A 57,671-nucleotide genomic window follows, 5' to 3' on the forward strand; every position below is an offset into this window, starting at 1 on the left:
ACTACGGAAATCGAATGATGTCTTTGTAAAACCTTAACAACACAATCTGTTTTAAATGCTAAACTATACTTTGATTTGCCCATAAAAAATGCCCCTAAAAAGTGTCTAACTTTTTGGGGGCACTCTATTTTCTGAGGGCTTTTTTATTTTTAATCGAGAAAATAATCTTGGAATATTTCTATTCAATAGCAAAGATTACTTTTTCGGTTTGTTCTTTTAATTCTTCCAGATTGGTATTGTTGTAGATGATACAATCTGCCATTTTAATTTTATCCCTTTCAGGCATCTGTTTTTCCATGACAGCCTCTACCTCACGGTAGGTTTTATTATCTCTGTCCATTACTCTTTTAGCTCTGATATTATCCTCAGCGGTTACCAAAAGAGATTTATAACATTGCCTGTTGAGTTTTAGTTCAAACAATAATGCAGTTTCTTTGAAGACCAGATATTTGCTTTGCTTCTTTACCCAATTTTCAAAATCAATTCGTACAGCCGGGTGTATGATTTCATTCAATTGCTGAAGCAGATCACTATTGTTAAAAACTTTACCGGCAACAAATTTTCTGTCATATAATCCTTGTTCATCATAAGATTCTTCGCCAAGAAGTTCTTTGATCTTTATTTTCAGATCATCACTCTCATTGACGATTGTCTTTGCTCTGTCATCGGAATAGTAAACCGGAAAACCGAATTCCTCTATAAAGTGTGCTACTGTAGTCTTTCCAGAACCGATTCCGCCTGTTAAACCTATGATCTTGGGTGCTGGTTCCGGTTCAGCCTGTTGTGTTTCTGAATGTAATTCTTCCATGATTTAAAATTAATATCCAAAAACATCATTAAAGCTAAACGTTTCATCAAGTCTTACCCCTTTATCGGTCATTTTAAGACTTGCCAGCTCATTATGAGCATCATGTTCAAAGAACAATAAATATTCGTTGTCTACACACTGCTTAAGGAATTTTCCTTTTTCTTCCATTGTTAAAAGAGGTCTGGTATCATATCCCATCACATACACAGGGTTGATATGTCCCGCTGTTGGAATAAGATCTGCCGCAAAAACAACTGTTTTTTCCTGATACTGAATTACAGGAAGCATCTGCTTTTCCGTATGTCCGTCTACAAAGATGACATCCATCTTTAGGTCTGGAGCAAATCCGTAATTTCCGGTAGTAGGAAGAGGTAAAAAATTAAGTTGGCCGCTTTCCTGTATTGGCAGAATATTTTCCTTCAGGAAACTTGCTTTCTCTCTTGCATTAGGCTCTGTTGCCCATTGCCAGTGATTTTCATTAGTCCAGAAATGGGCATTTTTGAAAGCTGGTCTGTATCCGGTTCTGTCATCATTCCATTCTATAGCACCACCACAGTGATCGAAGTGAAGGTGAGTAAGGAATACATCTGTAATATCTTCTTTTATAAAACCGTATTTCTTTAGATTTTTATCAAGAGTATCATCTCCCCAAAGAGAATAATGTCCGAAAAACTTATCATCCTGTTTGTTACCAAGACCGCAGTCTACCAGGATTAGTTTTTTTCCGTCTTCAATAAGCAGGGAACGTGTTCCCAGTTCGATTAGGTTTTTTTCGTCTGCCGGGTTTGTTTTTTCCCACAGACTCTTCGGGACGACTCCGAACATAGCACCGCCGTCCAGTTTAAATTTTCCACATTGTATTGGATATAACTTCATATGTATATTTTGATTATTTCTTTATTACTTTCATTTTCTCCGCAATTTTTCTTGCGTTATCATCAGAATTCTCAAGATGGTTGATAATGTTGTCATAATCGGCTTGTTTTCTGTTCTGAGAAAGTTTTTGTTTGATAAATATTTCGTCAGGGATTATTTTAATACCAAAAGCTCCCTTCATTTCCTTTTCCACAAATTCTTTTCCCATATCCTTCACCATCATTGGACATTGCTGAAATTTTTCATATTTTGAAGTCAATTTGTCCAAATGAGTATAAAGCTCATCATGATTCATCAGTTCAATCTTTCCGTAGATCTGTACAGCCTCATAATTCCAGGTAGAAACATTAATATGATCGTACCAGCTGCTGGATATGTAAGTATGTGCCCCTAAAAAATCGCAAAGTACTTCATCTCCGTTTTTTAAGGTTTTCGCCTGTGGATTAGCTCTCGAAATATGAGTTTCAATATAAGCATTTTCAGGATCATCTTCATTTAGCATCATCATAGCATGAGTTGCCCGGATTTTGTCAACAGAAGAAATCAGTAAAGCAAAAGAATTTTCTTTGATGATTTCTCTCATCAAATTGTAATCTTCGCTTCTGTATAATTTGGGTATAAACATAAACTAATAAACTCTCATTAACCTTAAATCTTGAACTTTAAACTCAAAACTTTGAACTTAGAACAGCTCTCCCGGATTTTTAGGTCTTGTAATATTCAAATGTTTGTAAGCTTTGTCAGTAACTTCTCTTCCTCTCGGAGTTCTGATAATAAATCCTTCCTGGATCAAAAATGGCTCATAAACTTCTTCCAGTGTTTCAGGATTTTCAGCAATAGATGTGGCCAAAGCGGAAATACCAACCGGTTTTCCTTTAAAGTTTTCAATCATAACACGCATGATCTTATTATCCATTTCATCCAATCCGAATTCATCCACATTTAGAGAGTCCAAGGCATATTTTGTAATCTTGATCTCAATTTCACCATTCCCTTTAATCTCTGCGAAATCACGTACTCTTCTCAATAATGCATTGGCAATTCTTGGTGTTCCACGGCTTCTTCTTGCAATTTCTATCGCTGCATCTTCATAAATAACAACTCCTAAAACTCTTGCACTTCTCTGAATAATAGTTGACAAAAGTTCAATAGAATAATATTCCAGTCTGCTTTGAATCCCGAATCGGGCAAGCATAGGTTTCGTAAGCATTCCACTTCTTGTAGTGGCTCCTACCAAGGTAAAAGGATTCAGCCCAATCTGCACACTTCTGGCATTAGGACCTGTTTCCAGCATAATGTCAATCTTATAATCTTCCATTGCAGAATACAGATATTCCTCTACAACAGGAGAAAGACGGTGAATTTCATCAATGAAAAGAACATCGTTTTCTTCCAGATTGGTCAACAAACCGGCTAAACTTCCAGGTTTGTCTAATACAGGCCCAGAAGTAATCTTACAGTTGACGCCAAGTTCATTGGCAATAATATTGGCTAAAGTGGTTTTACCAAGTCCCGGCGGACCATGTAATAGAACATGATCTAGTGCTCCGCCACGTCGTTTCGCAGCAGTAACAAAAACTTCAAGGTTCTCCAGCGTTTTTCTCTGCCCCGCAAAATCTTTAAAGCTCTGGGGGCGGATCTGTTCTTCCTGCATCAGCTCCTCGTTTGAGTAGTTTTCCTTATCTGGATGTAAAAAATCTGGCATTAATTCATTTCATTTACCTCAAAGATAGCAAATTTAGACTAAGGTTGAAGGGCAGATTGAGAAAAGGTTAAGATTGACACTGAGTTTAGGCTAAGGTTAAAAATGAGAACCGCTAAGATTTAAATAATTGGGATATTTTAAGTATTTTTGAGAGGAAAAATTATTGATAAAAAATATTGAAATTTTGATTGTTTAGAAGGCAAGTATTGATAATAAATAAATCAGCTTCAATCTGGACATTAGCATTAACTTTAAACTAATGAAATTAATAGGACCATTTAAGCAGGTGGTAACGCTTGCTAACTTACCATTAAGAGGAAAAATTTCCGATGAACAACTTGAAATTATTGTAGACGGAGGAATTGTAGTAGAGCAGAATATCATTCAGAAAGTTGGAAATTTTGAAACATTAAAAACAGAAAATCCTACCATAGAAATCGAGAGCATCGAAGGAGAACAGATTGTTCTTCCTGCCTTTGTAGATTCACATACCCATATCTGTTTCGGAGGAAACCGAGCCAATGATTTTGCGATGCGTAATGCAGGGAAAACCTATCTGGAAATCGCAGAAAGTGGTGGTGGAATCTGGAGTTCAGTGCAGCATACAAGAAATGCATCAGAAGAAGACTTGCTGAAAACTTTAGTGGAAAGAATCAACTTTTTGATTGATTTAGGAATCACAACCATTGAAGTAAAGAGTGGCTACGGTCTTGATGTAGAAAACGAGCTGAAGATGCTTAGAATTATTAAAAAAGCACAGAATAAAACTAAAGCTACTTTGGTTCCTACCTGTCTTTCAGCCCACTTAAAGCCCAGAGATTTTGAAGGAAGCAATCCTGAATATCTTGATTATATCATTACCGAAATTTTACCAAAAGTAAAAGAAGAGAAATTAGCAAACAGAGTAGATATTTTTATTGAAAAGTCTGCATTCCAGCCTGAAGAGAGCAAAGAATTCTTACTTAGAGCAAAAGAATTAGGTTTTGAGATTACCGTTCATGCAGATCAGTTTACACCAGGAAGCTCAAGGATTGCAGTAGAAGTGGGGGCTAAATCTGCAGACCATTTAGAAGCAACTATTGATGACGACATCGAATTTTTGGCTAAGTCTGATACCGTAGCAACAGCTCTTCCAGGAGCAAGTTTAGGGCTGGGAGAAAAATTTACTCCTGCAAGAAAACTATTAAATGCGGGAGCAATTGTTGCCATTGCAAGTGACTGGAATCCAGGATCAGCGCCGATGGGAAATTTAATTACTCAGGCGTCTATCTTAGCTACTTTCCAGAAACTGACAACTGCTGAGGTGTTAGCAGGAATGACTTTCCGCGCAGCTTACGCCCTTAATCTGGAAGATAGAGGACAGTTGGAAACAGGGAAAAAAGCAGATTTTGTTACTTTCAAAACCAATAATTTCCAGAATGTGCTCTATAATCAAGGAAGCTTAAAGGCTGAACTTGTTTATATTGATGGGAATTCAATATAAAATTTGCTATTTTGAAAGCTATTAAAAATTTGATAATTTATCTGGTACTATTCATAGTATCTTTAAATGTGATTACTTTCTTGCAGGCTCTTTGGAATTATAGAACCTTGATCGAAGGGGAAAAGCATTTTTTAGAAATATTTTATACCGGATTTCTTTTTATAGCTTTTCTATTGATAGTACTCTTATCTTTTTATTTCTTTTTCATGATCGTATTTTGTGTTTTTCAAATTATGAAAAGTATATACGTTTCTTTGATTAGAAAGAGTAAACAATAAAAACTGAAGATAACAATTAAAGATAGTTTAATTTGATTGAACTTTAAGGAAACAACATACAAATTGAAATTATTAATGATGAGTAATATTTGGCAAGGCAGATTAGACGGAGAAGAACTTCTCCATCACAGAATATTTCAAAGAGTAAAAGAAGAACGCAATTACGATAATATCGCAACGGATGATTTCGTTCTGCATGGTTTTGCTGTAGATGAAGGCGTAAGACGAAACAAAGGCCGTCAGGGAGCTAAAGATGCTCCAGATGTGATCAGAAAGAATATGTCCAATTTTCCGGTAATTCTTCCTGACTTTTCAATGCTGGATTTTGGGAATATTACCTGTGACGATGGTAATCTGGAAAATACACAGAACAATCTTGCCAAAAATGTTTCAAAAGTACTTTTAAAAGGAGGAAAATCCCTTGTGTTGGGTGGAGGCCATGAAGTTACTTACGCTCATTATTTAGGAGTCAAAACAGCTTTTCCGGAGCAAAAAATAGGGATTATTAATCTTGATGCCCATTTTGATAACAGACATCCGGAAAAAGGAGTAGGCGCGAGCTCTGGTACCGGATTCTGGCAGATTGCTCAGGAAGGTCCTATCAACTCGCTGCATATTGGAATTCAGAGAAACTCCAATACACTGAAGCTTTTTGATACCGCTCATCAGTACGGAATGAAATATATCCTGGCAGATGAATTGTTTTTTGAAAACCTTCCATCCATCTATCAGCGTATTGATGATCTATTGGATACTGTAGATTATGCCTATCTAACAATTTGTATGGACGTCTTTAATGCATCAATCGCTCCCGGAGTTTCGGCTGCAGCGTACAATGGAATCTTTGCGGATCCTACATTTATGCATTTTTACAGACATATCTTAAAAAATAAAAAATTGGTTGCAATGGATGTTGCAGAAGTTAATCCTTCTTTTGATATCCAGGACCGGACAGCAAGACTGGCAGCATGTCTTGTGAATGAATGGCTAATGATTTAAGATAAAGTTATATTCTTCTGATAGAGAAAATCATTATTTTATTGACCCTTTAAGGAATGGAATTTGCTAATTTCACCGTGCTTTTAAAATAAAAGCGCTCATAAATTCATTAGCTGAATTTAAAACAGATTTATATTATGGAACAATTAATTGAAAGCAAGCTTATTAAAGCAGATAAAGCGTTTTCAGTGTGGAGAAAAGTGCCGTTTGAGGAAAGGCAGAAGTTAATTGCAAAAGCAGCAGAAATTTTAAAGAATAATTCAGAGAAATTTGGTAAAATAATTACAACAGAAATGAATAAGCCCATTTCAGAATCAATAGCTGAAGTGGAAAAGTGTGCTTTAATGATGAATTATTATGCCGCTGCGGATAATATTTTAAAACCTGAAAAAGTAGAATCTGAATTTACTTATTCCGAAGTTCATTACGCTCCGAAAGGGGTGATTTTAGGAGTAATGCCATGGAATTTTCCTTTCTGGCAGGTATTGAGATTTGCTACTCCAGCAATTTTAGCCGGAAATACAATAGTTTTGAAACATGCTTCAATTTGTTTCGGAAGCGGAAATGCCATTGAAGAAGTTCTTTTAGAGGCAGGTTTTCCGGAAGGTATTTTCCAGAATCTTGAAGTGGGACATAAAGCAGTAAAGGAAATCCTTGAACATGATGCTGTAAGAGGTGTAAGCCTTACAGGAAGTGGAAAAGCTGGAGGTGAGGTCGCATCAATAGCAGGGTTAAATATCAAAAAATCTTTACTTGAATTAGGCGGAAGTGATGCATTTATCATTTTTGATGATGCGGATCTTGAAGCCGCCGCAAAAGCTGGAGTAAAATCAAGGCTTCAAAACTGTGGACAAACCTGTACTGCGGCTAAAAGATTTATCATTGACGAAAAGATCGAAAATGAGTTTCTTCCTATATTCATTGAAGAATATAAAAAATACGAAATTGGAGATCCTTTAGATAAAGAAACCAAACTGGCTGGAATGGCAAGACCTGACCTGGCTGATGAGCTGGAAGCTCAATTCAACAGGGCATTGGAAAATGGCGCAGAAATTATCATTCCTCTGGAAAGAATTTCAGATAATGAATTTAAACCAGGTTTAATAAGAGTTCAGGAAGGAAATCCGATCTTAAAAGAAGAGCTTTTTGGTCCTCTTGGTATGATTATGATTGCAAAAAATGATGAGGAAGCCTTACAAATGGCCAATGATATTCCTTTCGGACTTTCCAATTCTGTATGGACTAAAAATAAAGACCGTCAGCTATTCTTCATTGAAAGCCTTGAATCCGGAACAGTCAATATCAACAGAATGACAAGTTCTGATCCGCGTTTCCCGTTCGGAGGATCAAAAGCTTCAGGATATGGAACAGAGTTGTCTTTACTGGCTTTAAAAGAATTTGTAACTGCAAAGACGATTGTAGGTAATTAGAAGAGTAAAATGTCATTCCGAGGAACCGAGGAATCTCACAGATTCTTCACTTCACTCCCGTTTTGTTCAGAATGACAAATTACCACACATAAAAATAAAAATTCCCGGAAATTAATTTCCGGGAATTTTTTATGCTTTTACAAAAAGTAATTTTGCTTATTGCTTATTGCTTATTGCTTATTGCTTATTGCTTATACTGTCGTCAATCTCAGCGTATTTGTTTTTCCACCTTCATATGATGGAGTTGCATTGATATTGATTACAAAGTCTCCGGTTTCAATATAACCGTAGTTGTGTGTCAGCATATTTACCTGAATGATTGTTTCATCCGTAGATTTCTTCATATCATAATAATAGGCGTGAACACCCCAAAGAAGGTTCAGCATAGTAATAACTCTTCTGTTACCGCTATAGACGATGATATGTGAGTTTGGTCTGTGTGCTGCAAGCTGGAAAGCTGTGTATCCAGAGTGAGTAAGCGTTACAATAGCAGAAACGTTTGTTGTTTTAGCGATTCTTACCGCTGCAAGACAAACCCTGTTTGTAATGAATCTCTCATCAATACAGTTATAATCTTTTTCGATAGGCTCATTTTTGTGTTGATAGAAATGAGTGGTTTCGATATTTTTTACAATTTTAGCCATGTTTTCCACCACCTGTACCGGATATCTACCTACAGAAGTTTCTCCCGAAAGCATGACAGCATCAGCTCCATCCAATACAGAGTTCGCTACGTCATTTACTTCCGCTCTTGTTGGCGTTAAGCTGTTGATCATCGTTTCCATCATTTGGGTAGCGATGATTACCGGCTTAGAATAGAATCTTGCTTTTTCTACCAGATTTTTCTGGATTGCCGGAACTTCTTCCATTGGAACTTCTACTCCAAGGTCTCCACGGGCAACCATTAATCCGTCACATTCAACAAGGATTTCTTCAATATTTTTTACCCCTTCAGGTTTTTCAATCTTCGCAATAATAGGAGTCTTGAATTTACCATTCGGGTGTGCTTTGATAAGCTCCTTCAAGTCAATAATATCCTGAGCATGACGAACAAACGATAAGGCAATCCAGTCAACTTCCATGTCAAGCATGAAATTAGCATCCTGAATATCCTTTTCTGTTAAAGCTGGAAGAGAAACATTTGTATTAGGTAGATTAACACCTTTTTTAGAGCTTAACGGACCTCCTTGAATAGTTTTTGCTTTTACAGTATCCTTTTCATTGGTTTCGATAACCTCCAACATCAGTTTCCCATCATCAATAAGGATTCTTTCCCCTACTTTTACATCCTGTGGAAACTGTTGATAAGTCATGTATACCTTAGTGGAATCTCCCTCCATTTTTTCGTTGGTGAAGGTAAGAATATCGCCAGGATTCAGATAAGATCCTTCTTTTACAACTCCTACTCTCAGCTTAGGTCCCTGAAGGTCTCCCAGGATTCCCACTGAATAACCATACTCGCTGTTTAGCTCTCTAATTATTTCAATATTTTTTCGAACTAAGTCGTAATCTGCATGGGAAAAATTTATTCTGAAAATATCAACACCCGCTCTCATTAAATCTAACATTACCTCCTTCGATGATGAAGCAGGTCCTAGTGTTGCGATAATTTTTGTCTTCTTTAAATACTTATTCATAATACTGGATAATTTGATAAAGTTCTTCATCAGAACTCAGTGTATAATCTTGAATTGGAAACACAAGATTTTCAGGGAGCAAAATTACGGAAAAATCAGGAAACTGTTCCGAACTATGTAGAATATATTCCACATCTACCTGATTATTTAATAAAAATTTAATGTTTTCTTCTTCTGTAAAGAGTTCTGTCTGAACTTTTTTTTGCTTACTTTCAGAAGATTTATTGGAAATAAAGGTAAAACAGGTCTTAGAAAACTTGTGGTAGGCCTCAAATCTTGGGAAAAAATAATCATAATACCCTCCATGAAAGACAAGATCTTTTTTTCTTGAAAAACTGAGGTTGTTGGTATGATTTATTTTGTAAAAAAACTCATGAGCAGGTATATCTTTTGCTAATCTTACCAATCCTATGGCAATATCTTCAAATTCTATATCATCAAGATCATAAAGTTTTTGAATTTCCAAGTATATTTTCTTTTTTATTTAAAATATAAAATGCCCTTTGTGCTGCCTTTTCCTCTGCTTTTTTCTTGGAAGTTTCCGCTGCATTAGCAATTTTTCCTTCACCCAGCCAAACGTGACATCGGAATACCACAGATTTATTAGCTTGTATTTCTTCGCAGGTTTCGTACTTTATATTGACCTTCTTCTTTTGGCTCCATTCTAGAAGGAGACCTTTGTAGCTTACAATCTTGTTTTCAAGCTTGTTGATTTCAGAAGGGGTCAGCAATTTTTCCAAAATAATCCTTTTACAGGTATCATAATGGAAATCTAAATAAACGGCACCAATTAGAGCTTCGAATAAATTTCCGGAGATATTCTCGCCCAAAGCAGAAGAACTGTTTTGCTTTTGCAAAAGGTTGGTAAGCTTTAGGTCTTCGCCTAATTTATTGAGGTTTTTCCTATTAACAATCTTAGATTTCATCTGTGTCAGATAGCCCTCGTTAGCTTGGGGATAGGTCTGGAACAAATGACAAGAAATAATTGTACCCAAAACAGAATCTCCCAAAAATTCAAGTCTTTCGTAGTTGCTGTCTTGATTTTTAGAAGAATTTTTTAAAGAAAAAGCTTCGCGGTAAAGAGCTATATTCTGTACCTCTGTACCTAAAACTTTTTTAAGCTCGGTACTGAGAAAATACTCTCTCTCCGTTAATTGTCTTTTTCTTTTTTTGAGAAGGAATTTAGAAAAGTATTTCTGTAACTCCATTCATTGAATTTAGATTTTCTTAAATAGAACGCAAGCGTTATGCCCGCCAAATCCAAAAGTATTGCTCATGGCTACTTTTACATCTTTCTTCACAGCTGTATTAAACGTAAAGTTTAGTCTGCTGTCAATATTTTCATCATCAGTAAAATGGTTGATGGTAGGAGGAACAGTACCATGAATAATAGTTCCCAATGCAGCGATAGCTTCAATAACACCTGCAGCACCAAGAAGGTGGCCTGTCATTGATTTTGTAGAATTAATCTGAATGTCATAAGCGTGCTCGCCTAATAATCTTGAGATTGCATTGGATTCTGCGATGTCTCCTAATGGAGTAGAAGTACCATGCATATTGATATGATCTACTTCATCAGCAGTTAAACCTGCATCTTCCAGGCAACTCTTCATTACCAGATAAGCACCAAGGCCTTCAGGATGAGGAGCGGTCATGTGATGTGCATCAGCACTTAAACCTCCTCCTAATAATTCTGCATAAATTGTAGCACCACGTTTTACAGCGTGCTCATATTCCTCAAGAATAATACATCCTGCACCTTCTCCTAATACAAATCCATCTCTGTCTTTGTCGAAAGGTCTTGAAGCTGTTTTAGGATCATCATTTCTTGTAGAAAGTGCCATCATTGCATTAAATCCACCGACACCACTTGCTGTAACGGCTGCTTCAGAGCCTCCACACACAATCACGTCTGCTTTTCCTAACTGGATCAGCATTTTGGAATCAATTATAGCGTTTGCTGAAGATGCACATGCAGATACAGTTGTGTAGTTTGGTCCATGGAAACCGTACTCAATAGAGATATGTCCTGGAGTGATATCCGCAATCATTTTTGGGATAAAGAACGGGTTGAATCTCGGAATTTCCGTATTGGCCCATCCTAACACTTCAGTTTCAAAAGTCTCTAAACCTCCGATTCCGGAACCCCAAATTACTCCAACTCTGTTTTTGTCTACATTGTCTTCAATAATTCTGGAATGTGCTACTGCTTCTTTTGCAGCAACAAGTCCCAGTTGGGTATTTCGGTCCATTTTTTTAGACTCTTTCTTATCGAAATGCTGTAATGGATCGAAACCTTTGACTTCGCAAGCGAACTTTGTTTTAAAGTTTGTGGCATCAAAAAGAGTAATCGGAGCGGCACCGCTCTCACCTTTCACAAGATTTTCCCAGTATTCTTTTGCATTATTTCCTATTGGCGTTATTGCTCCAAATCCTGTTACAACTACTCTTTTTAATTCCATAAACTTTGTTTAATTTCTTTTTTGTTGAAGAATATTATTTATTTACTACTTCTTCGATGTAAGCGATAGCGTGTCCTACAGTAGTAATTTTTTCAGCTTGGTCATCAGGGATCTGAATGTTAAATTCTTTTTCAAATTCCATGATTAACTCAACTGTATCTAGTGAATCAGCTCCTAAATCGTTAGTGAAGCTAGCTTCAGGAGTTACTTCTGTTTCTTCAACGTCAAGCTTATCAGCGATGATAGCTTTTACTCTTGATGCAATGTCTGACATAGTAAATTATTTTTTTAATTGTTAGATGGTGCAAATATATAAAATTCTTTACGATAAAACATTTTTTTAGCCTTTTTTGTGGACTAGAAGCTTTCATTTTAAATTGTCTCGCTTTAGTCTTTTAGTTTTCAGGAGGTTATATTTGGTGCCTGAGTGTAAATATGAAAGTAATCCTGAAGATCTAAAAAAAACTTAATATATATGACTCTTAGATCTCCATTGTGTATTCCATTTTGTGAATTTAAATTTTGTGAAATCAACTTGTTCTTTTTTTCTCTACTAATATATCTTTCTTTAATTAGGAGTAAAAGAAAATTGATTTTGAAATCTAGGTTTTGAGGAATTTAGAATATTCTTTTCTTTCAAGTATACTATCTATATTGTATAGGTCTATACTTGGTTTGAAAAATGATAAGTAAATCTAAAATTAGAAAGAAGAAGGGATGGTAATGATATAAAGGTTTTTGAAAATAAAAAACCGCTCAGATAAACTAAGCGGTTTTTATGTGGAGTTGGAGGGATTCGAACCCTCGTCCAAACAAGCAATACATAAGCTTTCTACATGCTTATTCTACCATTGGTTTTCGACTGAAAGCAGAGGATAGACACCCAACTTCCAGCTTATCTTCTAAAGTTTTCGAATTTTAGCCGAAGCTTCTAAAATCTTATTCCCGCATTCCTATATCTCAGGATCAAACGCCGCAGAACAGAGCATTTGTGAGATATCTTGCTTCCTTACTATCTTCAGGAAAACGCTTGATCTACTATACTTCGATATTAAGCTGCAAGAGCGAACTCTTCGTTGCCAGTTAAAATTTTGTAGCAAGGGATTATAGAGATCGCGCCACGGTTCTCTGCATGCTTACTTACCCATTGGTCTTGCTGTCGAAACCAGTCAACCCCATGAATAAAGTGAACGCAAAGATAATGCTTTTTGTTTACATTTCATTAATATGGGTGTCTTTTAATGAAAGTAGTTAGTAAAATGAATAATTTGAAGCTGTTATGGATTGATTTTTTAGTCATTGTGGATAAAAATATTAGTATGTGTTAAATGCCTATAACACTAGGTTTATTAGCAATATTCAGATAAAAGAGTAATTCTTTATGGTAATATATTTTGTGATGTAAGAAAAATTGTCTAGTTTTGCAATCCAAAATGAGATGTAAAATATGTTAATAATTCCAGTAAAAGATGGTGAATCCATCGACAGAGCTTTAAAAAAATACAAGAGAAAATTTGATAAAACAGGTACAGTTCGTCAATTGAGATCTAGACAAGCGTTTATCAAGCCTTCTGTAACTTTGAGACAATCAAGGTTGAAAGCTGCTTACAAACAAAGAGCGCTTAGCAAAGAAGAGCAGGCTTAAGATTTTTTCTTAATCATATATTAATTCACTTCTTAAATTCTTATATTTGAGGAGTGAATTTTTATTTTTATACCCATGATGCTGGAAAAGTTTTTAGAATACTTACAATTCGAAAAAAGGTACTCTCCTCATACTGTTACAAGCTACAAAAAAGACCTTGAAGATTTCTCCCATTTCTTTCTCCGAACGGAGTCTTCCGACAATCTGGCTAAAGCGGACAAAAAAATCATCAGAAATTTTATTGTTGAACTCAGCGAAAACAATATTTCCAAAAGAAGTATCAATAGAAAATTATCTTCTCTCCGTAGTTTTTATCTTTTTCTTTTAAAAATAGGCGAAATCAATGTTTCTCCCACTGAAGGGATTTCTTCCCTGAAGTTTTATGCTGAAAAACAGATTCCTATGTCTAAAGAAGAGATGGCAGATCTTAATGATAGAATTTTCGAACAGCTGCATGATGTGCTTGAAAGGTGCATCATGGAAGTTCTTTATCAGACAGGCATGCGTAAAGCGGAACTTTGTGGCCTGATATTTGAGAATGTTAACTTATATGAAAATGAATTAAAAGTAATAGGAAAAGGAAATAAAGAAAGGGTAATTCCTGTTTCCAATGAATTGTCTGGACTCCTTAAAAGTTATCTGGAAATAAGAAATCCACAGACAGAATTTAAATCATATTTTTTTGTAAATAAGAAGGGGAAAAAACTCAACGAAAAATTTGTTTATGTGGTAGTTAATAAGTACCTTAGTCTTATAACAACGAAAGAAAAAAAAAGTCCTCACATCCTTCGGCATAGCTTTGCTACTCACGTTTTGGATAATGGGGCGGAGATCTCCAAAGTGAAAAAAATATTAGGGCATTCCAGTCTTGCCAGTACTCAAGTCTATACGAATGCTAATATTGAACAATTGAAAAAAGTGTTTAATCAGGCTCACCCTCGAGCTTCAAAAAAAGAAGAATTATGAAGATTTCAGTACAATCAATTGGTTTAACTCCACACGAACCACTAGAGTCACACATTGACAAAAAAGTAAGTAAATTAGATACCTTTTATGACAAGATTCAGGAGTGTAAGGTATTTTTGAAAGTAGAAAATAACGCTGATAAAGTGAACAAAACAACTGAACTTATTCTAGCGGTTCCGGGAGATGATATTGTAGTAAAAAAGACATCTGCAAGTTTTGAAGAAAGTCTGGACCTTTGCGTTGATACTGCTAAAAAGCTATTAATCAAGAAAAAAGAAATGGCATAGGAAAAAAAGTTAAAAAAAGTTCATAAAAAATTTGAGAATTCAAAAAATCCGTTCTATATTTGCACTCGCAAAAAAGGAACAGCGATCTTTTGAATTCTTTTTTATATTTGCCTCCATAGCTCAGTTGGCCAGAGCACGTGATTTGTAATCTCGGGGTCGTGGGTTCGAATCCCTCTGGAGGCTCATAAAATATAAACTTTTTGGGGAGATTCCAGAGTGGCTAAATGGGACTGACTGTAACTCAGTTGCTTCGGCTTCGTAGGTTCGAATCCTGCTCTCCCCACTTTATATTTTTATAAAAAAAACTTGCAGGATTAAATAAGTTTTCTTAGTTTTGCACAGCGTTTACCAATAGTTTTGGAAACAAAATTGCGGAAGTAGCTCAGTTGGTAGAGCGTCAGCCTTCCAAGCTGAATGTCGCGGGTTCGACCCCCGTCTTCCGCTCAAAAAAATACCTCAATAAGAGTATTTTTTTTAACACTGAAATGTGTAGAGTAGATTCTCTCAATCACTTTCAGTCTTTTATTAAAATGCCTCCATAGCTCAGTTGGCCAGAGCACGTGATTTGTAATCTCGGGGTCGTGGGTTCGAATCCCTCTGGAGGCTCATTTTAATATAAAATATCTGGGGAGATTCCAGAGTGGCTAAATGGGACTGACTGTAACTCAGTTGCTTCGGCTTCGTAGGTTCGAATCCTGCTCTCCCCACATTTTATATTATTAAAAAACTTGCAAAATTAAATAAGTTTTCTTAATTTTGCACAGCGTTTACCAATAATTTTGGAAACAAAATTGCGGAAGTAGCTCAGTTGGTAGAGCGTCAGCCTTCCAAGCTGAATGTCGCGGGTTCGACCCCCGTCTTCCGCTCAAAAAAATCACGCTACTCAGTGTGATTTTTTTAGTTAATGCCGACTTAGCTCAGCGGTAGAGTGCTTCCTTGGTAAGGAAGAGGTCACGGGTTCAAGTCCCGTAGTTGGCTCTCGATTTTCCCGAATTTCTTCGGGATTTTTTTTTGCTCTAATTTTTTGAATACAACATGATGTGATTTTATCACTGAAGGAGTTTTATCGTTAAACACCTGCTTAAACAAAACAATAAAACTGATTATACCCAATTTTTCAAGGCTACTTTTATCTATTAATAATAAAATATAGAAGTTCCCCGAAAACTTTTACTTTATCTTTAGAATCACAATCATAAAATTTTCGTTAAATTCGTGTAAAATAAATTTTTGATGAATATTCTTTTATTAGAAGATGATCTCATTCTGTCTGCAGAACTTTGCCGATTTTTAGAATCAAATAATTTTAACTGTGATAAAATCTATGACGGGGAAACTTTTCTCCGCCAGATAAAAAATAATACTTACGAACTGTATTTGCTTGACATTAATGTTCCTAAAATAAATGGACTTGACGTCTGCCAGACCATCCGTTCTTTTGATAAGAATACGCCAATCATTATCATTTCTGCCTATGGAGATATCTCTGATAAAAAGGATGCCTTCACCAGGCTGGCCGATGATTATCTGGTAAAGCCTTTTCAGTTTGAAGAACTTCTTTTAAGAATGAACTCGCTGCTGAGAAGAAAAGCACCTTCCGATAATTCGGATCAGGATATTCTCAGAATTGATGATCTTATCATTAACAAAACCGAACAGAAGGTGTATCGTGGAGGAAATGAAATCACCCTTACATTAAAAGAATTTCAGCTGCTGGTTTATCTTGCGGAAGCACAAGGAAGAACGGTTTCCAAACAGCAGATTACAGAACATGTATGGGAACATAATTTTAATACGAATACCAATACGGTAGAAGTTTATATTAATTTCCTCAGAAAAAAAATTGATAAAGATTTTAAAATAAAACTGATCCATACCCGTTCAGGTTTCGGATATTACCTTAGCCCACTATAAATGTCTTTAAAAAGAAAGATAGCTTTAACGATCAGTATCGCCTTTTCATTACTTTTTGGAATGGTGATGGCGGTCATTTATTTATCTTTTAACGATTTCAGGAGAGATGAATTTAAAGAACGTTTCAGACAACGACTTGAATTTACATCTCATTTCATTTCAAAATCCAAAGACTTTGAGGAGGAAGCACCGGTTTTTTTCAATGAAAATTCAGATAATATTCTTTTGAATGAAAAGATTTTAATTTTCAACGAAAAAAAAGAACTGATCTACAGCACCATCAAGGACCGGAATGTCACCTGGGACAGTGCGATGCTTAAAGAACTGGATAAGAAAAAGATTATCTATACGGAAAGAACAGTTCCGGAGATCTATGCCGCGCTCAGGACAATTAATGGTGAAGACTATTATATTCTTACGAGTGCCTTTGATACCAACGGAAAATCAAAACTGGGGTTTCTGAAATATCTTTTGATCACAGCTTATGCTATGAGTACCCTTCTTATTGGCTTTTTTAGTTATTATTTTGTGGAAAAGTTTCTGCGTCCGCTGGAAGATCTGAACAAAGAGATTTCTGAAGTCACGGCCCATAAACTTACAAAACAGATTCCTGTGGAGCAGTCTAATGATGAAGTCAGTGTACTGGCAAAATCATTTAATACAATGATCGGAAGGCTGGATGATGTATTTCAGTCACAAAAGGATTTTACCGCTAGTGCTTCCCATGAGATAAGAACACCAATTACAAGAATGGCATTTCAGTTGGAGAACCTCATAAAATTTGAAGAGCATTCTCCGGAAACCTTGTCTTCTTTACAACAGATTCAACGGGATGTATACCAGTTGTCGGATTTGACGAATTCACTTTTGCTGCTTACAAAATTTGATAAAGAAAATATTCAGAGTATTTATGAGGAGGTAAGAATTGATGAAGTTATCTTTGAGGCTTTTGAGGCAGTAGAGAAAAGTTATCCACAACTTAAGCTAGACTTTCTTATTAATGAAGACAGTTCCGAGAATGCTTTTCTCATGATAAAAGGAATTCAATCGTTATTGGTTATCGTCTTTATTAATCTCTTTAAAAATGCAGCGGTATATTCTGATAATTCAGAAGTGAATGTCTTGATTACCGAAACGAATGATAACCTTTCTGTAGAAGTTCTTTCTCATGGAAATACTATTTCTGAAGATGAGCAGGCTAAACTGTTTGAAGCTTTCACAAGAGGGAATAATGCCCAGAATATTGCAGGATCGGGCCTAGGTCTTAGGATTGTCAAAAGAATTTTGGAATACCATGATGCCGATATCATATACTCCTCTCCTCAGGAATATATTAATAAATTTACTTTAATTTTTAAGAAATAATATTCAAAAGCAACTGACCTCAAAATCAGTTGCTTTTTTGTTAAACCCCGGATTAAATTTTTAATAAAAAATTCAACTCTTGGAGAATAAAATACCTTTTCAACTGTTATTTTTTTGTTTGAAACGTCCTGTAGAAGGAGATTTTAATATTTTTTTAAGCGTCATTTAAGTTTCTTTTAATAGCATCAAAGCAATTTTGTAATTTAAAAAGAAAAACAATGAACAGAATTGCAGTGCTGTGTCTCGCCGTTTCCTCATTCATGGCAGCACAACAGCAGATGTCTCTTTTGGATTGCGAAGAAGCCTTTCAGAAGAACAACCTCCAGCTGCTCGCCGAACAATACAACATCAATATGGCTGATGCAGATATTCTGCAGGCTAAAATCTGGGAACTACCACAACTAAGCGGGCAATTCAATGCTTACAATCCCCAGGATAAAAAGGTTTTTGATGTGGGACACTCAAAAGGAGCAGGAATTACTCAATTGATTTACATGGGTGGGAAAAAGAAAAACGAAATTGCTTTTGCCAAATCCAATAAAGAACTTGCCCAGCTTCAGTTTTCCCAATTGCTGGCGGATTTAAGATCTCAGCTTCGTTCCGCCTATTTCAACCTTTATTACGAAAAACTAAAACTGGAGAATACCAATAAGCAGTTAGGCTACATGAATGATCTTTTAAATGCTTATCGTGTGCAGTCTGCAAAAGGGAATGTTTCCCTTAAAGATGCAGTAAGGTTACAGAGTATTGTAATCCAGCTGAATCATGATAAACTTGAGATCAATAAAAATATTCTGGATTTTGAACAGAACCTGAAAGTTTTAACGGGAGTTTCGGAAGAAATAGAACCAACGATGTCTGAAGCTGAAGCTAAAGAATCACTGGCAGCACAGCCATTCGGTGATGAAGAAGAACTGAAAAGCAAAGCGTTGGAAAATAATGCTGATTACCGTTACAATCTGAAACTTATTGACAACAGTAAGCTATATGCACAATGGCAGAAATCTTTGAATGTGCCGGATGTGACAGTAGGCGCTGCATGGGATCAGGCAGGCGGAACTTTTAATAATGAAGCGAATCTTACCTTAGGAATTCCTTTGCCTTTATGGAAAGCGAATCAGGGGAACGTGGTAAAAGCAAACTATGCTATTCAACAGAATCAGAAAAATGCTGACTTTCAAAAAATGACCCTGGAGACGAAAGTGCAGTCTGCTTATAAAACCTGGAAAGCACAGTATGATCAGCTTCTGGACATCAAAACTACAGATCTGCAGAATATGGACCTCGTATACAACGGAATGCTGAATAATTTCAGAAAAGGAAATGTCAACCTGATTGAATTCACAGACTTTATGGACAGCTACAGGGAAACAGCCCTACAGATCTATGATATGAAAAATGAGATCATGCAGTCAGCAGAGCAGCTTAATCAACTCGTACAAACTAAAATCTTCTATTAAAACCATGAAAACATATATTATCCCCGTATTGATGGCCCTTTCATTATTGGCCTGTTCAAAAAAAGAGGAAGAGAAAACCAATCACGCCAAAAAAGGATTCGAGCTGAGCAATACAATGCTGAATTCTATTTCCCTGGCAAAAGTTGAAAAAAAGAATATAGAAGATGAATACAGCTTTTACGGAAAGATCTCAGCAGACAAAAACAGTTATATAGATGTTTATCCGCTGGTAGGAGGAAATGTGATGAGTGTAAATGTAGAGCTGGGCGACTATGTAAAAAAAGGGCAGGTGCTGGCAACCATCAGAAGTACCGAGCTTGCAGAAATTCAAAAAGATGTAAGCGATGCAAAAACAGATCTGGTAGTGGCGAAAAATAATCTTCGTGTTGCGAAGGAACTCTACGAAGGAAAATTAAATACAGAAAGAGACGTGCTGGAAGCAAAAAGCCAGTTACAAAAAGCCGAAGACCAGTTGCAGAGAGCTGCAGCAGTAAGTACGGTTTATAATGTAAAAACCGGGAATATATACAGTGTAGTAGCACCCATCAACGGTTATATTGTTCAGAAAAGTATCAATAAAGATATGCAGCTGAGAAGTGACAGGAGTGATAATATCTTTGATGTTGCCAATACAACCAACGTTTGGGCAATAATGAATGTCAACGAATCGGATATTGATAAAATAAGCCTTGGAATGAAAGCGCAGGTATCTACTCTTTCTTACCCGGATAAAGTTTTTGACGGGAAAATTGATAAAATATTCAAGATTATTGATCCACAGACCAATGCTATGCAGGCCAGAGTGGTATTGGATAATGCCAATGGACTTCTCATTCCGGACAGTAAAGCAACAATAAAGGTTTCCAGCCTGGAGAGCAATACGATGCTGACTGTTCCGTCCAAAGCAGTGATTTTTGATGATAACAAGAGCTTTGTAGTGATTTTTAAATCAAGAACAGATGTGAAGGTGAGAGAAATTAAAGTATTAAAACAAGTAGGGGATGTCACTTATATAGCAGACGGCCTGAAAGAAGGAGAAGAAGTGATTACCAACAACCAGCTGCTGATATACCGTTCACTGAACAGCTAGTCTTATTAAATCCTTAAGAATATTGATGTTTTTCTTTAACGGCTTTTTTAGGTCATCAATTTATCTATCATGAATAAATTCATAAAAAATATAATCGCTTTTTCATTAAAAAATAAAGCATTTACCTTTATCTGGGTAGCGATTTTAGCCATCTCCGGATTTATAAGTTTCAAAAATATGCCTATTGAAGCTTTTCCGGATGTTACCAATACCCAGATTGTCATCATTACCCAATGGAATGGGCGCAGTGCAGAAGAAGTAGAACGTTTTGTCACTACCCCCATAGAATTGGCGATGAGCCCGGTTCAGAAAAAAACAAGTGTGAGAAGTACCACCATGTTTGGTCTTTCCATTGTTAAAATTCTGTTTGACGATGGGGTGGACGATACTTTTGCCAGAAATCAGGTCAATAACCAATTAAGAACCATTAGCCTTCCTGATGAGGTAGATCCAGAAGTACAGCCACCCTACGGGCCAACCGGGGAGATTTTCAGATATACGCTGGAAAGTAAAACAAAAGATTCAAGAGCGTTGCTTACCCTTCAAAATTGGGTCATAGACCGTGCATTAAGAGGGGTTCCCGGAGTAGCTGATATCAACGTTTTCGGAGGCCAGGATAAAGTTTTTGAATTAAGTATTGATCCGAGAGCATTGGATAAATATAATCTGACGCCGCTTCAGGTATATGATGCTGTCACCAAAAGTAACCTGAATGTAGGAGGAGATGTTATTGAAAAAAACGGTCAGGCTTACGTTGTAAGAGGGATTGGTTTGGTGAAATCTGTGGCCGATATCGGAAATATTACCATTCAGAATGACAGCGGAAACCCTGTTTTGGTAAAAAATGTTGCTGAGGTTCATGAAAGTTCAATGCCCAGAGTAGGACAGGCTGCCCTGAATCATCATGACGATACGGTAGAAGGAATTGTTGTCATGAGAAAAGGAGAAAATCCAAGAGAGGTTTTGGTAGGAGTGAAGGCTAAAATTAAAGAGCTTAACGAAAAAATACTTCCAAAAGATGTCAAAATGGTTACTTTCTACGACCGTGACAATCTGATGGATTTTACCACCCACACTGTAATGCACAACCTTATTGAAGGAATTGTGCTGGTAACGGTAATCGTTTTAATCTTTATGGCCGACTGGAGAACAACGCTGATTGTTTCCATCATTATTCCTCTATCCTTACTCTTTGCATTTTTATGCTTAAAGTTAGCCGGAATGAGTGCTAACCTGCTTTCATTAGGAGCCGTGGACTTCGGGATCATCATAGACGGAGCCGTCGTCATGGTAGAAGGACTCTTTGTAATGCTTGATCATAAGGCGCACAAATATGGAACAGAGAAGTTTAACAAACTCGCAAAAGGAGGCTGGATCAAACAGACCGGGACCGGATTGGGAAAAGCAATCTTCTTTTCAAAATTAATCATCATTACTTCCCTGATTCCTATTTTCTCATTTCAGAAAGTGGAAGGGAAGATGTTTTCTCCTTTGGCTTTTACACTGGGATTTGCATTAATTGGAGCATTAATATTTACATTAACGCTGGTTCCTGTTCTTTCACATATCCTTTTAAATAAAAATGTAAGAGAAAAAAATAATCCGTTTGTTAATTTCTGGGATAGAATCGTTTTGAAAGGCTTTAATTTAACATTTAAGCATAAAAAAACGAGCATGATTGTTGCCATATCTTTCCTGGCACTCACTTTATTTTCCGGTAAATTTTTAGGAACAGAATTCCTGCCGCAGTTGAACGAAGGTTCATTGTGGATCACTGCCGAAATGCCGATGAGTTCATCATTAAAAGAATCTCTGAAAACAGCAGACCTTTTAAAGAAAGACATTATGAGCTTTTCAGAAGTCACAGATGTTCTGGCACAGACGGGGAGAAGTAATGACGGAACAGACCCCAATGGATTTGGATTCGTACAGTTTGCTGTTAACCTTAAGCCAAGAGAAGAATGGAAGCGTAAGATCACCTATGATGAATTGATTAATGAAATTGATAAAAAGCTCAGAAGTTATCAGGGAATTACTTTCAATTATTCCCAGCCGATTTCAGATAATGTGGCAGAAGCAGTAGCAGGTTTTAAAGCAGAAAACGGAATTAAAATCTATGGTGATAATCTGGAAACTCTGGATAAAATAGCGAATGAAGTTTTATTAAAAATTAAGGATGTACAAGGGGTAAAAGACCCCGGAATTATTAAAAATATCGGTCAGCCGGAAGTAAGCGTTGTGCTGGACAGAGATAAAATGGCTGCTTATGGAGTAATGCCGGCAGATGCACAGGCCGTATTGGAAATGGCTTTTGGAGGGAAAACCGCTTCAGAAATGTTTGATGGTGAAAGAAAATTCCCGATCCGTCTGCGTTATTCACAGGAATACAGGACCAGTGAAAACGATATTGCCGCTTTGATGGTTCCTACCCAGGACGGAGCAAAGATCCCTTTAAAAGAAATAAGTACCATTGTAAAAGACAACGGAGCTGCATTTATTTACAGAGACAATATCAAACGATATATCGGGGTTAAATTCTCCATCCGTGACAGAGATTTGGGAAGCACCATTGCCGATGCCCAGAAAAAAGTGGAAACTATTGAACTTCCTGATGGCTATTCCGTAGGATGGACCGGACAGTTTGAAAACCAGCAGAGAGCCTCTCACAGATTGGCACAGGTGGTACCCGTAAGTATTGTGATGATTTTCTTCCTGTTGTTTATCCTGTTTGGAAATATGAAAGATTCCCTGTTGGTACTGGCTAATGTACCTTTTGCTTTAATAGGAGGAATTATCGCTTTACACGTTACCGGAATCAATTTTGGAATCTCTGCCGGAGTAGGGATGATTGCTCTCCTGGGAATTTGTATTCAGAATGGGGTAATTCTTATCACAGAATTCCATCAGAATGTGAAAGACGGTCTTGATATAGACTCCGCGATATTAAACGGAGTGAAATCCAGAACAAGACCCGTAATTATGACTGCGCTTATGGCTTCTATCGGATTGATGCCGGCAGCATTGTCTACAGGGATCGGCTCAGAATCTCAAAAACCTCTGGCGATTGTCATTATTGGAGGGCTTATTACAGCTACCGTGCTTACACTGCTTATTTTTCCAATTATTTTCTGGATATTCAACAGAACTAAAAAGCTCAGCCACATTTAAATTTGGATTATCTTTCATTTATATTAGTCAGAAGCGCGGAAAACAAAGTTTTCCGCGCTTCTCCATTATTGAAATAAAATATGATGAGTTTAAAATCCTAATCCTATAGTAAAAGCTTTTACCGTATTCGGATAGTCGGAAACTGAAGTTGCAGCCCCTGTTGTGGTATTTATAGAGTAAATTTTTGTAGAGGAACCTACCGATGCCATTAAATAGGCTTTTTGGCTCATGCTTCCAATATCAAAACCATTAGCATTGGTAATATTAATACCTAAAGAACCTGTCTCTACTAAAGTTCCGTTATTGGGAGGGTTTTGCTGATATAATTTATCTGTATTATGGTCAATGACAAACAAGGTAGTGGAAGTGGCACCTGCAAAGTTATTCGTATATGCCGCAGCACTTATCATTGGACTTGCCGGATTTAACGTAATATCTACGGCCGCTATTGTTCCGTCGTTAGGATTAAGTCGGATATTCTGCCCGGTATTACTCACTACTTTTATTCTGTCAACTGTTGGATTGAAGTCAAATCCGAAATCCGTTCCGGAAAGTAAAGTTGAAAAAGGAGAAGTGCCGACCGCTGTAGCAGCACCTGTCCCTAAATTGATAGTATAAATTCTGCTTGAGCTTCCCAAAGCATATAATTGCCCGTTGACCGGCCTGAAATCTATTCCTAAAATATTCTCACCGCTTTGTAAACCAGTCACTGTTTTAGAAACAGGCATAGGATTGTTTGGATTGAAAATTTGAAGATTATTTGAATTGTCAATCGCATAAGCTGTCGGCTCTGTAGGAATAGCAATATCAATGACTGCCTGTTGAAGAGTTCCTATCGGAGTCGTTTTGCCGTTATTCAGATCCAGAACATGCAATTTATCATTGAAAGCTAATAATGCAGTGCTGTTATCATATCTAATATCAAACGCAGACTGTCCTGTAAAAGTAGTTCCCAGACTCCCAACCTCTACTAAAGTTCCATTGTTGGGTGGATCTTGTTTGTATAATTTTCCCAAAGCCGGATCTATGTCAAATAAAGCAGTAGTGGAAGCACCAGCTTTACTGTTGGTATATGCTAATCCAGTTACGGAAGGGTTTGCTGTTCCGTTAATATTGATATCAGTAGCAGCAACAGCTCCGGTTTCCGGATGTAAGCGAAGGTTTTGTCCGGTATTACTCACCAGACGAATCCTGTCGACGGTAGGGTTGAAATCAATAGAAGCTATTGTTCCTGAAATCATAGGAGAAAATGCAGTAGAGCTTACCGCTCTTGCTGAAGCATTGGAAGTATTGATAATATATAATTTGCTGGCATTGGATAATGCATACAATTCTCCAGTCGCAGGTCTGAAATCTATGCTTAATAATTTCTCTCCTGATACAATGCCGGTTACCGCTGTTTTTGAGGTGAAAGTTTTAGGATTGTTGGAATTAAAATAAACAAGTTCATTCATAGCGGTTATTCCGTATACCATAAGATCTGGACCTTGAGGTGTCATATTTTCAGGCATGTTGTTTTCATCCGAATTATCGCATGAAAATAATGTTATAATAGCAAACAGGGCTAAATACATGTGTAATAGTTTTCTCATAATAGTAATTTTAGTTGTTATTTTGTATTTACGAGAAAAAAATAAAGTTGGATTTACGGATGGAGATCACTGCCCGTATTTTTTTATCTGTATATTGTATTCATAACTAGTAAGATAGTTTATATTTTTAATAAAACGTTTCTAAGGATTTTTTCTATTCGGAAAAATTTGTAAATTTGCAGTCTCAATACGTTAAATATAAGGTTTGTCCTTCACTGGATGAGAATATTGAAAGTTTTTTTAATAAAAAGTTTTTGGTATTTAAAAATTCATTATATTTGCACACCGAAAATTTGAAAAACAATAAATAAATAATTTTAAATCATGGCAAAGGAAACGTTTAATCGTAACAAACCACACTTGAACATTGGTACTATTGGTCACGTTGACCATGGTAAAACTACTCTTACAGCTGCTATTTCTGCTGTATTAGCTAGCAAAGGTCTTGCTGAGAAAAAAGACTTCTCTGCAATTGACTCTGCTCCAGAAGAAAAAGAAAGAGGTATTACTATCAATACTGCTCACATCGAATACGAAACTGAAAAAAGACACTATGCTCACGTTGACTGTCCAGGTCACGCCGACTATGTTAAGAACATGGTAACTGGTGCTGCTCAAATGGATGGAGCTATCGTAGTATGTGCTGCAACTGACGGTCCTATGCCTCAGACTAGAGAACATATCCTACTTTGCCGTCAGGTAAACGTACCAAGAATCGTTGTTTTCATGAACAAAGTTGACATGGTAGATGATCCAGAGTTATTAGAGCTTGTTGAAATGGAGCTTAGAGACTTATTATCTACTTACGAATTTGACGGAGACAACTCTCCAGTAATTCAAGGTTCTGCACTAGGTGCTCTTACTGCAGCTACTGCTTCTCCTGCTAACACAGAAGATAAGTGGTTCAAGAGCGTTGAAGAATTGATGGATGCTGTTGATACTTGGATCGAGCAACCACCAAGAGATACTGAAAAGCCATTCTTGATGCCAATCGAAGACGTATTCTCTATTACAGGTAGAGGTACTGTAGCAACTGGTAGAATCGAGGCTGGTGTTATCAACACTGGTGATCCAGTTGATATCGTAGGTATGGGTGACGAGAAATTAACTTCTACTATTACAGGAGTTGAGATGTTCAGAAAGATCCTAGATAGAGGTGAAGCTGGAGATAACGTAGGTCTATTGTTGAGAGGTATTGAAAAAACTGACATCAAGAGAGGTATGGTTATCGCTAAGAAAGATTCAGTTAAGCCACACAAAAAATTCAAGGCTTCTGTTTATATCCTTTCTAAAGAAGAAGGTGGACGTCACACTCCATTCCACAACAAATACCGTCCTCAGTTCTACGTAAGAACTACTGACGTTACAGGTGAGATCTTCTTACCAGAAGGTGTAGAAATGGTAATGCCTGGTGATAACTTAGAGATCACTGTAGAATTGTTACAACCAATCGCTCTTAACGTAGGTCTTAGATTTGCGATCAGAGAAGGAGGTAGAACAGTTGGTTCAGGTCAGGTTACTGAAATCTTAGACTAATCATCTTAAAATAAATAAAGCTTCCGAAAGGAAACTCTCGGAAGCTTTTTATCTACGGGCATCGTCCAATGGTAGGATACCGGTCTCCAAAACCGTTGATCAGGGTTCGAATCCTTGTGCCCGTGCAAATATAAATTATGAGTTCATTTGTCGATTTTTTAAAAGGTTCTTATAACGAATTCAGACATAAAGTTGAATGGCCAAAGTGGGCTGACCTTCAGTCATCTACTATTGTAGTGACTATTGCGACAGTGATTCTGGCATTATTTACTTTTGGAGTTGATGAATTGTTTTCTAAATCAATCAGCAACATCATTGGAATGCTAATCAACTTGTTCAATTAATTAAAAGTATTTTCCCATAATGAGCGAATTGAAATGGTATGTGCTGAAAGCAATCAGCGGACAGGAAAATAAAGTGAAAAACTATATTGAGACAGAAATCAAACGTCTAGGGTTTGATCAGTACGTTACTCAAGTGGTTATTCCTATGGAAAAGGTTATTCAAATTAGAAACGGAAAAAAAGTTCCTAAAGAAAGACCTTACTACCCTGGATACTTGATGATTGAAGCTGAGCTGATGGGAGAAATTCCTCACGTTATCAAGAATATTCCCGGAGTTATTTCTTTCTTAAGTTTAACTAAAGGAGGAGATCCTGTTCCAATGAGAAAATCAGAGGTTAACAGAATGCTTGGAAGAATGGATGAACTTTCAGAATTTGCAAGCGATGTTGAAATTCCTTATGTAGTAGGTGAAAACGTTAAAGTAATCGATGGACCTTTCAACGGATTCAATGGTACAGTTGAGAAGATTCTTGAAGACAAAAAGAAAATTGAAGTTTCTGTATTGATCTTCGGTAGAAAAACTCCAATGGAGCTAAGCTACATGCAAGTAGAAAAAGTATAACAATTACTTATAAAAATATAAAAAGACTGCTATTAAGCGGTCTTTTTGCTTTTATAATACTTTATTAATTATATACAATTTTACATTAATCTGCTGTCTTATTATTATGACTCTGTCATTCCGAATGTAACGCAGTGAAATGAAGAATCAAGGCTTTACATAAGATTTTTCCTTCGTCAGAAATCGAAGATTCGGCGTAGTCAATGTCTTTTATTACAGACATCTTGTTGATTTCTACAATGAAATTCTTAAATTTAATTGCTTTATAGTTTCTTCCAATTCTTTAATTTATTTTCCGATGGCATAGTTCTTGCAACCAAGCTGTTAAATAATCCATAAATTTTATGTTTTTTTATTTCATACACTGTTTACAGGCGTATGGTAAATTTTATGTTTTTACTTAAAAAAATATAAAGTTTGGATTATCTATTCAAAACACAAGCCTTATATAAACACATAACCCAATGACAAAAATTATTTCGATGGTCATTCTTGTGGGTACGTCCGTACTCGTGAGTGCGCAGGTTGGTATCAATACTGCGAATCCTGAAAAAGAACTTACCGTGAACGGTACAATGAAGACATCAGGAGTTGTTTTCAAGCAACCTATGGAGAAATTGAAAGCGGATGAGAATTACACTTTCATCATCAAATCTCCAGCTCCGGAAAACAAAATTACAGCGTACAACGATTCCTTTGTACCTAATTCTCCGGCACCAATTAATCTTATTCAATTTAAAATTACCTGTGATCCTTCAGACAAGGATTGGGTGAACCAATTTGACACAAAAATCAATTCTAGTAAATTTTTGGTGGTAATTTCTTCCTTTGGATTTACACAGCCTACAAGGACTTTTTCTGCGGATTGGCTTACACCGGTACCTCAGATTTTTGCTTATTCTGCAGGAGGTACATGGAAACTTAAGGCAGATTATCAGGGGTTTTCTCCGGATGGCTCTTTTCCTACAGGAGTATGGACACTGAATTTGTTGGTATTTGACAGATCATATGCAAAAGATTTTAGTTCTACACAAAGCCTTAATGCTTCAACAACGGGTGCTGCTGCAGCTCCATTAATTCAATAAAACAAATACTTTATGAAAAAAATTATTGCGATACTCTTTACGGGTTTTGCTGCTTTAAGCATTAATGCACAAGTTGGAATTAATACTAGCACACCCAAAGGAACTCTCGATGTTGAAGGAGAAACACTGGTAGAGTCCTATTTAATAGATACTGAAAATACAAAGGCAAGCGGAAACTATCTTCTTCTTACCCGTTCAAAAGATACTTCACCGGTAGGTAAAGTAAAGCTGCTGGATATATCGCTCCGTAATGTAGCCCCTGTAAATATATATAATATTGTATTGAAAAATGTGAGACAGGATGAAGTGGTGAACCTCAATACAGGATTAGATGTAAGTAAATATGTTGTGGCCATTACAGGTGCTGTTTTTACAGGAGCGGTGTCGGCAGCTAATACCACGACTAACCCAAAATCATTTGGTTCTTATTCTACTGAAGTTACTCAGGTAGCAAGTGGAGGTAAAAATTACCATGCGATTAATTTAAGCTTTAAAGGAGCCGGTACCGTTTCATCCCAAAATGGAACATGGACTCTTACCCTGAATGTTTTTGAAAAATCACTAGTTAAAGACTGGGGAACTTTCAATGGCTCAGTTTCAGCATCTGCTTCCCCGGCTTATTCGGGAGTATCAACCAACACGCCTCTAGGGCTTCAATAAAAAACTATGAAAAGAAAAATTTATATAACAATAATTATGTGTCTGGGGCTCTTTTTAAATGCCCAAAAAGGAAATGTAGGAATAAACACCGCTAATCCTACAGAAACACTTGATGTTAATGGAAAAACATACACGAATTCCCTATATCTGAGAAACCCGGGTGAGCCTACCATGACGGGAGGTAGTTTCTTGGCAACTTCACAGAATGGTTTGCAATTGTATGATCCGGCTTTAGAAAGTAGTGGGTTGTTCAATTATCTTAAACTTACCCTTACCGGAATATCAGGTTCGGGAATCACAGATTATGATACCAAAATTGATGCAAATAACTTTCTGGTTGTACTTCATAACTACTCATTCAAACTGAATGACGGGAACACTAATGTAATGCTTGATTATGGCGATAACGGTATTAATGACAACAAGCAGGGGTCACCTGATGTGGTTGCTTTCAAAAGTAACGGAACGTGGCATATCAGAGCAAAATTTACAGACAGTAGAATTATTGCTGTGAATTCATCCAATCCAGCAAGAAGCTATAACAACTTTACGGTAGATCTTTATCTGATGGCCTACAGAAGACTGATTACAAAACAAAATATCAATGATGTTACTGCTGATCTTGGCGGAAATAATGGTTCTACCCAAACGATTACCAAACCATCAGGTTTTTAGTAATTCTTTGAATCAATAAATAAAAAAAGAAGAGCAAGTGTTTGTTCTTCTTTTTTTGGTTAAAGGTTTACTTTTTAAAATCGGGTGGGATGTATTTCAATTCCTCCCGAAAGAGGACACTGCAAAAGAGGATCTGGAAAAATAATTCTGTATCTCAATTATTTTTTAAAACTTTTTAAAAATCAGCAATTTCCGTTTGCTATTTCAAAAATATTTTATACTTTTGCAGTCCAAAAAGTAGGTTTATTGTTATGTGAGTGCATAACCTGCTGAATAATAAATGCTTCCAAACTCATTAATTATTCAAATTTAAAAAACAAACAATGGCTAAGAAAGTCTTTAAAATGGTAAAGCTTCAGGTGAAAGGTGGCGCAGCTAACCCTTCTCCACCAGTAGGTCCAGCATTGGGTTCTGCAGGTGTGAACATCATGGAGTTTTGTAAGCAATTTAACGGAAGAACCCAAGATAAGCCAGGGCAAGTTTTACCTGTAGTAATTACAGTATACGAAGACAAATCTTTTGAATTCGTTATTAAAACTCCACCTGCAGCAATCCAGTTAATGGATGCAGCTAAAATCAAGGGAGGTTCTGGTGAACCAAACAGAAACAAAGTAGGTTCTGTAACTTGGGAACAAGTAAAGAAAATCGCTGAAGATAAAATGGCGGATCTTAACTGTTTTACAACAGACTCTGCACTTTCTATGGTTGCAGGTACTGCTAGATCTATGGGATTAAGAGTAACAGGAACTAAACCAACTAACGCTTAAAACTTAAAGAAATGGCAAAATTAACTAAAAAGCAAAAGGAAGCTTTAAGCAAAGTAGAAAAAGGAAGAATCTATAACCTTGAAGAAGGTTCAGCTCTTGTAAAAGAAGTGAACACTACAAAGTTTGATGCTTCTGTAGATATCGCTGTAAGATTAGGGGTAGACCCAAGAAAAGCAAACCAAATGGTAAGAGGTGTTGTATCTCTTCCTCACGGTACTGGTAAAGATGTTAAAGTATTAGCTCTTGTAACTCCAGATAAAGAAGCAGAAGCTAAAGCTGCTGGTGCTGATTATGTAGGTCTTGACGAATATTTACAAAAAATCAAAGAAGGTTGGACAGATGTTGACGTTATCGTTACTATGCCAGCTGTAATGGGTAAATTAGGTCCATTAGGTAGAGTATTAGGTCCAAGAGGTTTAATGCCGAACCCTAAATCAGGAACTGTAACAATGGAAATTGGTAAAGCAGTAACTGAAGTGAAAGCAGGTAAAATTGATTTCAAAGTAGACAAGTATGGTATCATCCACGCTGGTATTGGTAAAGTATCTTTCGATGCTGCTAAGATCAAAGAAAATGCGCAGGAATTGATTTCTACATTGATCAAAATGAAGCCAACTGCTGCTAAAGGAACTTATGTAAAAAGCATTTATTTGTCTTCTACAATGAGCCCTGGTATTGCAATCGATACTAAATCTGTTAACTAATATAAATCCTTAAGACAATGACAAAAGACCAAAAAGTTGTAGCAATACAAGAGATCAAAGACTTGCTTCAGGATGCAAAAGTAGTATACGTAGCAGATCTAGACGGTTTGAACGCTGCGAAGTCTTCAGAATTCAGAAGACAGGCTTTCAAGCAAAATATCAAAGTGAAAGTGGTAAAAAATACACTTTTACAAAAAGCAATGGAGCAGATTGAAGGAGTAGATTACTCTGAAATGTTCCAGACTTTTAAAGGAAACTCTGCATTAATGATTTCTGAGACTGCAAACGGTCCAGCAAAATTAATCCAAGGTTTCAGAAAGAAAGAAGAAAAGCCAGCTTTAAAGTCTGCTTTTGTTCAGGAAACTTTCTACGTTGGAGACGAAAACTTATCTGCACTTGCTAACATCAAGTCTAGAGAAGAAATGATCGGAGAAATCATCGGATTACTTCAATCTCCAATTCAAAGAGTTGTTTCTGCTCTTCAAAACAAACCTGAAACTGTAGAAGCTAAAGCTGAAGAAGCTGCTGCTCCTGCTGTTGAAGAAACTCCTGCTGAAGCTCCTGAAGCTGCTGCAGAAAGCACTGAAGAAACAAGTGCTGAATAATTACACTCAAGAAATTAAATAAATAATCAACAAAAACATTACAACAATGTCAGATTTAAAAAATTTAGCTGAAACGCTAGTAAACTTAACAGTAAAAGACGTAAACGAATTAGCAACTATCCTTAAGGATGAGTACGGAATTGAGCCAGCTGCTGCTGCTGTAGTAGTTGCTGCAGGTGGTGGTGAAGCTGCTGAAGAAAAAACTGAATTCGACGTAATTCTTAAGTCTGCAGGTGCTTCTAAATTAGCTATCGTTAAATTAGTAAAAGATTTAACTGGTGCTGGTCTTAAAGAAGCTAAAGATATCGTAGATGGTGCTCCTGCTCCAATCAAAACTGGTATCTCTAAAGACGAAGCTGAAGCTCTTAAGAAGCAATTAGAAGAAGCTGGTGCTGAAGTAGAATTGAAATAATTTCAATTTTATTATAAATATAGGAGCCCGGGCATTTGCCCGGGCTCTTTTTTTGTATGTAAGTCTTTGCAAATGCGTATGTTATTTTATAATAGTATTTGAATATTATTAATTCTTTCTTTGTTATATTTTAATATGATTATTCATTTACTAAAAATTAACATAATATTTTATTTGTATTTTATAATTTGTTAATTTTGTTTAGTTTTTTACTAACAAATTGTTGTTTTGGTTAAAAAAATATTATATTTGTACCGAAAAAAACACAACATAATTGGATAGAAATTATTTTCTTTCCTACGGCCACAAGATTACACTTCTATTGCTTCTGGCGGCTGTAGGAAAACTAAACGCTAAGTTTACAGCTGGCAAAATGAGTAAGACTGAATTACCTTATTGCACAGCTATAAATAATCATCCGCAGCGATGCTTAGCTGATGTTTCAGTTCATCTGTCTGAAGCAGGAAATGATTTGACAGCTGCAAACAAATTGTCTGCTGTTCAAAATAAAGCCTTTGCATTTTATAGCAATAGCAAGCAACACAATTTTTCTTTTTTTAATAATAGCGGTCTTCAGTTATTTCTACTGAGAGATGTAAGATTCGCCACTATGTGGACTCAATGGATATTTTCATTCTCTGTCTGCAAAGAATATACTTTCCTTACATTTAATGAAGTCCGAAAGTTCTGTGTCAACCCTCTTAAACTTGTTGATGGCTTTAAGTTTATTATTAAAATTCCTGATAAATTAATCCATTCTTTTATCTCCTAATATTTCTAACAATCTTATGCGCTTTCTTACAGTACTATCTGTTATTTCATTTATTATTTGAATGAGAATGCCTGAGAATTGTCCTTTCAAAAAAAAACACATACACATAAAAAACAGCAAATATCATTAGACATGAAAAACAGATTATTTACTATCGTACTTTTATCATTTGGTTTGCCGGCATTAGCACAGGTTGGGATTAATACCGGACAGGCTCAGGCAACTTTTGATATAGTAGGATCACCTTCTAACCCTGGTAAACTTGATGGCGTGATTGCTCCAAGGCTTACAGGTGTACAATTAAAAGCTAAAAGCTATACGACCGCTCAAACAGGGGCTATAGTATATGTTACTTCAGTTGAGACTACACCTTCCGGGCAGACCATTGATGTCGTTTCACCAGGGTATTATTATTTTGATGGTACCAAATGGGGGAGTATCAGCGGAAACTGGCGTACGGTAGGAAATGCCGGTACAACGGCAACGACGTCAACCTTAGGAACTGATATTGGCAGCGGAAATTACTTAGGTACCAATGACGGTCAGAATTTGGTTTTGGCTACTCAGAAAAACGTAAAAGGGATATTAGATACTAACGGAACCCTGCAAGGTGGAAATTCCAATTCTGCAACAGGTCCTTATGCATCATTCACCTGGGGATCCAATAATATTCTTACCAATAGTACCTCTTCAAATATTGCATTGGGAAAAGACAACACAGTCTCTGCACAGGGGAATTTTCTCGCTGTTGCAATCGGAATGGGGAATACAGCAAATAATGGTGCTAAAGTAATAGGGAATAGCAATAATGCTACAGGACCTAATAATTTAGTATTTGGAAATCTTAATACCGTAACAGGACTCACAGGACTCACAGTTGGAAACAATCATATCAACAGTGGCGGGATTGCTATCGGAAGCGGAAATACAACATCATTGAACAATATTGCTGTCGGTTCAGCGAATACAGCCACTGGTACAGAAGCTTTTGCAATAGGATTTTCAGGTCAGGCAGCAGCTGGACAGATGGTTTATGCCAACAAACAACACATTTTCTTCAATAAAAATAACGGTACAGACACAATATTAGGAATCAATATGACTCCTACAGCAGCTACGGCTACAGGTGCCGCCATTCAGATGAAAGGAATCGCTTCAGGTGCTAATGCAGCTTGTTCAACCGCTGAGGAGGGTGCAATCCGATATAATACAACCACCAGAGTACATGAAGGTTGTAATGGGACCAACTGGAAAGCACTTTACTAATTCAATACAAATAAACACAAACCTTAAAAATAAAAAATGACCAGAAAATTATTCGAAAAGTTAGCTGCGATGCTTATGACACTGATAATGTCAGCAGTAGTATTTGCGCAGCAGGGCTATGAACCGATCCGTGGGATGGGTGTAGAGGCAAAACCTGTCAACAATTCAGGGATCTGCCTGGCATGTTATAACGGAAGTATGAATCCGGTGGTGGATGCAAGTCTTGACAACAGCGTAAGCATGGGGAATTTCGCTTCCCTGCTAAGTGGAAACGGAATCTCTGTGAAGAATAAAAATACAACCTATCCTGCAGGATATATTACCGGATTCAATGTAGATCTTGGAACGAGTTTTATTACTGTTGATCTGTTGAGTTCTTTACGAATCAGTACTTATAAAAATGGTGTTCTTCAGGAGACCACTACCAGCAGTACTCTTTTGTCAGTTCCTGCATTCGGAGGAAGTAAAAACAGGATATTCCTTCATTTTAAAACTTCAAAAGAATTTGATGAAGTAAGACTGTACCAAACCAATGTTCTTTCCGTATTCAGTGCTATGAATGTGTATTATGCCTTTGCATTTGATCCTGCAAAAGTACCTACAGACAATAATGGTATTTGTGATGATATCATTGCAGGAAGCGGTGTTGATGGGAATGTATCCGGAAGCAGCAGTTTCCTGGCTCCGCTTTCTTATGTTCAGAATAAAGAAAGAATTGGAGATGGAAATAAAAACTCTTACGGATCAATAGTTCTTCCGGTCGGATTACTGGGATCTTATTCAGTTGGGGTTCTTGATAAAAACCAGGTGTATCCTGCAGGTAACAGGACAGGTTTTGTAATAGAACCGGATGATCAGGGAAAACTCTTAAGTGCAGAGTTTTTAAAGAATATTACAATAGAAACTTACCTTTACGGCCAGCTTCAGGATTCAAAACAACTATCTGACGGAGGTGGTTTGATTAATATAAAAGTATTGGGATTCGGTTCAGGAAAACAAAAAGTTACATTAACGACTACTAAGCCTTTCAATGAAGTACGATTAAAAATTACCCAGACAGTTGGATTTAATTTAGGAGCTTTAAAAGTTTACTATGCTTTTGAAGAACCTGTTTCTTGCGAATGTGATGATAAAATCCAGACAAGTGGTTCTGCGGTACCTGGAAATTTGGTATCTGGAACTTCATGGACATCAGGTCCGGGATTTCTTGGTCTTATTTTAGCGAAGATGACCAATCCGGAAGCTATTGTGGATAATAATCCGTCTAATTATGCAACGGCTACGGTTCCGGCAGCATCTTTTCTTAGTATTTTTTCAGCATTTGCAACGGTAAGCAGTAATACTGTGCTTCCAGTCAATACGATGGCCGGGTTTACTGTAGAAAAAGCAGGAAACCTTCTTGGAGTAAGTGTTCTGGAAAATATCACTGTGACATTATACAACGGAAATACGCTGACAGATACTTTTACGAGCTCAGGAAGTCTTATCAGCGGAAACTTCTTCACAACGAATTCAAATAAATTCTATGTCGGGGGAAAAGCTACAAAGCCTTTCAACCGTATTAAAATTACATTCAACAGCGGAACTGCGGTTCGCATTCCTCAAAGTTATTATATCTATAATGCTTTTGCGAGCAGAGATGATGATAACGATGGTGTTCCAAACTGTTTTGACCGTTGCCCTGGAGGTGATGACAGCATAGATAATAACGGAAACGGAATTCCTGACTGTGCAGAAGGATGTACAGAAGTGAATGATAAATCTCCTGCACTTGATACAGACGGAGATGGTATTGTAGATGCTTGCGATCTGGATTCTGATAACGATGGTATTCCTGATGCTGTGGAAGACTTTGATAAAAATGGAAAATTCCAGGATGATGATAATGAAGGAGATATTCTGTTGACACCGGTATTGGGAGATTCAGTTCCGAATTATCTGGATCTTGATTCTGATAACGATGGTATCTTAGATTTGTTTGAATCAGGAATTCCAACATCAGTCATCAATCAGATTGATGCGGATCACAACGGAGTTATCGATGCAAATGTTCCGGTAGGTAAAAACGGGATCGCTGATATTCTGGAAACATCACCTGATTCAGGAATATTGAAATATGCAATCAAAAATACAGATGGAGATGATAAACCGGACTTCCTCGATATTACTTCCAACGGATCAGATCTTGACCTTTATAAGATCGGAAAAGGTAATCTGGATACTTTAGGAGGTGGATTTATCTCTACAATTAATGATCAGGATAAAGACGGTATTCAGGCAGTTGTAGATACTGATCTTGTGAAAAGAGGTTCCCCTGATTCTCCGCTTTCACCATATGCTTCATTACTGAAAAGTGCTTCTAAAACTGCTGCAAAAACCACAGCTGGGGAAATTACTGATGCTGCCAATGATGTGAAAGTTTATCCAAACCCGGTAAAAGCAGGAGAAAATCTTAGAATTACATCTGCAGAAGAAGGAGTGTATACTCTGTTCTCAGCACAGGGACAGGTAATTAGGACAGATAAATTTAATGCCAATACCGGTATTGATACATCTTCACTTCCTACAGGGGTTTATATCATTAAAATAGAAACCAAATCAAAAATAAAATCTTATAAGGTTATTGTGAAATAGTCATAAGATTAGCTTGTGTTGTGGAGGGGTTGCTCATATTTGAGCAGCCTCTCTTGTTTTTAAGAGTCTCAAAATGAGATGATTTATTTGTTATTGTGGATAGATTTTTGTATCTTTGCCCTTCTTTTGGCGCGAAAAATTGTTTGTAAATTTATAATATACTGAAAATCAACTCTTTCATTGTGAAAACGTGAAGGGGATTTCGTATATGTAGATATTGCGGTAATGCTGCCTCAAAAGTAATAAAAATATTTTGCATTACACTGTGAAAAGATATACCAGTGTTGCAGTTAGAAAGAACCAAGTGCATAGTTAAAAGAGTCCTAAGGTCTTCTGTGAGCGCCAAAAACACTTTTACCTTTTACTTTTACCTTGTTTTTTGTTCTTTTCTGATATTTTTTAATGAATCAAAATATTTTTTAACCCTTTCTTAAAAGTTTTATGAGTAAAACAAAATCAACAACTCAAGGAAATCCGAGAATTAATTTCTCATCAGCGAAAGGAAAAATCATCACTCCTGACTTTTTGGATATCCAAATTGAGTCTTTCAGAGAATTTTTCCAGCTTGATACACTTCCTGAAGCCAGAAAGACAGAAGCTCTTTACAAGACTTTCCAAGAGAATTTCCCAATTACGGATTCTAGAAACCAATTCGTATTAGAATTCCTGGACTATCTGGTAGATTCTCCACGTTATTCAATCGATGAGTGTGTGGAAAGAGGACTTACTTATTCAGTTCCTCTAAAAGCTAGACTTAAACTGTATTGTACTGACCCGGAACACGAAGATTTCCAGACAGTGGTTCAGGACGTATATTTAGGTCCGGTTCCTTACATGACGCCAAGTGGTTCTTTCATCATCAACGGTGCTGAGAGAGTTATCGTTACGCAGCTTCACCGTTCACCTGGTGTATTCTTCGGACAGACTTACCACGCGAATGGAACCAAACTTTACTATTCAAGAATTATCCCTTTCAAAGGATCTTGGATGGAATTTACAACAGATATCAACAGCGTAATGTACGCGTATATCGACCGTAAGAAAAAATTACCATTAACAACTTTATTAAGAGCTATCGGATACGAATCTGATAAAGATATCCTTCAGATCTTCGACCTTGCGGAAGAAGTGAAAGTTTCTAAAGCTGCCCTTAAAAAAGTGGAAGGGAGAACATTGGCTGCGAGAGTATTGAACACTTGGTTCGAAGATTTCGTAGACGAAGATACAGGTGAAGTAGTTTCTATTGAAAGAAACGAGATCATCCTGGATAGAGAAACAATCCTTGAAAAAGAACACTTAGATCTTATCCTGGATGCTGGTGTGAAATCAATCCTGATTCACAAAGAAAACAGCAACGAATTCTCTATCATCCAGAATACATTACAAAAAGACCCTACTAACTCTGAAAAAGAAGCGGTAGAGTATATTTATCGTCAGTTAAGAAACGCAGATCCGCCAGATGAGGAAACTGCAAGAGGAATCATTGAAAAATTATTCTTCTCTGAGCAGAGATACTCTTTAGGTGAAGTTGGACGTTACAGATTGAACAAAAAGTTAGGTCTTAACATTCCTACAACAACTGAGGTTCTTACAAAAGAAGATATCATTGCTATCGTAAGACACTTAATCGAACTTGTAAACTCTAAAGCTGAGGTTGATGATATTGACCACTTATCAAACAGAAGAATTAAAACTGTTGGTGAGCAGTTAGCAGGACAGTTCGGAGTAGGTCTTTCAAGAATTGCAAGAACAATCAAGGAAAGAATGAACGTTAGAGATAACGAAATCTTTACTCCGCTTGATCTTGTAAATGCTAAGACATTAACGTCTGTAATTAACTCATTCTTCGGTACCAACCAGCTTTCTCAGTTCATGGACCAAACCAACCCGTTATCAGAGATCACTCACAAGAGAAGATTATCTGCACTAGGGCCTGGTGGTTTATCAAGAGAAAGAGCAGGTTTCGAGGTTCGTGACGTTCACCATACTCACTACGGAAGAATTTGTCCGATTGAAACTCCGGAAGGACCAAACATCGGTTTGATTTCATCTCTGGGGATCTATGCGAAAATCAACAACCTTGGTTTCATCGAAACTCCATATAGAAAAGTAGAAGGTGGTAAGATTGATCTTAACGCTGACCCTATTTACTTAAATGCAGAAGATGAGGAAGATAAAGTAATTGCTCAGGCAAACGTTGAATTGAGTGATAACGGAGATTTCTTAACAGACAGAATTATTGCAAGATTGGATGGTGACTATCCGGTAGTGGAGCCTGCTCAGGTGAACCTTATCGACGTAGCTCCAAACCAGATCTCAGGTATTTCCGCTTCATTGATTCCTTTCCTGGAGCATGATGATGCGAACCGTGCATTGATGGGATCTAACATGATGCGTCAGGCCGTTCCTCTATTGAAGCCACAGGCTCCAATCGTTGGTACAGGGCTTGAGCAGCAAGTTGCAAGAGATTCAAGAATCTTAATTAACGCTGAAGGTACAGGTACTGTAGAGTACGTAGATGCTGACAGAATCGTTATTAAATATGAAAGAAGCGAAGACGAAGATTTAGTACAATTCGAGTCTGCTACTAAAACATACAAACTTACTAAGTTCAGAAAAACCAACCAAAGTACAACCATTACCCTAAGACCAAACGTAAGAGTAGGTGATGTAGTGGAAAAAGGACAAGTACTTTGTGACGGTTATGCTACTGAAAAAGGAGAATTAGCTCTTGGTAGAAACTTAGTAGTAGCGTTCATGCCTTGGAAAGGGTACAACTTCGAGGATGCAATTGTAATCAACGAAAAAGTTGTACGTGAAGACTGGTTTACTTCAATCCACGTAGATGAGTATTCTCTTGAAGTTCGTGATACCAAATTAGGTATGGAAGAGCTTACAGCGGATATTCCAAACGTATCTGAAGAAGCTACCAAAGATCTTGACGAGAACGGTATGATCAGAATCGGTGCTGAAGTGAAGCCTGGAGATATCATGATTGGTAAAATTACTCCAAAAGGTGAATCTGACCCGACTCCTGAAGAAAAACTTCTTAGAGCAATCTTCGGTGATAAAGCTGGTGATGTAAAAGATGCATCATTAAAAGCTGACTCTTCATTAAGAGGAGTTGTTATCAACAAGAAATTGTTCTCAAGAAACATTAAAGACAAAAAGAAAAGAACTGAAGAAAAACTTAGACTTGAAGAAATTGAAAACACTTACAAGGCTAAATTTGACGAGTTGAGAAATACTTTAATTGAAAAATTAAATACACTGGTAAGCGGTAAAACTTCTCAGGGGGTACAAAATGACCTTGACGAAGAAATCATCGGTAAAGGTGTGAAATTTACTCACAAGTTATTAACTTCAGTTGAAGATTATGTAAACGTTAGTGGTGCAGACTGGACAGTAGACGCTGACAAGAATGAATTGATCAAACAATTAATTCACAATTACAAAATCAAATATAACGACATCCAAGGAGTTAAAAACCGTGAGAAATTTGCAATTTCAATCGGAGATGAACTTCCGGCAGGTATCATGAAGTTAGCTAAAGTTTACATCGCTAAGAAACGTAAACTGAATGTAGGAGATAAGATGGCGGGACGTCACGGTAACAAAGGTATCGTTTCAAGAATCGTTCGTGAAGAAGACATGCCGTTCTTAGAAGATGGAACACCGGTAGATATCGTATTGAATCCACTAGGGGTACCTTCTCGTATGAACATCGGTCAGATCTACGAAACCGTTCTTGGATGGGCTGGTAGAAAACTAGGATTGAAGTTCGCTACACCAATCTTTGATGGAGCAAGTCTTGATCAGATTACTGAATACACTGAGAAAGCAGGTCTTCCTAAATTCGGTCACACTCACCTTTATGATGGTGGTACCGGAGAAAGATTTACTCAGGCTGCGACGGTAGGTATCATTTACATGTTGAAACTAGGACACATGGTTGATGATAAGATGCACGCACGTTCTATTGGACCTTACTCATTGATTACTCAGCAGCCGTTAGGAGGTAAAGCTCAGTTCGGAGGTCAGAGATTCGGAGAGATGGAGGTTTGGGCACTTGAAGCATTCGGTGCATCCAATATCTTGAGAGAAATCCTGACTGTGAAGTCGGATGACGTGATTGGTAGAGCAAAAACTTATGAAGCAATTGCAAAAGGTGAATCTATGCCTGAACCAGGTATTCCGGAATCATTCAATGTATTACTTCACGAGCTACAAGGTCTTGGATTAGACGTAAGACTAGAGGAATAATTTTAAATTTTAAATTATAAATGTTGAATGGCAACATTCAGAAATTAATCTAAAATCTAAAATCTAAAATTTAAAATCTAACAAATGTCAAATAAAAATAAAACAAGTAGATTTAATAAAATAACCATCGGTTTAGCTTCACCGGAGTCTATTTTACAAGACTCAAGAGGGGAGGTTTTAAAACCGGAAACTATTAACTACAGAACTCACAAACCTGAAAGAGACGGATTATTCTGTGAGAAAATCTTTGGTCCTGTAAAAGATTACGAATGTGCTTGTGGTAAATACAAGAGAATTCGTTACAAAGGGATCGTTTGTGACCGTTGTGGTGTAGAAGTTACTGAGAAAAAAGTAAGAAGAGAAAGAATCGGTCATATCGGATTGGTTGTTCCTATTGCTCATATCTGGTACTTCCGTTCATTGCCAAACAAAATCGGATACCTTTTAGGAATCCCTTCTAAGAAATTAGATATGATCATCTACTACGAAAGATATGTAGTGATTCAGCAGGGTATTGCTAAAAAATTAGATGGTTCTGATTTCGAAAATATGGAATTCCTTACAGAAGAAGAATACCTTGATATCATGGAAACTCTTCCTGTAGAAAACCAGTATCTTGATGATTCTGATCCAAACAAATTCATCGCCAGAATGGGTGCTGAAGCTGTAGAAGATCTATTAAAAAGAATCGATCTTGATGCATTGTCTTTCGACTTGAGACACAAAGCTCACAACGAAGGTTCTAAACAAAGAAGAACAGAAGCTCTTAAAAGATTGAACGTTGTAGAAGCATTGAGAGGTGCTAATACAAGAATGATCAACAGACCAGAGTGGATGATCATGCGTGTACTTCCTGTTATTCCACCAGAATTAAGACCATTAGTTCCATTGGATGGAGGACGTTTCGCAACTTCTGACTTGAATGACCTTTATAGAAGAGTAATTATCAGAAATAACCGTTTGAAGAGATTATTGGAGATCAAAGCTCCTGAAGTAATCTTGAGAAACGAGAAGCGTATGCTTCAGGAATCAGTAGATTCATTATTCGATAATACAAGAAAATCTTCTGCAGTAAAATCTGAATCAAACAGACCATTGAAATCACTTTCTGATTCATTGAAAGGTAAGCAAGGTCGTTTCCGTCAGAACTTACTAGGGAAAAGGGTAGATTACTCTGCGCGTTCTGTAATTGTTGTAGGTCCAAACTTACAGCTTCACGAATGTGGTATTCCTAAAGATATGGCAGCTGAACTTTACAAACCGTTTATCATTAGAAAACTAATTGAAAGAGGGATTGTAAAAACTGTAAAATCTGCAAAGAGAATTATTGACAGAAAAGAACCTGTAGTTTATGATATCCTTGAAAACGTGATGAAAGGTCACCCTGTTCTATTGAACAGAGCACCTACGCTTCACAGACTGGGTATCCAGGCTTTCCAACCTAAGATGATCGAAGGTAAGGCAATCCAGCTACACCCGTTGGTAACAACAGCATTCAACGCCGATTTCGATGGTGACCAGATGGCGGTACACTTACCGTTAGGACCAGAGGCAATCCTTGAAGCTCAGTTATTGATGTTAGGTTCTCAGAACATTTTGAACCCCGCAAACGGTTCTCCGATTACAGTACCTTCTCAGGACATGGTTCTTGGTCTTTATTTCATGACTAAAGAATTGAGCTCTACAGAAGATATGAAAGTAAAAGGCGAAGGTCTTGCATTCTATTCTCCTGAAGAAGCGGAAATCGCTTATGCTGAAGGTAGAGTTTCTTTAAATGCTAAGGTAAGATGTAGACTACCTGTTAAAGAAGACGGAGTAATAGTAACAAGATTGATCGAAACTTCTGTAGGTAGAATTTTATTCAACCAGATTGTACCTAAGCAGGTAGGATATATCAATGAACTTCTTACTAAGAAATCATTGAGAAATGTTATCGGTAAGATCCTTGCTGATACAGACTTCCCTACAACTGTGAAGTTCCTTGATGCAATGAAAGACTTAGGGTATTCAAACGCATTCAAAGGAGGTCTTTCATTCTCACTTGGGGATATTGTAGTTCCTGTTGAGAAAAAGCAGATGATTGCTTCTTCAATTGAAACTGTAGACGAAATTAGAGCTAACTATAACATGGGTCTAATTACCGATACAGAACGTTATAACCAGGTAATCGACGTTTGGACAAATACCAACGCAGGATTAACTGAAATGATCATGAGCAGAATGAAAACTGACCAAGGTGGTTTCAACTCTGTATATATGATGCTTGACTCTGGAGCGAGGGGTTCTAAAGAACAGATCCGTCAGTTATCAGGGATGAGAGGTTTGATGGCAAAACCGCAGAAAGCCGGTTCTACCGGAGCGGAGATCATCGAAAACCCGATCCTTGCAAACTTTAAGGAAGGTCTTTCGATTCTAGAGTACTTTATCTCTACCCACGGTGCCCGTAAGGGTCTTGCGGATACCGCTCTTAAGACAGCCGATGCTGGTTACTTAACGAGAAGATTGGTAGACGTTGCACAGGACGTTATCGTTACAGAAGATGACTGTGGAACGCTGAGAGGTACAGAAGTTACTGCACTTAAGAAAAATGACGAGATCGTTGAAAGAATCTCTGAAAGAATCTTAGGTAGAGTATCTCTTCATAATATTTATGATCCTGAAACTGACGAGCTTATTGCAAGCGCAGATCAGGTGATCATTGAAGCATTGGCGAAAAGAATCGAAGAGGCTGGATTAGAGTCTGTTGAGGTTCGTTCACCATTAACTTGTGAAGCTAAGAAAGGAATCTGTGCTAAATGTTACGGTAGAAACTTAGCAACAGGTAAAGTGATCCACATGGGTGAAGCGGTAGGTGTAATTGCAGCACAGTCAATTGGGGAACCAGGTACTCAGCTTACGTTGAGAACCTTCCACCAAGGGGGTACTGCAGGAAACGTATCAGAAAACCCATCTATCGTTGCAAGAAGAGATGGTATCGTTGAAATGGATGAAGTAAGAACGATTACTTCTGAAGATGAAAACGGTAACACTGCTGAGGTTGTAGTTTCTCGTTCAACAGAATTCAGATTAGTTGCTGATAATGAGCTTAGAACTCCATTAATGGTAGCTAACGTACCTTACGGATCTATATTAGCTGTAAAGCCAGGTGATAAAGTGAAGAAAGGAGATACAATCTGTAGATGGGATCCATATAACGCGGTAATTATTGCTGAAACTTCGGGTAAGGTAGAATACGAGGATATCATCCAGGGTATTTCATTCCAACTTGAAATTGATGAACAAACAGGATTTGAAGAGAAAGTAATCTCTGAATCAAGAAATAAGAAAGCCGTACCTACCTTGAAGGTGGTAGACTCTAAAGGTGTTGAGCAAAAAGCTTACAACTTACCGGTAGGAGCCCACTTAATGGTTAACGATGGTGAAAAAATTAAGGCTGGTAAAGTCTTAATCAAAATCCCAAGAAAATCTGCAAAAGCAGGGGATATCACCGGAGGTCTTCCGAGAGTTACCGAATTATTCGAAGCAAGAAACCCTTCAAACCCAGCGGTTGTTACTGAAATCGACGGGGTAGTTTCTTACGGAAAAATTAAGAGAGGTAACCGTGAACTTATTGTTGAAGCTAAAACTGGAGAAAGAAAAATTTACTTAGTTAAATTATCAAACCAGATCTTGGTACAGGAGAATGACTTCGTAAGAGCAGGTTCTCCGCTTTCTGACGGTTCTATTACACCGGAAGATATCTTAAGAATTAAAGGCCCAACAGCAGTTCAGGAATACTTGGTAAATGAGATTCAGGAAGTTTACCGTCTACAAGGGGTAAAAATCGACGACAAGCACTTCGAAATTATCGTAAGACAGATGATGACGAAAGTATCTATCGTAGATGGAGGTGATACTCAATTCCTTGAAGGAGCTCTTGAGCACAAATATGATTTCTTAGAAGAAAACAACAGAGTATTTGGTCTTAAAGTAGTAGTAGATGCTGGTGATTCTAAAGAATTTATGCCAGGTCAGATGATTACTGCAAGAGAATTAAGAGATGAAAACTCTAAGTTGAAGCGTGAAGATTTAGGTCTTGTAGAAGTAAGAGAAGCTCTTCCTGCTACAGCAACTCCTGTACTACAAGGTATTACAAGAGCAGCACTTCAGACTAAGTCATTCATGTCTGCAGCATCATTCCAGGAAACAACTAAGGTTCTTAACGAAGCAGCGGTTGCTGGTAAAGTAGACGATCTTAACGGTCTTAAAGAAAATGTAATTGTAGGTCACAGAATCCCTGCAGGTACAGGTCTTAAAGAGTATCAGAACGTTATTGTAGGTTCTAAGAAAGAATTCGAAGACCTTAACTAAAATTAATGATTTGAAATTTGAGGTTTGAAATTATTTTTATATTTTCACAATCTCAAATTTCGAATTTTAAAAACATAATTTATAACAATGGACAACAATCAAAATCCACAAGACGGAAACATCAACATCGAATTAAACGAAATGGTAGCTGCTGGTATCTATGCTAACCTAGCTTTAGTAAACCACTCTCCATCTGAATTTGTAGTAGACTTTATTCAGTTGATGCCAGGTGTTCAGCAAGCTAAAGTAAGATCAAGAGTTATTCTTGCTCCACTTCACGCTAAAAGAGTATTAAACGCTCTTCAACAGAACATCGCTAACTACGAGCAGCAGTTCGGAGAAATCAAAGAAGTTGAGCCTTTCGTATTAGGAGGAAACAACGTTCAAGCGTAAGATTTCTTTTTACAATAAAATAAAAATGCCCTGGTTTTTAACCGGGGTGTTTTTTGTGCTAATTCTAACTTAGAAAATAGTATAGAACTTATGTAATTGTTAATTTTCTTTAATAACATAAAAATATATAATAACCATTCATCAATTTTATATCTTTGTTTGAGAAAAAGTAGAAAATATAGGATATGGTTGATAACGCATTCGCTGTAAGTAAATTTGGCTTTTTAGGAGCCGATTTTTTATCTGAGCTGGAAAAGCATGCTGTTGCAGTTGATATAAAAGCAAAAACTGAAATCATAAGAGAAGGGCAGAAAAATAAGTTTGTCCCTTTCCTTATAAAAGGCTCTATCAAGGTTTTTACCCTTAATGATGGAAGAGAACTGATCTACTACTATATTAAGCCTAAAGATAGCTGCCTTATGACCTTTTCATCTATTCTGACTGATTATATCAGCAGGGTGTATGCTATTGCTGAAGAAGACTCGGAAGCTATTCTTATTCCCGTTTCTGTAATGCATGATTGGCTGATAAAATTCCCGGAAATCAATAAACTGTTTTATCATGAATATGACCGCAGATTCTCAGAAGTGATGAATATGGTAAATGATGCAGTGTTCCACAGGCTGGATAAAAGAGTCCTGAATTACATCAAACAGCAGATTTCATCCACAGGAAACAATCCTATTAAGATCACCCATCGTGAAATTGCCAACAGTTTGGGAACTTCCAGAGAAGTGGTGAGCAGAGTTTTGAAAAAAATTGAAAGCGAAGGTGAAATTATTCAAACTAAAGAAGGAATGAAAGTTCCTGTAAATGAAAATGTTAGAATAATCTAATTCTAATTGTTTGAAAAGCTTATTTCTATCATTGATAAAAACAATTTGGCTGGTGACTTTTATCACCTGTTTTTGAATTGAGAACTCAATAAGTTTGTTATATCATAATTTAATTCAAATTGTATATGACGAAAACTCTCTTATTTTTGTCAATATTTTCTTCAGGTCTTGTCTTTGCACAGGAAGATCTGCTGAAAGATATTGACACGGTGAAAACCAACACAGAAACTTCACAACCCGCCTTTAAAGCACTTCAGATTGTCACGGGACAATCCACAAAACTTGCTGCCAAAAAAGAATGGTACATTATCGTTGCTCACAGATTTGGGGACATAAGCGCAGGATTTAAAGACTTTTTCGGTCTGGATCATGCCTCTACCAAATTAGGTGTTATCTATGGTATTTCAGATGCAGTATCCGTAAGCCTTTCCAGAGAAACGAATATGAAGACGTTTGAAGGAGCCGTGAAATACAGACTGGTAAGACAAAATGAAAACTTCCCGGTGGATATTGTGGGATACAATGTAATGGGGGCTAATACTGAGCTGGATAAAGATACCTATCCACACCTTAAATTCAGTGACAGGCTTTCTTATCTTACACAGGCATTAATTTCAAGAAGGTTCAATGATAAGCTTTCATTACAGCTTACTCCATCCTTTGTTCATAAAAACCTTTACGAACCTACCATTGAAAACAAAAATCAGTTTTTGGCAGGTTTGGGAGGGCGCTACAAAATTTCCAAAAGAGTTTCTGTGAATGCAGAATACTTTGTGAATTTCGACGATCACAGTTTTTATAAAAACCCACTGTCTTTGGGGGTGGATATAGAAACCGGAGGACATGTGTTCCAGCTTTTATTGACGAACTCCCAGATAAATTCAGATATCGGATATCTTACCAATGCTACAGGAGCATGGGGGAAAGGACATATTTTCTTTGGGTTTAATCTTTATAGAGTTTTTTAATATGAAAAAGCTAACATCCTTATTGATAGTGTCGTCAGTAATCATACTGACGGCGTGTGACAGCAGAACTTATGAAGAGATTTCTGATAATACACCAATCACAGTACCTGTAAAATATACAGCAGATGTAAAACCCATTGTGGATAACAATTGCATTGGCTGTCATTCTGCCAGTGGCTATAAACCTCTCGTTACTTATGATCAGGTAAAAGACAACATAGACGGAATTCTGGACCGTATCCAAAGACCCAATGGTGATCCGGAGAAAATGCCTAAGGGAGGATCATTGTCCGCAGCTCAGATCAATGTTTTCATAAAGTGGAAAGCTGACGGGCTCAATGAAAATTAAAAAAAATGATATGAAAAAATTAGCATTATTAAGCGTATTACTGCTTTCTGCCAGTTACGCTTCAGCACAAAAATACAGTTCTAAGACAGGAAAAGTAACTTTTGAAGCCTCGGTTCCTCTGTTTGATGACATCTTTGCCCAGGATGACAATAATGTTGTTATTCTGAACGCGGATAATGGTGAAATGGCATCCGTTTCAACCGTTAAAAACTTTCATTTTAAAACCAAATTAATGGAGGAGCATTTCAATGAGAGTTATGCTGAATCTGCAAAATACCCGAAAACAACTTTCAAAGGGAAAATTGTCAACTTTGATAAAACAAAACTTACGGCCAGTCCTCAGAAATATACCGTTCAGGGAACGCTTAACTTTCATGGTGTAGACAAAGCGGTTGCTTCTTCAGCCACATTATATGCAAAAGATGGTAAAATCTATATGCAGGGTGGTTTTGTGGCTAAACCTGCAGATTATAAAGTGACTATCCCTAAAATGGTTACCAAAAAAGTGGCAGAAAATGTCAACATCGAATACAATTACGTAATGGTAAAACAATGAGAAATCTAATCTTAATTTTAGGACTATTTCTGAGCTCATTGATATTTGCTCAGGAAAAGGCAAAATCAATATTTGATATTGCCAGAAGCGGAACAGTTCCTGAAGTACAGGAGCTGATGAAACAAAATTCGGATATTATTAATCAGGTGAATGAAAACGGATTCTCTCCCCTTATTTTAGCTTGTTACAGAGGAAATATCCCTGTTGCAGAATTTTTAATTACTCACGTTAAAAATATGAATTACGCAAGTGGAGAAGGAACAGCTTTAACGGCTTCTGTTTTTAAAGGAGATAAAAATCTTACTCAGAAATTATTAGCGAACAAAGCTGATCCCAATGTGGCAAACAGCAGTGGAGTAACACCATTGATATATGCTGTTCAGTCACAAAACAAAGAAATGGTAGAACTGCTGCTAAAGAATAAAGCAAATAAGACATTATCAGATAAACAAGGGAAAACTGTTTTTGAGTATGCATTATTTACTAAAAATCAAGACATTATTAACTTATTAAAAAATTGACCATATGAAATTAAAAACTACATTATTATTGATCGGATTTTTTGCTTTTTTTCATGTAAAAAGTCAATATTCGACAGGAACTGTACCTCTTTTTTCCACACCGGGAGGAGCAGATTTGGCTTATTCAGTTAAGATTGACCTTACCCCTTCTTTAGTTACCCTTACCCTTGTCGGGCCTTCTACGGGATGGCTGGGAATGGCTTTCAATACAACGAATATGGATGATATAGGGAAAGACGTTGTAATTTTTGATGGAACTAATTTAAGTGACAGAACATTTAATGGACAAGGAGTGGTTCCGCCTTTGGATGGAACTCAAAACTGGACTGTAACATCTAATACAGTGGCAGGAAGTGTTCGTACCGTAATCGCTACAAGAGCTTTAAACACAGGAGATGCTAATGATTATGTTTTTACTGTTCCTCCTGCAGGCCCTTTAAACATTACCTATGGACGTAGATTGTCGAATTTTACGATTGGTTATCACGGTTCTAACAGCTGTGGTACTACATCCCTGAGTTTTGGTACTTTAGGTACTAAAGAAACAGCTTCCGAAAGTAAGAAAATGGTTCTTTATCCAAACCCGGCGAAAGAAACGGTGAGCTTTAAAAATGCAGATAAAATAAAATCTGTTGATATTTATGAATCTGCCGGAAGAAAAGTAAGATCTGTAAAGCTTGAGGGAGAAAATATCAGTGTCAGAGATTTAAAATCCGGTACTTATTATTTCGAAATCACTTTAAAAGATGGAACTACATCTTACGAAAAACTGATTAAAGAATAATTTTCAGAAAAAACACACCTAAATAATTAGTAATGCATACCCCTGATTTTTCAGGGGTATCATTTTTTCTTAAGTCCCAATTTCAGGGAGGTTGCTTTAAAATTCATATATTTGTGTAGATACGGATTTTTAATAAAAGGCCATCTCTTAGCCTTATAATTTTTTACGACCAATGGAATTTAAAACCTTAGCCCATATCACAACAGATGAACTTTTATCGGTATTCAATCATTCATTTTCTGACTATGTTGTTCCTTTTCACTTAACGAAAGAAGTACTTGTTTCAAAAATTGCAGCTGAAAAACTAGATATGAATTTATCCGCCGGAGCATTTGAAGACGGAAAGCTGGTTGGTTTTATTCTACAGTCTGAAAAAGTTGAAAATGGAGAAAAAATAATCTACAACGGAGGAACAGGAGTCGTTCCGGAAAGCAGAGGTAAAGGATTGGTGAGAAAAATGTATGATTTTATTATTCCTGTTTTAAAGGAAAGAAATACCAATACATTACTGCTTGAAGTTATTGAAGGAAATCAGCCTGCTATCAGGGCATATGAAAATTTAGGCTTTAGTATTGTCCGAAGATTGCTTTGCTTTAACGGTAGCATTAAGCAGGGAAAAGATAATGCTGAGGTTTCTATTAAGGATTTGAATGACTTTCAATGGGAAAAATTACGTTCTTTCTGGGATATCGAACCTTCATGGCAGGGATCTGTTTTCGTATTGGAGCCTATGCCTGAGAAATATGTGACTTTAGGTGCTTATATTGATGAGAAGCTTGTTGGGTATATTGTTTATGGTCCTGCAGCGAAAAAAATCTACCAGTTTGCTGTAGATAAAGGTTTCAGAAATCAGGGAATAGGAACGACGCTTTTTAATGCCATTTCGAAAAAAAATGGAGGGCAGGCTATTGCATTGAACAATGTAGATGATTCTTCGGAAAACACCAGTAAATTTCTTAGCGAAAGAGCAGGACTGAACAATTGGCTGTCACAGTTTGAAATGAAAAGACCTATTTAATGAGTTTTAATTTTGATTCAAAAAAAATAATCGCTTTTAATATACTTTTAATCTCTTAAACTTTTCAGGCAGAAGTATAGGATGTAACTTTGCAGAAAATTTTTAAATAATGAAGCGAGGAATCCATTTTTTACTACTGTTAATTTCCTTTACGGCTTTTGCACAACAGGTAAATATTGATACAGCCCAGGTGGTGATCCCGGGTAGACAAAACAGTACAGAGGCACAGTCTAAACCTTACGTGATTATGATATCTACAGACGGTTTCCGTTATGACTATGCTCAGAAATACAATGCTGAAAATCTTTTGAAACTGGCTAATGGCGGTGTAAAAGCTGAAGCCATGATTCCAAGCTATCCAAGTATTACTTTCCCAAACCACTGGAGCTTAATCACCGGACTTTATCCATCCCATCATGGCTTGATTGATAACTTTTTCTATGATTACAAGAGAAAAGAAGGCTATGCAATGAGCAGTAAAAAAAATGCTGAGGACGGGAGCTGGTATGGAGGAACTCCACTTTGGGGACTTGCCGAAAAACAGGGAATGGTATCGGCTTCTTTAATGTGGGTAGGATCTGCCAGTGATGCAGGAGGAATGAGACCTACTTATTATTATCCTTATCATGAAAAATTCACACCTTCAGAAAAAGTAGGAAAAGTAGTGAACTGGCTGAAGTTACCGGAAGATAAAAGACCTCACTTTATTTCATTATATTTCCCGGAAGTAGATGGAAGCGGACATCATTATGGTCCGGACGCCAAAGAAACAGAAACGGCTGTTCATCTGATAGACCAGGCGATTGGTGACCTTGCTCAGAAAGTAAATGAATTAGGATTAAAAAATGTTAACTTTATTTTTGTTTCCGACCACGGCATGATTAAAGTCGATGGCGGTACACCATTGGAAATTCCGGCTGTGCTTTTTGATAAAAACAGATTTGATTTTTACAATTCTCAAACCCTGTTAAGAGTTTACGTTAAAAATCCGGATGAGGTAAAAGCAGTTTATAAAGAATTGAAAGCCAGTAAAACAGACGATTACGAAGTATATCTGGATAAAAAGCTTCCCAAATACCTGCATTTTGCAACAAGAGATGACAGATACAACAGGATCGGTCAGATTCTTCTGATTCCGAAAGCACCAAAGATTTTCTTGGAAAAAGGTAAAAAGACGTCGGTTGGAAAACATGGTTACAACCCTAAAGTTGTTCCGGAAATGAAAGCGACTTTCTTTGCCTGGGGACCTGAATTTAAAAATAATTTGACAATCGGAGAATTTGCCAATATCAATGTTTATCCTTTGGTTGCTGAAGTTTTAGGATTAAAAATTGATCAGCCTATTGATGGAAAACTGAAAGTTTTAAAAGAAACATTGAAAGAGAAAAAATAATCTGAGGATTAAAAAATAAAAATTAAAACTAGTTTCGGCGCACCAAAGGTGCGCCGAAACTGGTTTTTATTATTGACTTAGCATTTCCAGTCTTGAACTTTTGTTTCAAGACAAAAGAAATTAAAACTGAGAAGAAAACTCTTTCGCAAAATCTTCCAATTTAACATTTCCTGTAACAGGAGAACCATGATCAATAAAATCCTTTTGAACAACACCCGTTCTTATTCCTCTTCCCATTTCAACATACAACTTAGCCATATCTTCAGGTAATCCCGCCTGAAGCATTCCGTTTAAAGAATCTTCATCAGAAAATTCTACCCATGGAAGTTCAGGCTTATTAACAGAAGTACCTAAAACTTTTGCAAAATCGGAAGCTGTTCGTACATCACTTACAATATATCTGATGTTGTTGGTATTTTCTTTTTTTACCAATTCTTCAGCTGCGGCTTTGGCAATATCAGTAGGATGTACTACAGGAACTTCGATATTTGCAGGATAATTACCACCAATGATTCCTGCATTTTGAATCAAAGGGATATCGTTGAAAAAGTTATTATAAAAATATCCGGCTCTTAAAAAAGTAAAAGAAGTGTTCTCTACTTCATTATATATTTTTTCAATATTGTGGAGACCTGCGATTGGGCCGTTTTCTACAGGAGATTCTGCTCCAACACTGCTTAGCATTACAGCTCTTTTTACGTTAGCATTTTTTAAAGCTTCAGCATAATTTTTTCCTGCATTGGTTGTGTTTTCCACAATCTTATCCGGGCTGATAGCTGGAGGTGTCATTACAAAAACAGCGTCCGCACCTTCAAATGTATGAGCCAAAAAGTTAACATCCGTGATAGAACCTATTGCTGGAGTTGCTCCCAGAGATTCAATATCCTGCTTTCTTGCATCGCTGCTGCTTACTACGGTAATAGTATGTCCTTCAGAAATTAATTGTTGTGCTAGTGGTTTAGCTACATTTCCTAATGATCCTGTGATTACGATTTTCATATGTAAATATTTTTTTATTTCTGAGAACAAAGTTATATTTGTACTTACTTTTATACAAGTACTTACCCTAAAGTATGTAGATATGACAGCAATCAAAGAAAGTTCAACTATTCAGGAAAACAGAAAGACGGTACAGGATTGTCCCGTAATGTACGTTATGGAAAGAATTGGAGGATTCTGGAAACCTATTATTCTTTTTAATCTTTCCACAGGCGAAAAAAGATACAGCGAATTGAAAAAAGCAATTCCTGCCGTAACGGAAAAAATGCTCATTCAGCATCTGAAACAGTTGGAAACAGACGGATTAATTATCAGAACAGCAAAACCTGTAGTACCTCCTCATGTCACCTATAAGTTGAGTGATGCAGGTAATGAGCTGGCTCCCGTTATTGATGCAATGGCTGCATGGGCTTTTCAGGATATGGAAAGAAATGATATCAAATGTGCTGAAGGAAACAGATTTATACCAAATCAGGCTCAGAATACATTTAGCCAAAATCTTAAAAAATAAAAACATGCGCTTCAATCCGAAGCGCATATTTTCGTTACTATTCTCCAGAAGAATTATAAAGACTGCATATCAATGACGAAACGGTATCTTACGTCACTTTTCAACATTCTTTCATAAGCTTCGTTGATGTCCTGCATTTTGATCATTTCAATTTCTGAAACAATATTATGCTCTCCGCAGAAATCTAATAATTCCTGAGTTTCTGCAATACCTCCAATTACGGAACCTGCTACAGATTTTCTTCCCATAATCATCGGAACAGTATTAAGGATAGGTTCCAAACCTCCCAGATATCCTACAAGAACATGAGTTCCATTGATATTTAAAGTTGCCACATAAGGATTTACATCATGTACGTAAGGAACCGTATCAATAATCACATCAAATTTTCCTTTTACAGACTCCATTTGTGCTTCATCCGTAGAGATAACAACATGATCAGCACCCAGTTGTTTTGCATCATCAGTTTTTCCGGGAGTTCTTGAAAATAAAGTAACTTCAGCACCCAATCCTTTTGCCAGTTTAATCGCCATATGGCCTAAACCGCCCAGTCCTACAACCGCTACTTTAGAGCCGGGACCTACATTCCAGTGCTTTAAAGGAGACCATGTTGTAATACCTGCACAAAGAAGTGGTGCTACTGCTGCAAGATCAAGATTTTCAGGTACTTTTAAAACATGGTGAGAATCCACAACTACTTTTTGAGAATATCCTCCAAAAGTATGACCTCCCAAATGCTTGTCTTTTCCATTATAAGTTCCTGTGAAGCCGTTTAAACAATACTGCTCAAGATCGTGCTGGCAGCTGTCACAATGTCCACATGAATCTACGATACATCCAACCCCTGCAAGATCACCTACTTTAAATTTGGAAACTTCGCTTCCTACTTTGGTAATTCTCCCGACAATTTCATGTCCCGGAACTACAGGATACAAAGATCCGCCCCAGTCATTTCTTGCCGTGTGAAGGTCAGAGTGGCATACCCCGCAATATAGGATTTCAATCTCTACATCCTTTGAGGTTACTTCTCTTCTTTCAATATTCATTTCTTTCAGGTCTGCTGTGGTAGACTCTGCACCATAAGCTTTTACTGTGATTGTACTCATTTTTATATTTAGTTTATTTAGGTTTATAAATTATTATATGGATGTATTAAAGTTACCATAACGATACAAAAGTCGAAACTTTTTAGTAAACCAGACTTATACAGATTACCGAATTACTTACCAATTTTACAGACCCTATTTCAGTTACATAAGAAAGTGGTAATTTTGAATAGAAATAAAAATATACTTCATGGAAAATCAGGAGGTTGAAATCTATAATACGGTCTCAGAATACAATAAAATGGCGAATCATGAAACCCTGCATCCGCTGGTGAGTGTTATTGATTTTTCCAAATCTGATCCTATCTGCCAGCATAAAAGAACATTTGGATTTTATACCGTTTTTCTGAAAGATGTAATGTGCGGAGATATGCAATATGGAAAACACAGCTATGATTATCAGGAAGGAACATTGGTTTTTATCGCTCCCGGTCAGACCTATGGAATTTATAACAAAGATAAATATATTCAGCCTGCAGGTTCTGCATTAATTTTTCACCCGGATTTAATAAAAGGAACCAATTTAGGGAAGAATATGAAAGACTATTCATTCTTCTCTTATGATGTGCATGAAGCGCTTCATCTCTCAGAAAAAGAAAGAGAAGTGGTGCTGGATTGTTTTAAAAATATTAAACTTGAGCTTGAACAGGCTATTGATAAACACAGTAAATCTTTAATTGTCAATAATATTGAACTTTTCCTGAATTACTGTATGCGTTTTTATGACCGTCAGTTTATTACCAGAGATCATATCAACCAGGGAGTGATTGGGAAATTTGAAAATCTGGTTGACGAGTATTTAAAATCTGAAAATCCTAAAAATATCGGTTTTCCGATGGTCAACTACTTTGCAGAAAAACTGAATTTGTCTGCTAATTATTTTGGGGATTTAATAAAAAAAGAACTGGGAATTTCCGCACAGGAATTTATCCACAACAAACTTATTGATATCGCCAAAGAACAGATTCTGGATCAGGCAAAAACAATCAGTGAGATTTCCTATGATCTGGGCTTTAAATATCCACAGCATTTTACAAGACTCTTCAAAACAAAGGTGGGTATTTCTCCAAGTGAGTACAAAATTCTGAACTAGCTTTTTAACACTAATATCACTAATCTTTTCACAAATGGCACAATTCAAATTAGTGGATATTAGTGAGCTCATTTGTGATGTTCGTGTTTAGATTTTTTTCAACACGAATGACACTAATTTTTTTCACAAATAACACAATGATGGTTTGTGGATATTAGTGAGCTCATTTGTGATGTTCGTGTTTAGATTTTTTTCAACACGAATGACACTAATTTTTTTCACAAATAACACAATGATGGTTTGTGGATATTTGTGCTCATATTTGTGATATTTGTGTTTAGATTTTTCAATACGAATAATACTATAAGTATTAGTGAATATTAGTGCTTTCATTTGTGGAATTTGTGTTTAAATCATTAAATTTAAAGAGAAAAGTTTTCACCATTCCAAAGATGACACCAAATCAGCAAGAAACCTTTATTTTTAATACCCGTTTTGGGAGAATTATAGCATTGAAAGAACAAGGAATTATCAAGGCTAAAAGTATTCGCTATGCCCATTCTGAGAGATTTCAAAGACCTGTTGCTGTAAAATTTTCATCATCTGATATTATTGCTCCTGAAAAAACTCCAGTGTGTCCTCAAGCTTTAAGTCCACTTGTGGAAAAAATGATTGGTACAACCCCTGTTGAGAGCTTTGAAGCTGATGAATCTACACAATATCTTTCCATCACCCGTCCTGAAACAGTTTCTGAAAATGAACAACTTCCTGTTATAGTCTGGATTCATGGAGGTTCCCATGAAATTGGTTGTGGTGATCTTGCCACTGCCGATCCTTCGGAATGGGTGAAAGAACAGCATGTCATTGTTGTTGCTGTTTCATATCGATTGGGATTATTTGGTTTTTTAGGTGGAGACGAAACCAGGCCTGCTAATCTTGGTCTGTTGGATATGATCGAAGCATTAAAGTGGATAAAAATCCATATTGCAGATTTCAATGGAGATGAAAACAATATTACCCTTCTTGGACAGTCTTCGGGAGGTGATGCCATTGCGCATTTAATGATTTCTGAAGGAGTGGAAGATTTATTTCAGCGTGTTATTATCCAGAGTGCACCTTTGGGCTTACGTCATCAAAGACAGAAAATGTCTGCAGAATTTCTGAGAAAAACAGAAATACTTAAAGATGAAACAGATGTGTTAAAAATGATGAATGAATACGGAAAATTTTTACCATCCATCATGAAATACGGTTTGAAAGCGGCGATGCCTTTTGGAACTCAATACGGATATTTTCCTTTATGTAAAGAAGAAGAATCGCTGGAAATGTGGAAAAAGAATGCACAGAAATATGATGTACTCATTGGCTTAAATAATGATGAAACTGCATTTTATCTCAAAACTT

50 protein-coding genes, 8 tRNA genes and 1 other RNA gene (1 of these 59 running past the window's edge) are annotated in these 57,671 nt (G+C 36.8%); 46 read left to right on the plus strand and 13 right to left on the minus strand.

Going from position 1 to position 57,671, the window contains the following annotated elements:
- Window positions 1-178: 178 nt before the first annotated feature.
- The 4 genes from coaE to ruvB are packed head-to-tail and all read right to left on the minus strand — an operon-like array spanning window position 179 to window position 3,389.
- Window positions 179-808 (minus strand): dephospho-CoA kinase, encoded by a 630-nt coding sequence (coaE, locus tag LC457_RS09890; RefSeq protein WP_223599699.1) that lies wholly within the window; start codon window positions 806-808, stop codon window positions 179-181.
- Between the two features lie 9 nt (window positions 809-817).
- Window positions 818-1,684, minus strand: coding sequence for an MBL fold metallo-hydrolase (locus tag LC457_RS09895; protein WP_223599700.1), 867 nt, complete (start codon window positions 1,682-1,684; stop codon window positions 818-820).
- A gap of 13 nt (window positions 1,685-1,697) precedes the next feature.
- A complete protein-coding gene (locus LC457_RS09900; protein WP_223599701.1) occupies window positions 1,698-2,309 on the minus strand; it encodes an FMN-binding negative transcriptional regulator in 612 nt (203 codons plus the stop codon).
- 57 nt (window positions 2,310-2,366) lie between these two features.
- Window positions 2,367-3,389: a Holliday junction branch migration DNA helicase RuvB gene (gene ruvB, locus LC457_RS09905; RefSeq protein WP_110008252.1), complete on the minus strand. Its 1,023-nt coding sequence runs from the start codon at window positions 3,387-3,389 to the stop codon at window positions 2,367-2,369.
- A gap of 259 nt (window positions 3,390-3,648) precedes the next feature.
- Between ruvB and hutI the strand changes: the two genes are divergently transcribed.
- The 3 genes from hutI to LC457_RS09920 all read left to right on the plus strand — a co-directional run bounded on the left by hutI (window position 3,649) and on the right by LC457_RS09920 (window position 7,579).
- Complete coding sequence (gene hutI, locus LC457_RS09910) at window positions 3,649-4,872, plus strand: imidazolonepropionase (protein ID WP_223599702.1); 1,224 nt, start codon at window positions 3,649-3,651, stop codon at window positions 4,870-4,872.
- 356 nt (window positions 4,873-5,228) lie between these two features.
- Complete coding sequence (gene hutG, locus LC457_RS09915; RefSeq protein ID WP_223599703.1) at window positions 5,229-6,149, plus strand: formimidoylglutamase; 921 nt, start codon at window positions 5,229-5,231, stop codon at window positions 6,147-6,149.
- A gap of 137 nt (window positions 6,150-6,286) precedes the next feature.
- Window positions 6,287-7,579, plus strand: a complete 1,293-nt coding sequence (locus LC457_RS09920) for an aldehyde dehydrogenase family protein (protein ID WP_223599704.1) — start codon at window positions 6,287-6,289, stop codon at window positions 7,577-7,579.
- 191 nt (window positions 7,580-7,770) lie between these two features.
- On the opposite strand, the gene pyk is transcribed toward LC457_RS09920, so the two are convergent.
- From pyk to ssrA, 6 genes are all read right to left on the minus strand, one after another.
- Window positions 7,771-9,216, minus strand: a complete 1,446-nt coding sequence (gene pyk, locus LC457_RS09925) for a pyruvate kinase (protein ID WP_223599705.1) — start codon at window positions 9,214-9,216, stop codon at window positions 7,771-7,773.
- A complete protein-coding gene (locus LC457_RS09930; RefSeq protein ID WP_223599706.1) occupies window positions 9,209-9,682 on the minus strand; it encodes an IPExxxVDY family protein in 474 nt (157 codons plus the stop codon). Before LC457_RS09930 ends, pyk begins: the two co-directional genes overlap by 8 nt.
- Window positions 9,660-10,424 carry a ribonuclease III gene (gene rnc / locus LC457_RS09935; protein ID WP_223599707.1) on the minus strand — a complete coding sequence of 255 codons (765 nt, stop codon included), beginning with the start codon at window positions 10,422-10,424 and terminating at the stop codon, window positions 9,660-9,662. Before rnc ends, LC457_RS09930 begins: the two co-directional genes overlap by 23 nt.
- 9 nt (window positions 10,425-10,433) lie before the next feature.
- Window positions 10,434-11,678 (minus strand): beta-ketoacyl-ACP synthase II, encoded by a 1,245-nt coding sequence (gene fabF / locus LC457_RS09940; RefSeq protein ID WP_047425151.1) that lies wholly within the window; start codon window positions 11,676-11,678, stop codon window positions 10,434-10,436.
- Between the two features lie 34 nt (window positions 11,679-11,712).
- Window positions 11,713-11,952, minus strand: coding sequence for an acyl carrier protein (locus tag LC457_RS09945; protein ID WP_002976354.1), 240 nt, complete (start codon window positions 11,950-11,952; stop codon window positions 11,713-11,715).
- A gap of 504 nt (window positions 11,953-12,456) precedes the next feature.
- Window positions 12,457-12,855: a transfer-messenger RNA gene (ssrA, locus tag LC457_RS09950) on the minus strand.
- A 270-nt stretch (window positions 12,856-13,125) separates the two neighbouring features.
- On the opposite strand from ssrA, the gene rpsU reads away from it, so the two are divergent.
- The 15 genes from rpsU to LC457_RS10025 all read left to right on the plus strand — a co-directional run bounded on the left by rpsU (window position 13,126) and on the right by LC457_RS10025 (window position 23,573).
- Window positions 13,126-13,323, plus strand: coding sequence for a 30S ribosomal protein S21 (gene rpsU, locus LC457_RS09955; protein WP_047379266.1), 198 nt, complete (start codon window positions 13,126-13,128; stop codon window positions 13,321-13,323).
- A gap of 78 nt (window positions 13,324-13,401) precedes the next feature.
- Window positions 13,402-14,289, plus strand: coding sequence for a tyrosine-type recombinase/integrase (locus tag LC457_RS09960; RefSeq protein ID WP_223600106.1), 888 nt, complete (start codon window positions 13,402-13,404; stop codon window positions 14,287-14,289).
- Window positions 14,286-14,576 (plus strand): HPF/RaiA family ribosome-associated protein, encoded by a 291-nt coding sequence (locus LC457_RS09965; protein ID WP_047386085.1) that lies wholly within the window; start codon window positions 14,286-14,288, stop codon window positions 14,574-14,576. The genes LC457_RS09960 and LC457_RS09965 overlap by 4 nt, the downstream gene beginning before the upstream one ends.
- Window positions 14,577-14,685: 109 nt before the next feature.
- Window positions 14,686-14,759, plus strand: a tRNA-Thr gene (locus LC457_RS09970).
- Window positions 14,760-14,778: 19 nt separating this feature from the next.
- Window positions 14,779-14,859: transfer RNA gene (locus tag LC457_RS09975), tRNA-Tyr, on the plus strand.
- Between the two features lie 88 nt (window positions 14,860-14,947).
- Window positions 14,948-15,020: transfer RNA gene (locus LC457_RS09980), tRNA-Gly, on the plus strand.
- Between the two features lie 88 nt (window positions 15,021-15,108).
- Window positions 15,109-15,182 (plus strand) — tRNA-Thr (locus tag LC457_RS09985).
- A gap of 20 nt (window positions 15,183-15,202) precedes the next feature.
- Window positions 15,203-15,283: transfer RNA gene (locus tag LC457_RS09990), tRNA-Tyr, on the plus strand.
- Window positions 15,284-15,369: 86 nt separating this feature from the next.
- Window positions 15,370-15,442: transfer RNA gene (locus tag LC457_RS09995), tRNA-Gly, on the plus strand.
- 40 nt (window positions 15,443-15,482) lie between these two features.
- Window positions 15,483-15,554 (plus strand) — tRNA-Thr (locus LC457_RS10000).
- Window positions 15,555-15,809: 255 nt separating this feature from the next.
- A complete protein-coding gene (locus tag LC457_RS10005; RefSeq protein ID WP_047379264.1) occupies window positions 15,810-16,490 on the plus strand; it encodes a response regulator transcription factor in 681 nt (226 codons plus the stop codon).
- The gene (locus LC457_RS10010) at window positions 16,491-17,855 is read left to right on the plus strand and encodes an ATP-binding protein (RefSeq protein WP_223599708.1); all 1,365 of its coding nucleotides are present in this window, start codon (window positions 16,491-16,493) and stop codon (window positions 17,853-17,855) included.
- A 218-nt stretch (window positions 17,856-18,073) separates the two neighbouring features.
- Window positions 18,074-19,315 carry a TolC family protein gene (locus LC457_RS10015; RefSeq protein ID WP_223599709.1) on the plus strand — a complete coding sequence of 414 codons (1,242 nt, stop codon included), beginning with the start codon at window positions 18,074-18,076 and terminating at the stop codon, window positions 19,313-19,315.
- 4 nt (window positions 19,316-19,319) lie between these two features.
- Window positions 19,320-20,405, plus strand: a complete 1,086-nt coding sequence (locus LC457_RS10020; RefSeq protein ID WP_184557673.1) for an efflux RND transporter periplasmic adaptor subunit — start codon at window positions 19,320-19,322, stop codon at window positions 20,403-20,405.
- Between the two features lie 69 nt (window positions 20,406-20,474).
- Window positions 20,475-23,573 (plus strand): efflux RND transporter permease subunit, encoded by a 3,099-nt coding sequence (locus tag LC457_RS10025; protein WP_223599710.1) that lies wholly within the window; start codon window positions 20,475-20,477, stop codon window positions 23,571-23,573.
- A gap of 89 nt (window positions 23,574-23,662) precedes the next feature.
- Here LC457_RS10025 and LC457_RS10030 read toward each other — a convergent pair whose 3' ends face one another.
- Window positions 23,663-25,165, minus strand: a complete 1,503-nt coding sequence (locus LC457_RS10030; protein ID WP_223599711.1) for a DUF4394 domain-containing protein — start codon at window positions 25,163-25,165, stop codon at window positions 23,663-23,665.
- A gap of 324 nt (window positions 25,166-25,489) precedes the next feature.
- Between LC457_RS10030 and tuf the strand changes: the two genes are divergently transcribed.
- The 25 genes from tuf (at window position 25,490) to LC457_RS10155 (ending at window position 52,618) form a co-directional block, all read left to right on the plus strand.
- Entirely contained in the window at window positions 25,490-26,701 is a 1,212-nt protein-coding gene (tuf, locus tag LC457_RS10035; RefSeq protein WP_034687396.1) for an elongation factor Tu, read from the plus strand.
- A 54-nt stretch (window positions 26,702-26,755) separates the two neighbouring features.
- Window positions 26,756-26,826: transfer RNA gene (locus LC457_RS10040), tRNA-Trp, on the plus strand.
- Between the two features lie 12 nt (window positions 26,827-26,838).
- Window positions 26,839-27,045 (plus strand): preprotein translocase subunit SecE, encoded by a 207-nt coding sequence (gene secE / locus LC457_RS10045; RefSeq protein WP_045501119.1) that lies wholly within the window; start codon window positions 26,839-26,841, stop codon window positions 27,043-27,045.
- A gap of 19 nt (window positions 27,046-27,064) precedes the next feature.
- On the plus strand, window positions 27,065-27,607 hold the full coding sequence (nusG, locus tag LC457_RS10050) for a transcription termination/antitermination protein NusG (protein ID WP_223599712.1): 543 nt from the start codon (window positions 27,065-27,067) through the stop codon (window positions 27,605-27,607).
- A gap of 464 nt (window positions 27,608-28,071) precedes the next feature.
- Entirely contained in the window at window positions 28,072-28,692 is a 621-nt protein-coding gene (locus LC457_RS10055) for a hypothetical protein (protein WP_223599713.1), read from the plus strand.
- A gap of 12 nt (window positions 28,693-28,704) precedes the next feature.
- Entirely contained in the window at window positions 28,705-29,352 is a 648-nt protein-coding gene (locus tag LC457_RS10060) for a hypothetical protein (RefSeq protein ID WP_223599714.1), read from the plus strand.
- 6 nt (window positions 29,353-29,358) lie between these two features.
- Window positions 29,359-30,027: a hypothetical protein gene (locus tag LC457_RS10065; RefSeq protein WP_223599715.1), complete on the plus strand. Its 669-nt coding sequence runs from the start codon at window positions 29,359-29,361 to the stop codon at window positions 30,025-30,027.
- A gap of 323 nt (window positions 30,028-30,350) precedes the next feature.
- The gene (gene rplK / locus LC457_RS10070; RefSeq protein ID WP_047379251.1) at window positions 30,351-30,794 is read left to right on the plus strand and encodes a 50S ribosomal protein L11; all 444 of its coding nucleotides are present in this window, start codon (window positions 30,351-30,353) and stop codon (window positions 30,792-30,794) included.
- Window positions 30,795-30,805: 11 nt separating this feature from the next.
- On the plus strand, window positions 30,806-31,498 hold the full coding sequence (gene rplA, locus LC457_RS10075) for a 50S ribosomal protein L1 (RefSeq protein ID WP_047099699.1): 693 nt from the start codon (window positions 30,806-30,808) through the stop codon (window positions 31,496-31,498).
- A 17-nt stretch (window positions 31,499-31,515) separates the two neighbouring features.
- Window positions 31,516-32,103, plus strand: a complete 588-nt coding sequence (rplJ, locus tag LC457_RS10080) for a 50S ribosomal protein L10 (RefSeq protein ID WP_047379247.1) — start codon at window positions 31,516-31,518, stop codon at window positions 32,101-32,103.
- 46 nt (window positions 32,104-32,149) lie between these two features.
- Entirely contained in the window at window positions 32,150-32,515 is a 366-nt protein-coding gene (rplL, locus tag LC457_RS10085; RefSeq protein WP_007845452.1) for a 50S ribosomal protein L7/L12, read from the plus strand.
- A gap of 274 nt (window positions 32,516-32,789) precedes the next feature.
- Complete coding sequence (locus tag LC457_RS10090; RefSeq protein WP_223599716.1) at window positions 32,790-33,287, plus strand: hypothetical protein; 498 nt, start codon at window positions 32,790-32,792, stop codon at window positions 33,285-33,287.
- Window positions 33,288-33,419: 132 nt separating this feature from the next.
- Complete coding sequence (locus LC457_RS10095) at window positions 33,420-34,553, plus strand: hypothetical protein (protein ID WP_223599717.1); 1,134 nt, start codon at window positions 33,420-33,422, stop codon at window positions 34,551-34,553.
- Window positions 34,554-34,589: 36 nt separating this feature from the next.
- On the plus strand, window positions 34,590-37,187 hold the full coding sequence (locus LC457_RS10100) for a T9SS type A sorting domain-containing protein (protein ID WP_223599718.1): 2,598 nt from the start codon (window positions 34,590-34,592) through the stop codon (window positions 37,185-37,187).
- Window positions 37,188-37,628: 441 nt separating this feature from the next.
- The gene (rpoB, locus tag LC457_RS10105; RefSeq protein ID WP_213277147.1) at window positions 37,629-41,450 is read left to right on the plus strand and encodes a DNA-directed RNA polymerase subunit beta; all 3,822 of its coding nucleotides are present in this window, start codon (window positions 37,629-37,631) and stop codon (window positions 41,448-41,450) included.
- A gap of 84 nt (window positions 41,451-41,534) precedes the next feature.
- Window positions 41,535-45,800: a DNA-directed RNA polymerase subunit beta' gene (gene rpoC, locus LC457_RS10110; protein ID WP_223599719.1), complete on the plus strand. Its 4,266-nt coding sequence runs from the start codon at window positions 41,535-41,537 to the stop codon at window positions 45,798-45,800.
- Between the two features lie 87 nt (window positions 45,801-45,887).
- Entirely contained in the window at window positions 45,888-46,193 is a 306-nt protein-coding gene (locus LC457_RS10115; protein ID WP_002976436.1) for a DUF3467 domain-containing protein, read from the plus strand.
- A 185-nt stretch (window positions 46,194-46,378) separates the two neighbouring features.
- Window positions 46,379-47,029 carry a Crp/Fnr family transcriptional regulator gene (locus tag LC457_RS10120; protein WP_223599720.1) on the plus strand — a complete coding sequence of 217 codons (651 nt, stop codon included), beginning with the start codon at window positions 46,379-46,381 and terminating at the stop codon, window positions 47,027-47,029.
- Window positions 47,030-47,154: 125 nt separating this feature from the next.
- A complete protein-coding gene (locus LC457_RS10125) occupies window positions 47,155-47,997 on the plus strand; it encodes a DUF5777 family beta-barrel protein (protein WP_223599721.1) in 843 nt (280 codons plus the stop codon).
- Between the two features lies 1 nt (window position 47,998).
- Window positions 47,999-48,346, plus strand: a complete 348-nt coding sequence (locus LC457_RS10130) for a hypothetical protein (protein ID WP_223599722.1) — start codon at window positions 47,999-48,001, stop codon at window positions 48,344-48,346.
- A gap of 10 nt (window positions 48,347-48,356) precedes the next feature.
- On the plus strand, window positions 48,357-48,902 hold the full coding sequence (locus tag LC457_RS10135) for a YceI family protein (RefSeq protein ID WP_223599723.1): 546 nt from the start codon (window positions 48,357-48,359) through the stop codon (window positions 48,900-48,902).
- Window positions 48,899-49,423 carry an ankyrin repeat domain-containing protein gene (locus tag LC457_RS10140; RefSeq protein WP_223599724.1) on the plus strand — a complete coding sequence of 175 codons (525 nt, stop codon included), beginning with the start codon at window positions 48,899-48,901 and terminating at the stop codon, window positions 49,421-49,423. Before LC457_RS10135 ends, LC457_RS10140 begins: the two co-directional genes overlap by 4 nt.
- 4 nt (window positions 49,424-49,427) lie before the next feature.
- Window positions 49,428-50,207 carry a T9SS type A sorting domain-containing protein gene (locus tag LC457_RS10145; RefSeq protein ID WP_223599725.1) on the plus strand — a complete coding sequence of 260 codons (780 nt, stop codon included), beginning with the start codon at window positions 49,428-49,430 and terminating at the stop codon, window positions 50,205-50,207.
- 172 nt (window positions 50,208-50,379) lie between these two features.
- Window positions 50,380-51,225 (plus strand): GNAT family N-acetyltransferase, encoded by an 846-nt coding sequence (locus tag LC457_RS10150; protein WP_223599726.1) that lies wholly within the window; start codon window positions 50,380-50,382, stop codon window positions 51,223-51,225.
- Window positions 51,226-51,334: 109 nt separating this feature from the next.
- Entirely contained in the window at window positions 51,335-52,618 is a 1,284-nt protein-coding gene (locus LC457_RS10155; RefSeq protein ID WP_223599727.1) for an ectonucleotide pyrophosphatase/phosphodiesterase, read from the plus strand.
- Window positions 52,619-52,738: 120 nt separating this feature from the next.
- On the opposite strand, the gene LC457_RS10160 is transcribed toward LC457_RS10155, so the two are convergent.
- Window positions 52,739-53,617: an NAD(P)H-binding protein gene (locus LC457_RS10160; protein ID WP_223599728.1), complete on the minus strand. Its 879-nt coding sequence runs from the start codon at window positions 53,615-53,617 to the stop codon at window positions 52,739-52,741.
- Window positions 53,618-53,699: 82 nt separating this feature from the next.
- On the opposite strand from LC457_RS10160, the gene LC457_RS10165 reads away from it, so the two are divergent.
- Window positions 53,700-54,128 (plus strand): helix-turn-helix domain-containing protein, encoded by a 429-nt coding sequence (locus tag LC457_RS10165; protein ID WP_223599729.1) that lies wholly within the window; start codon window positions 53,700-53,702, stop codon window positions 54,126-54,128.
- Between the two features lie 53 nt (window positions 54,129-54,181).
- Here the strand turns inward: LC457_RS10165 and LC457_RS10170 are convergent, their stop codons facing one another.
- On the minus strand, window positions 54,182-55,234 hold the full coding sequence (locus LC457_RS10170) for an NAD(P)-dependent alcohol dehydrogenase (protein WP_223599730.1): 1,053 nt from the start codon (window positions 55,232-55,234) through the stop codon (window positions 54,182-54,184).
- Window positions 55,235-55,424: 190 nt separating this feature from the next.
- On the opposite strand from LC457_RS10170, the gene LC457_RS10175 reads away from it, so the two are divergent.
- Together LC457_RS10175 and LC457_RS10180 are read left to right on the plus strand one after the other, a co-directional pair.
- Complete coding sequence (locus LC457_RS10175; RefSeq protein ID WP_223599731.1) at window positions 55,425-56,327, plus strand: AraC family transcriptional regulator; 903 nt, start codon at window positions 55,425-55,427, stop codon at window positions 56,325-56,327.
- A 392-nt stretch (window positions 56,328-56,719) separates the two neighbouring features.
- A protein-coding gene (locus tag LC457_RS10180; RefSeq protein ID WP_223599732.1) for a carboxylesterase family protein crosses the window boundary here: on the plus strand, window positions 56,720-57,671 show its 5' portion. 386 nt of this gene lie beyond the right edge of the window; only the first 952 of its 1,338 coding nucleotides appear in the window; it begins with the start codon at window positions 56,720-56,722; its stop codon lies beyond the right edge, outside the window.

The organism is Chryseobacterium sp. GVT01B, assembly GCF_019970045.1.
Lineage (GTDB): Bacteria > Bacteroidota > Bacteroidia > Flavobacteriales > Weeksellaceae > Chryseobacterium.

Excerpts from the sequence above, each read along its gene's own strand:
- nusG (WP_223599712.1), top strand. The coding sequence starts at position 27,065 with ATGAGCGAATTGAAATGGTATGTGCTGAAAGCAATCAGCGGACAGGAA.
- LC457_RS10125 (WP_223599721.1), top strand. The coding sequence starts at position 47,155 with ATGACGAAAACTCTCTTATTTTTGTCAATATTTTCTTCAGGTCTTGTC.
- pyk (WP_223599705.1), bottom strand. The coding sequence starts at position 9,216 with ATGAATAAGTATTTAAAGAAGACAAAAATTATCGCAACACTAGGACCT.
- LC457_RS10100 (WP_223599718.1), top strand. The coding sequence starts at position 34,590 with ATGACCAGAAAATTATTCGAAAAGTTAGCTGCGATGCTTATGACACTG.
- hutG (WP_223599703.1), top strand. The coding sequence starts at position 5,229 with ATGAGTAATATTTGGCAAGGCAGATTAGACGGAGAAGAACTTCTCCAT.
- LC457_RS10030 (WP_223599711.1), bottom strand. The coding sequence starts at position 25,165 with ATGAGAAAACTATTACACATGTATTTAGCCCTGTTTGCTATTATAACA.
- LC457_RS10095 (WP_223599717.1), top strand. The coding sequence starts at position 33,420 with ATGAAAAACAGATTATTTACTATCGTACTTTTATCATTTGGTTTGCCG.
- LC457_RS10150 (WP_223599726.1), top strand. The coding sequence starts at position 50,380 with ATGGAATTTAAAACCTTAGCCCATATCACAACAGATGAACTTTTATCG.
- rpoC (WP_223599719.1), top strand. The coding sequence starts at position 41,535 with ATGTCAAATAAAAATAAAACAAGTAGATTTAATAAAATAACCATCGGT.
- rplL (WP_007845452.1), top strand. The coding sequence starts at position 32,150 with ATGTCAGATTTAAAAAATTTAGCTGAAACGCTAGTAAACTTAACAGTA.
- ruvB (WP_110008252.1), bottom strand. The coding sequence starts at position 3,389 with ATGCCAGATTTTTTACATCCAGATAAGGAAAACTACTCAAACGAGGAG.
- rplK (WP_047379251.1), top strand. The coding sequence starts at position 30,351 with ATGGCTAAGAAAGTCTTTAAAATGGTAAAGCTTCAGGTGAAAGGTGGC.
- secE (WP_045501119.1), top strand. The coding sequence starts at position 26,839 with ATGAGTTCATTTGTCGATTTTTTAAAAGGTTCTTATAACGAATTCAGA.
- LC457_RS10135 (WP_223599723.1), top strand. The coding sequence starts at position 48,357 with ATGAAAAAATTAGCATTATTAAGCGTATTACTGCTTTCTGCCAGTTAC.
- LC457_RS10055 (WP_223599713.1), top strand. The coding sequence starts at position 28,072 with ATGACAAAAATTATTTCGATGGTCATTCTTGTGGGTACGTCCGTACTC.
- LC457_RS09965 (WP_047386085.1), top strand. The coding sequence starts at position 14,286 with ATGAAGATTTCAGTACAATCAATTGGTTTAACTCCACACGAACCACTA.
- LC457_RS10010 (WP_223599708.1), top strand. The coding sequence starts at position 16,491 with ATGTCTTTAAAAAGAAAGATAGCTTTAACGATCAGTATCGCCTTTTCA.
- LC457_RS10145 (WP_223599725.1), top strand. The coding sequence starts at position 49,428 with ATGAAATTAAAAACTACATTATTATTGATCGGATTTTTTGCTTTTTTT.
- rplJ (WP_047379247.1), top strand. The coding sequence starts at position 31,516 with ATGACAAAAGACCAAAAAGTTGTAGCAATACAAGAGATCAAAGACTTG.
- LC457_RS10170 (WP_223599730.1), bottom strand. The coding sequence starts at position 55,234 with ATGAGTACAATCACAGTAAAAGCTTATGGTGCAGAGTCTACCACAGCA.
- LC457_RS10165 (WP_223599729.1), top strand. The coding sequence starts at position 53,700 with ATGACAGCAATCAAAGAAAGTTCAACTATTCAGGAAAACAGAAAGACG.
- coaE (WP_223599699.1), bottom strand. The coding sequence starts at position 808 with ATGGAAGAATTACATTCAGAAACACAACAGGCTGAACCGGAACCAGCA.
- LC457_RS10025 (WP_223599710.1), top strand. The coding sequence starts at position 20,475 with ATGAATAAATTCATAAAAAATATAATCGCTTTTTCATTAAAAAATAAA.
- LC457_RS10020 (WP_184557673.1), top strand. The coding sequence starts at position 19,320 with ATGAAAACATATATTATCCCCGTATTGATGGCCCTTTCATTATTGGCC.
- LC457_RS09895 (WP_223599700.1), bottom strand. The coding sequence starts at position 1,684 with ATGAAGTTATATCCAATACAATGTGGAAAATTTAAACTGGACGGCGGT.
- hutI (WP_223599702.1), top strand. The coding sequence starts at position 3,649 with ATGAAATTAATAGGACCATTTAAGCAGGTGGTAACGCTTGCTAACTTA.
- rpsU (WP_047379266.1), top strand. The coding sequence starts at position 13,126 with ATGTTAATAATTCCAGTAAAAGATGGTGAATCCATCGACAGAGCTTTA.
- LC457_RS10005 (WP_047379264.1), top strand. The coding sequence starts at position 15,810 with ATGAATATTCTTTTATTAGAAGATGATCTCATTCTGTCTGCAGAACTT.
- LC457_RS10115 (WP_002976436.1), top strand. The coding sequence starts at position 45,888 with ATGGACAACAATCAAAATCCACAAGACGGAAACATCAACATCGAATTA.
- LC457_RS09920 (WP_223599704.1), top strand. The coding sequence starts at position 6,287 with ATGGAACAATTAATTGAAAGCAAGCTTATTAAAGCAGATAAAGCGTTT.
- LC457_RS10160 (WP_223599728.1), bottom strand. The coding sequence starts at position 53,617 with ATGAAAATCGTAATCACAGGATCATTAGGAAATGTAGCTAAACCACTA.
- LC457_RS10120 (WP_223599720.1), top strand. The coding sequence starts at position 46,379 with ATGGTTGATAACGCATTCGCTGTAAGTAAATTTGGCTTTTTAGGAGCC.
- tuf (WP_034687396.1), top strand. The coding sequence starts at position 25,490 with ATGGCAAAGGAAACGTTTAATCGTAACAAACCACACTTGAACATTGGT.
- LC457_RS10060 (WP_223599714.1), top strand. The coding sequence starts at position 28,705 with ATGAAAAAAATTATTGCGATACTCTTTACGGGTTTTGCTGCTTTAAGC.
- LC457_RS09900 (WP_223599701.1), bottom strand. The coding sequence starts at position 2,309 with ATGTTTATACCCAAATTATACAGAAGCGAAGATTACAATTTGATGAGA.
- rpoB (WP_213277147.1), top strand. The coding sequence starts at position 37,629 with ATGAGTAAAACAAAATCAACAACTCAAGGAAATCCGAGAATTAATTTC.
- LC457_RS10015 (WP_223599709.1), top strand. The coding sequence starts at position 18,074 with ATGAACAGAATTGCAGTGCTGTGTCTCGCCGTTTCCTCATTCATGGCA.
- rnc (WP_223599707.1), bottom strand. The coding sequence starts at position 10,424 with ATGGAGTTACAGAAATACTTTTCTAAATTCCTTCTCAAAAAAAGAAAA.
- rplA (WP_047099699.1), top strand. The coding sequence starts at position 30,806 with ATGGCAAAATTAACTAAAAAGCAAAAGGAAGCTTTAAGCAAAGTAGAA.
- LC457_RS10140 (WP_223599724.1), top strand. The coding sequence starts at position 48,899 with ATGAGAAATCTAATCTTAATTTTAGGACTATTTCTGAGCTCATTGATA.
- LC457_RS10155 (WP_223599727.1), top strand. The coding sequence starts at position 51,335 with ATGAAGCGAGGAATCCATTTTTTACTACTGTTAATTTCCTTTACGGCT.
- LC457_RS09960 (WP_223600106.1), top strand. The coding sequence starts at position 13,402 with ATGCTGGAAAAGTTTTTAGAATACTTACAATTCGAAAAAAGGTACTCT.
- LC457_RS10065 (WP_223599715.1), top strand. The coding sequence starts at position 29,359 with ATGAAAAGAAAAATTTATATAACAATAATTATGTGTCTGGGGCTCTTT.
- LC457_RS09945 (WP_002976354.1), bottom strand. The coding sequence starts at position 11,952 with ATGTCAGACATTGCATCAAGAGTAAAAGCTATCATCGCTGATAAGCTT.
- LC457_RS10130 (WP_223599722.1), top strand. The coding sequence starts at position 47,999 with ATGAAAAAGCTAACATCCTTATTGATAGTGTCGTCAGTAATCATACTG.
- LC457_RS10175 (WP_223599731.1), top strand. The coding sequence starts at position 55,425 with ATGGAAAATCAGGAGGTTGAAATCTATAATACGGTCTCAGAATACAAT.
- fabF (WP_047425151.1), bottom strand. The coding sequence starts at position 11,678 with ATGGAATTAAAAAGAGTAGTTGTAACAGGATTTGGAGCAATAACGCCA.